This window comes from Vibrio sp. 1F169 (genome assembly GCF_041439605.1).
In the GTDB taxonomy this organism is placed as follows: domain Bacteria; phylum Pseudomonadota; class Gammaproteobacteria; order Enterobacterales; family Vibrionaceae; genus Vibrio; species Vibrio tasmaniensis_A.
Genome location: NZ_JBGOOI010000030.1, coordinates 1 through 51,159, shown reverse-complemented (window position 1 = coordinate 51,159; position 51,159 = coordinate 1). Strand labels below are relative to the sequence as shown.

The window sequence follows — 51,159 nt, the reverse complement described above, 5'->3', positions numbered from 1 at the left end:
CAGCTGACGCTGTTGGCTTAGTAGAAAAACTGTCAACGTATTTTAGGACGAGACACAACGTATTTTAGCACGAGGCTTTTAACCGATATTATTGTGCAGGAGCTGCTTCAGCGTTATCGATGTTTAGTAGTTCTACTTCGAATACTAGCGTTGAGTTAGCTGGGATAGTCGGTGTATCTTGCTCACCGTATGCTAGCTCTGGCGGGATAACGAACTTGTACTTAGAACCCACTTGCATCAGTTGTACACCTTCAGTCCAACCTGGGATTACGCGGTTTAGTGGGAATGTTGCTGGTTCGCCACGATCGTAAGAGCTGTCGAACTGAGTACCGTCTGTTAGCGTACCTTTGTAGTGTACTTGAACCGTATCAGTGTCTTTTGGAGAAGCGCCTTCACCAGCCGTCATTACTTGGTAAAGTAGACCAGATTCAGTTTGCTTAACGCCTTCAGTTTTAGCGAACTCAGCGCGGAAGTCATCACCCGCTTTCTTCACTTCTGCAGACTTTTCTGCCGCTTGTGCTTGCATCGTTTCAGCAACACGCTTGTCTAGAGCTTCAAGAGCTGCACGAGTCTCTTCTTCGTTAAGTGCCGTCTTCTCTGCGAATACGTCTTCGATACCTTGAAGAACCATCGCTTTGTCTAGGTTAATACCTAGCTCGCTTGGCTTATCAATGCTTGTGCTTAAGTAGTTAGCGAAAGATACACCGATTGCGTATGCCGCTTTGTCATCTTCTGTTTTAAAGTTTACTGCTGCAACTTTAACTTCTTCTACCTGTGGAGCTTCTGCCTTTGGTTCTTCTTTCTGACAACCAACTGCTAGCATAACCGTTGCGGCAAGCAGTGATACTTTTAAAACTGATTTCATTGAATTCTCCAATTAATGGCCAAGCCATTGGTTATTGTGCACAAATCTAATGATTAGATTGGTGTGAATACGTTAGTTATAACAATATACTAGTCATATGTCTTTCGACACAAACCGGATTATTGGATGTGATGCGAATATTTTTCCACTCATTGCTATGTACGATTGTCATCACCTTGTTAAATGGCTGCTTTTTCTTCCAAGATGATGACCAACGCTGGGAAATTGAACCCAACGGCGCCACCAGCTTTGCCCTAAGTAGAGATGGACGCTTCGCGCTGCTCTACTCGCAGCAAAAACAGCTGCTCCTTTGGGATCTTGCCCAAAACAAAGAACTGGCTCAACTTGGTCCACAAGATCAATCCGAAAATCAAGTATCGCGTATTCGCATCTCTGACAATGGTCGCTTTGCCATTACCGCCAGTCAGATGAATTTCGCCGTTTGGGACTTATCTTGGACACAAGCTGAAGGGCTATGGTCGATTTCCGATGGCTTAATTCGCGATGTTGATATCTCTAGCAACGGTGAAAAAGTACTGCTGGGCCTATCTAATGGCAAAGCTATCTATGTGGACTTAGTCACCGGACGCCGTCTGGAGTTCCTCGCTCACCGAGAAAAAGTTAATTCCGTCTCCCTATCTTCGAATGGGCGCTACGCATTATCAGGCGGTAACGACTATAAAGCTTACCTTTGGGATACCGAATCAGGCTTGGTATTGCGTACATTCGAGCACGAACAAAGAGTCGTACGAGTTGCCTTACAACGAGATGGAGAGCTAGCTTTTACCTCCGATGGAGGGAATCAAGCGATGATCTGGGATCTTGAGACAGGTGAACCTCAAGCGCAATTGCAGAGCTGGTCTCGACAGCTAATTTTCTCCAGTGCTCGCTTTTCTGATGACGGCAGTATGTTGGTAACAGGTACGCCATCTAGCCAAGTGAGCGTGTGGAATACTCAAGATGGTAAACGCATTTCTCGCCACGACGCCGAGCCATTAAAAGATGCTCGCCCTCCTCGTGCGGTAGTGTATGATGCAGCCTTTGATGATAAGAACCGTGTGATATCGGGCACCTCTGCGGGCATTGCCCAAGCTTGGAATGTGGATTAAGAACGATGACAGAAAAGCGAGTTGAACAATTAGAAAGCCGCGTGAATGACCTAGAATGTCAGTTGGCTTTCCAAGAGCAAACCATTGAAGAACTTAATGAAGCGCTTAGCCAACAACAGATGTTGATCTCGAGAATGCAAGACCAGATGAAGTTCGTGGTTGGCAAAGTAAAAAATATGGATGGCTCAAACCTCGCTGACGCATCAGAAGAGACGCCACCCCCACACTATTAAGTGCGGTTTAAAGATAACGAATTAATTCTAGCGACGCATATCGTTAGTTTCTCGTCCTCAATGTGTAAACACATTTCAGGACGGGACATAGAAAACTAAAAGGGCGACAGATACTTATCTGTCGCCCTTTTGTTTGTTTAATCTACGCTAATTCAACTAAAGTCAGTTAAGGCAATACAAACTTAGTCATCGGCATAAATTTTTACTTCCACGCAGCCATTAGTATCAACACTCGCACGGTACATTCCTGAACTGTTCATACCGAAATGAATATCACCTTGTCCATCGATAGCAATCAAGCCACCTTCACCACCCATGGTTTTCAATTCACCTTGAATAATCGTTTCACAAGCCGTATGCACATCTTCCTTGAGATAACGCATTCGTGCCGCCACATCACTGGCAACCATCTTTCTAAGGAAGAACTCCCCCATACCTGTTGTTGAAACGGCCACGTTGCCATTTTCAGCAACAGTACCTGCACCGATGATTGGAGAATCTCCCACACGACCGTATTTTTTATTGGTTACGCCACCAGTGCTGGTTGCGGCTGCTAAGTTTCCGGCTTGATCTAATGCGACCGCGCCAACCGTGCCGTACTTTTTATCATCTGGATATTTATCAGCTTGCTCTTCATCATATTTCGCTTCAGACAAAGCAAAAATACCTTTCTCTTTCATCGACTGAAGTTGGTCATAACGACGCTCAGTAAAGAAGTAATCTTGCTCGGTGAAAGTATGGTCATGCTCAAACGCAAACTTCTCGGCGCCTTCACCAATCAGCAGCACATGGTCGCTTTTAAGCATCACATCACGCGCAAGCTCAATTGGATTTTTGATATGGCGGACACCGGCAATAGCCCCCGCATCCATTTCACGACCGTGCATCACAGAAGCATCCATCTCAACAAATTCATCATGAGTCAGAACAGAACCTTTACCGGCATTAAAGTGGGGACTGTCTTCCATCACCTTAACTGAAGCAACCACTGCATCTAGCGCATCGCCACCCGACTGTAATACTTGATAGCCAGCCAAAACCGATTTTTCCAAAGCCTCGGTAATACCCGTTTTTAATTCATCACTCATTTGCTCTCGTATGATGGTGCCTGCACCACCATGAATGGCAATTGAAAAAGGCTGTGACATACAAACTCTCCACTGACGTCGACTTATAATGTTGTGCTATCAATACCACATCCATGGTTTGATGTCTGATAGCGAAAACCAAACTATTTACGAACGCTTAGATTTGCGGACACTAAGATTTGCAGACAATTAATTTGGTAGACGAAAAGCCAACTCAAAAAGCTAGCACCCTAAACGAAAAAAACCTCCACAAGGGAGGTTTTCAATATTCTTAAACTAAACCGTTAATTCGGTATTAGTGAGAACCACAGCTACCGCCGCCGCAGCAGCCGTCTTTTTTCTCTTCAGCGTGGTCATGGCCTTCGCCACCACAGCAACCACCTTCGTGATCATGATCGTGGTCGTGACCGCCACAGCCGCCTTCTTGGTGTACGTGACCGTGTTGAACTTCTTCTTCAGTCGCTTCACGAACCGCTACAACTTCAACGTCAAACGTTAGAGTTTGGCCAGCTAGCATGTGGTTACCGTCAACAACAACTTCGTCGCCATCTACTTCAGTAACTTCAACTGGGATTGGACCTTGGTCAGTATCCGCTAGGAAACGCATGCCAACTTCGATTTGCTCAACACCTTGGAATACGTCTGCAGGAACACGTTGAACTAGGTCATCGTTGTGCTCGCCGTAAGCGTCTTCTGGAGTAACAGTTGCTGAGAACTTGTCGCCAGCGACTTTGCCTTCAAGCTCTTTTTCAAGACCTGTAATTAGGTTGTTGTGACCGTGAAGGTAATCTAGTGGAGCTTCTGCAGTTGATTGGTCAACTACTACGCCATCTTCAAGTTTCACTTGATATGCAACACTAACTACTACGTTCTTTTCAATTTTCATGAGAGCTCCAAGGAGGTTTGGACTAAGCTCGAACAGTTGAGCTTAGGAAAAATTCTGTACCCGGATATTATGGGGATCAATTGACGAAACTCAATCACTCAGGCTTAAAAATACCGATCATTTCTTGATTCGCGTGTTCAGATTTCTCTACAGTTTTCGGTTTACGCTGTTCTGTGAAGCCACAATCGACACATTCCACCAGCTCGATATTATTTTCAATCCACCAGCGGAGTGTGTCTTGAGTCTTGCAGCTTGGGCAGCTCGCCCCTGCGATAAAGCGTTTTTTCTGTTTCACGTTGATATCCTTTACTACTCTGGATTCGCAGTTCTTCCGCTCTAGCTCTATTAAAGACAAAGCAGAGACCACGTTTATTATTAGATCAGTTATCTAGACTTTTATTTCTAGAGCTCAAGCTATATGTCTATGCCCAAGCTTCATTTCTAAGCTCAAGCATTAGTTATCACTTCAAGCTACTGCCAATAGTTTCGAGATTGGTGATCGTTTTCCATCTCGTGTCCAAAAATCTCTTCAAGCTCTTTGCGAGCCTCTTTCGCTCTTTGGGCTAACTCGGCATCTTCGTTATGCTGAGGCAGCAACTCTTTCAGCATACCATTATCCAGTTTCCTAAAGTGTGCTTCTGCTCGCTTCGCTTTATATGGATGCATGCCAAGTTCAGTCAATGTTTGACGACCTAAATCTAATGCCCCAAGGAAGGTTTCACGCGAGTAGTTGCTCACACCGTGGTTAAGTAATTGATACGCTTCAACACGGCTTCGAGCACGCGCTAAAATCTTTAACTGTGGGAAATGCTGCTTACACAAGTCGACAGTTTTCATGATTTCGTCTGGAGAGTCGGTACACAACACGATCGCTTCCGCTTTATCAGCTCCGGCTGCGCGTAATAATTCAAGATGAGTCGAGTCACCGTAAAATACCTTGTAGCCGAACTTCCTAAGGATATGTATTTGGCTGGCATCACTTTCAAGGACGGTGATACGAATCTTGTTGGCATACATCAGACGACCAATGATCTGACCGAAACGACCAAAGCCTGCAATGATCACTCGAGGGCTACGATCAACCACATCCGAAGACATCGCGCTTTCACTGATTTGATTGAGTTGACGAGCAAAGAAGCGATCTTGCAGCTTAAGCATCAATGGCGTGGTCACCATAGAAAGGCTCACAACCACTAGTAAGAACGACACTTGGTCGCCGCTTAAGATGCCTTGTGCACTCGCCGCGGTAAAAATAACGAAGGCAAACTCACCACCTTGGCTGAGAATCATCGCCATACGGCTGCGCGCTTTAGCTTGAGTACCAAAGATACGAGCTAGCGCATACAACACCAAGCCCTTCAACACGACCAGAGACGACACCGCGATAAGTATTGCGAATGGACTTTCTGCCAATAAACCTAGGTTTACCGCCATACCCACAGAGATAAAGAACAGGCCAAGCAGTAACCCTTTGAATGGGTCAATCGCGATTTCAAGCTCGTGTCGATATTCACTTTCAGCCAGAAGTACGCCCGCCAAGAAAGTACCTAATGCCATCGACAAACCAATCTGCTGCATGATGACGGCAATACCAATCACCAATAACAGCGCTGCTACCGTGAACAACTCACGCACACCGCTCATGACTACATATCGGAACAGTGGTCTCAACAAGAAGTGACCACCGACAAGCAAGCCAATCACACCGCCTAGCATCCATAACATGTCAGCCCAACTGCCGCCCGTATTACCCGCAAGCAAAGGCAGCATCGCCAACATAGGGATTACGGCAATATCTTGAAAAAGTAATACCGCAAAGCCTGACTGCCCTGCTTCTTTGCCACCAAGCTCTCGCTCTTCAATAACACGCAACGCAATAGCGGTCGAAGACAAAGCTAAACCCATGCCGATGACTAAGCTAGTTTGCCAAGTTAAACCAAACATACACGCGATAGCGGTAATAATCAGAGTGGTGATCAGCACTTGCGCGCCACCGAGTCCTAGAATGGGGGCTCGCATCTGCCACAGTTTTTTCGGATTAAGTTCGAGACCAATCAAGAAGAGCAGCAGTACCACCCCGAATTCGGAGAAGTGTAGAATCGCCTCTACATCACTGATTAAACCAAGCCCCCATGGGCCAATCGCCACACCCGCTAATAAGTAACCGAGTACCGACCCTAATCCAGCGCGCTGTGCGATAGGAACCGCAACCACAGCAGCTGCTAAAAATATAACGCTACTTTGTAGAAAATCGTTAGTCAGAGCCATCATTCGCTCCTATATCTTGTAGCGGGTCTCGCAACCAATTTCGATACGCTTCTGCGTGTTGGTAACGCGTCATATCGGTGACATTTCGTGCCCAATGTAAAACCAAAGGGGATATCCAGTGCATCTGACACAAAGCAGCAGTTAGCTCGAATGGTTGCAAAATCTCTTGTAATGGATATTTATTATAGCCTGCGGCACCAAACGCCTCTTCTTTACCACCGGTAGTAATCACACTGCGCCAGTGTTTACCTTTAAGCGCACTTTGCTCACCAAACGCAAAACCCTTGCCTAATACTCGGTCAAACCACTCTTTAAGCAGTGATGGGCAGGAATACATAAACAAAGGGTGTTGGAACACGATCACATCATATTCAAGCAGCAATGCATGCTCAGAAGGCACATCAATAAAGAAGTCAGGATAGATGGCGTAGAGATCGTGGACTTTGACATTCCCAAGCGACTCTATCTTTTTAACCATGATCTGGTTAGCGATAGAGGTTTGCGGCTCTGGGTGCGCATAGATGACCAGCACCTTTGGCACGGGGTTGTCTATCGAGGGAGTATTACTCATTCCTTTGAAACATTCCTTTGAAGGCTAAACGGTGGCAAGGCCACAAGAATTTAAGCAAAAGTTACTAATATGTTATTGGCATCATAACGCAAATTGCATTGTGATCGACTTTTATCTGGTTTCAGCCTACTATGCAGGCGTCTGTTCACCTCTAATTTCTATGCTATTTCAATTATGATTACTTTCTCTGATATTCAATTGCTACGCGGCGGTAAGCCACTCCTCGACCAAGCATCTGCGACTTTTCACCCTGGCGACAAGATCGGTTTGGTTGGTAAGAATGGCTGTGGTAAATCTACGCTGTTCGCCCTGATTAAGGACGAACTGTCTATTGATGCTGGCTCATTCAGTAAACCAGCCCATTGGGAAATGGCTTGGGTTGCTCAAGAAACACCTGCATTAGAAAGAACAGCAATTGAATACGTGATTGATGGCGACCGTGAATACCGTGGCCTTGAAGATCAACTTGAGAAAGCCGAACAAGCCGAACAAGCCGACAACGGCACATTAGTCGCAGAGATCCATGGCAAGATTGAAACCATTGGTGGTTATAGCATCAAAGCACGCGCGGCTGAGTTGTTAGACGGCCTAGGCTTTCGCCAAGAACAAATGACATGGAACCTGACTCAATTTTCAGGGGGTTGGCGTATGCGTTTGAACCTAGCGCAAGCCCTACTGTGTCGCAGTGACCTACTGTTACTCGATGAGCCAACCAACCACTTGGATTTAGACGCTGTAATGTGGCTAGAGCGCTGGTTACAAAACTACCCAGGCACACTCGTTCTTATCTCACACGATAGGGACTTCTTGGATCCTATCGTCAACCGCATCGTGCATGTTGAAAATCAACTGCTCAATGAATACACAGGTAACTACTCGTCGTTCGAAATCCAACGAGCGCAAAAGCTAATTCTACAACAAGCGATGTACCAAAAGCAGCAGAAACAAATGTCGCACATGCAGAGCTACATTGACCGTTTCCGTTACAAAGCTTCAAAAGCTCGCCAAGCGCAAAGCCGTATTAAAGCGCTAGAGAAAATGGAACAAGTACTGCCCGCTCAGTTTGATAACCCTTTCAGCTTTGAATTTAGAGAACCAGACGCACTACCAAACCCAATCATGATGATGGACGAGGTCTCTGCAGGTTACGATGACAATCTGATTCTAGAGAAGATTCGCCTAAACCTAGTACCGGGCAGCCGTATTGGTTTACTTGGTCGAAATGGTGCAGGTAAATCGACGCTGATTAAGCTGCTTTCAGGTGAACTGAAACAGCAAGGTGGCGAGCTAAGCTATTCGCAAGGCGTTAAAATGGGTTACTTTGCCCAACATCAATTAGAGACGCTGCACCCGGAAGAGACACCACTTCAGCACATGATGCAGATTGCGCCAAAACACACCGAGCAACAACTGCGTGACTACCTAGGTAGCTTTGGCTTCCAAGGTGAAAAAGCACTCGATAAAGTGGCACCGTTCTCCGGTGGTGAAAAAGCGCGTTTAGTTTTGGCGCTACTGGTATGGCAAAAACCGAACCTGTTGCTACTCGATGAACCAACCAACCACTTGGATCTCGATATGCGTCAGGCACTAACGTTTGCATTGCAGACGTTTGAAGGCGCGATGGTTATCGTATCGCACGACCGCTACCTACTTCGTGCCACTACTGATGATTTGTACCTTGTACACGACCGTCAAGTTGCACCGTTTGATGGTGACCTTAGCGATTACTACAAGTGGCTAACCGAACAACAGAAAGTTGAGCGCAAAGAAGCACAAGCATTGGCACCAGCAAAAGATGGCGCCAACAGTGCAGCAGCAAAAAAAGATCAGAAACGTAAAGAGGCAGAGTTCCGTAAACTGACGGCACCCATTCGTAAAAAGCTGACTCAATTTGAAAAGCAGATGGATAAATTAACGTTGGCTCTTGAAGAAGCCGAGCAAGAATTATCCGACACTTCACTGTATGAAGCTGAAAATAAGGCTAAACTGAATAAAGTACTCGCTCTACAAGCGAGCAGTAAGTCACAGCTAGAAGAAGTTGAAATGGATTGGATGTCCACTCAAGAAGAGCTTGAGCAGATGGAACTGGATATGGATAGCTTATGAGCCCAGAGCACGCACCAATATCACTAACACTGGAACGACTATGGCAATTTAGCCTTCAGTATTACAGTGTGCGCGGTGTTAAGGATGCGTGCTTAGCTTTGCAAAACCAATTCCATGGCAACGTCAATCTACTGCTGCTTCTCAAATGGCTTGATGAGCAGCAACTCTCTTTTGCTGAGGAAGAGTGGCACAAGGTGCAACAATGCTTAAGCCGCTCTGAAACCTTGCTTCATAGTTATCGAGAGCTGCGTAAACACCTCAAAGCACACGTTGTCGATTCACTCTACCGTGAAGCCTTACAATTTGAGCTGCAGCTTGAAAAGCAACAACAGTCCGACCTCGTCGACTGCATTAAGTCTCTTCAACTTACAGCGAACCAACAATCACCGCTCGCTTTACAGTACTGTCGTTTATTAGGGGCGGAAAATCTCTACGACGCTTTTTCTGAACCAGCACCACAGCCCTAACGCATTTCCTTTTCCTTTTATTCAATCAAGCTCCAAGCTTAACTGCGCTCGCTCGTTACCATGATCGCATGCTGACTAAAACACATTTGGGGGGAGTCTTTAATACGCCCAACCTTGATATTATTCAACCAGTTACCCATCACCTGTTTTGGTCGATCATATCAGTGAAACCCTTGCGCTTATGCTAAGAATCAACCAAGCTCAAATAAAAACGTGGGCGTTTCGCTAAAAGCTCAACACTTTATCAAAGCCCATAAAAGAAGCATGGACTGTTTTTATGACAATATTTACCGCTGCCGCTGGCCTATCGAATCCACATTTACAAACCTTAGTGCCAAGATTTATTAGAAAGCAGGCGTTGTTTGCTCCTCGATGGCAGACCTTAGAAACTCCCGACGGCGATTTCCTAGACCTTGCATGGAGTGAATCGCCAGACGGTGACACGCCAAGCAATGATGATAAAAGTAACAAGCCAATATTCGTTCTATTCCACGGATTAGAAGGGAGCTTTGAGAGCCCTTACGCCAACGGGCTGATGAATGCATTTGCTAAAGATGGTTGGCTATCAGTGATGATGCACTTTAGAGGTTGCAGCGGAAAACCAAATCGCTTGGCTCGTGCATACCATTCAGGTGAAGTCGAAGATGCGCGCTTTTTCCTAAGGCATCTGCACGCGCAGTTCCCCAACAACCCCAAAGTTGCAGTTGGTATCTCTTTGGGTGGTAACATGCTGGCGAATTATTTGGCTGAGTATGCAGACGACCCATTGCTGTCGGCGGCGACCATAGTATCTGCTCCATTTGACTTGGCTTGTTGTTCTAGTCGCATTGAGCAGGGCTTCTCCAAGCTCTATAAGAAGTATCTACTCAACTCTCTAAAATCAAACGCCTTGAAAAAAGTTAGCCTGCTACAGGAAAAGCTTGGTGTCACAGCGGAAACCATTAAGAAGATCACCAAACTGTATGAGTTTGATGAACAAATCACGGCGCCTCTGCATGGGTTCAAAAATGCCCAAGATTATTATGCACAATGCTCCGCACTGCCTAAACTCAAGAAGATCAAACTACCAACTCAGATCATTCATGCCAAGGACGATCCTTTCATGACCGATGATGTGATTCCAAAGTTCGTTCTGCCTGATAACATCGATTATCGACTGTTTCAAAAAGGCGGTCATGTGGGGTTCATTACCGGCAGCACACTCAAGCCAAGATTTTGGTTAGAAGAAGCATTACCCGCCTACTATGAAAGTCTACAAGATTCGGCATAATGACGAGCCTTAGTAAATAGCAGTAAAGATATTACTAAGCTCACTCATTTCTACAACAATAAACCTATCCATGAACATAAAAGAGAGAAGTATTTATGATCATCCCGTGGCAAGACATTGCGCCAGAGACACTGGAAAACCTCATCAAAGAATTCGTACTGCGTGAAGGTACAGACTATGGTGACGTAGAAGTTTCACTGCAAAACAAAATTGACCAAGTGAAACATCAATTAGCCTCAGGAGAAGTGAGTATCGTGTTTTCTGAACTGCATGAAACCGTTGATATTCAAGTCACAAAACGCTTCTAAGCTGCGCTCATAAAGGAGCCGTGTTATAGTGGTAAACGATTGCTAACAAGTAAGTTACTCAAAAGACAAGGGTTGTCATGTCCGCTAAACATCCAATTATTGCGGTGACGGGTTCATCTGGAGCCGGCACCACCACTACCTCAGAAGCCTTCCGAAAAATGTTCAATATGATGGACGTGAAGGCTGCTTGGGTTGAAGGGGATAGTTTCCATCGCTTCACTCGACCAGAGATGGATGTCGAGATCCGTAAGGCGCGCGAGCAAGGTAAGCACATCAGCTACTTTGGTCCACAAGCTAACGATTTTGGTGCATTAGAAGATTTCTTCCGTCAATACGGCAATGAAGGCACGGGAAAAGTCCGTAGCTATCTGCATACCTTCGATGAAGCCGTGCCTTACAATCAAATGCCCGGCACCTTTACGCCATGGCAAGAGATCCCTGAAAACTCGGATGTGATGTTCTACGAAGGTCTTCACGGTGGCGTAGTCGATGGTGACATCAATGTTTCTCAACACGTCGATCTGCTTATCGGCATGGTACCTATCGTAAACTTGGAGTGGATCCAGAAATTCGTTCGTGACACACGCGATCGTGGTCACTCTCGCGAAGCGGTGATGGATTCTATTGTTCGCTCAATGGATGATTACCTTAACTACATTACCCCGCAGTTTTCGCGAACTCATATCAACTTTCAGCGTGTCCCTACCGTAGATACATCGAATCCACTGAATGCAAAAGGGATCCCAAGTTTAGACGAAAGCTTCGTGGTTATACGTTTGCGCGGCATCAAAAACGTCGATTTCCCTTACCTGTTGGCTATGATTGATGGCTCATTTATGTCACGTCATAACACACTTGTGGTGCCAGGAGGCAAGATGAGTTTTGCTATGGAGCTCATTGTAAGGCCGATCCTGCAACAACTTATAGAAACCGGGAAAATAGGCTAACAAAACAACATTCTGGTTGATTACTTTTCATACCGTGATCATGTGCACAATTTTGCGTAAAAAATCGTAGCTTGGTCACGATTAAAATCAAGAAATAGTACCTGAAAAAGGATACTATTCTTAAACGAAACACAAGATAGCTTGCAGCACTCATCGAGTGCTCTTATCCTAGCTAGGTCAATTCAGGCTTAGCTAAAATATGGAAAGCGGCAAGCATACCCTGCAGAGGAAGTAAGATATTATGGTTCTAGGTAAACCCCAAACCGATCCAACATTAGAGTGGTTCCTTTCACACTGTCATATTCATAAGTACCCTTCAAAAAGTACTTTGATTCATGCTGGTGAAAAGGCAGAAACCTTGTACTACATCGTTAAAGGTTCTGTGGCAGTTCTTATCAAAGACGAAGAAGGTAAGGAAATGATTCTTTCTTACCTAAACCAAGGCGACTTCATCGGTGAGCTTGGCTTGTTCGAAGAAGACCAAGAGCGTACTGCATGGGTTCGTGCAAAATCTCCTTGTGAAGTAGCTGAGATTTCTTTCAAGAAATTCCGTCAACTTATCCAAGTGAACCCAGATATTCTAATGCGTCTTTCAGCGCAAATGGCAAACCGTCTACAAGTAACTAGCCAAAAGGTTGGTGACTTAGCGTTCCTTGACGTAACAGGTCGTATCGCTCAAACGCTACTAAACCTAGCAAAACAGCCAGATGCAATGACTCACCCTGACGGCATGCAAATCAAGATCACTCGTCAAGAGATTGGCCAGATTGTTGGTTGTTCTCGTGAGACCGTAGGTCGTATCTTGAAGATGCTAGAAGAGCAGAACCTAATTTCTGCACACGGTAAGACCATCGTGGTATACGGCACTCGTTAATCTCGATTAACTGAGCCAAAAATTTGAAAGCCACCAAATGCGAATTTGGTGGCTTTTTTGTTTTCTAAAGATCTAGAGAGCAGATGCGAGATACGAGAAGAACTCACTGAATCCTATTTGTAAACTTCCTCGTAGCGAAGCGTACTCGCATCTTTAGGGCAAAACCCGTGCTCGTATCTTTCTTTAACCGTTGGTGCTTTCAAAGATCTTGTCAGCTGATGCCGCGACAAATCCGGTATAAAGCTCACCATTGGCCATCGCATAACGCTTAGCGAACTCATAGAAGCCGCCAGGAATCATCTCATTGCCTTCAACAAATGAAGCTGGGACTTTATCTGCCATTGTTGATGATTGCTCTAATAAGACCTCTGGAGAGCCTTTCACCTCGCCGCCAGATACATTGATAGTGAATCCCGACTCATTCAGATAGTCATTCACGGCCTGCACTTCATCGAACTTATTTAACTGGTTCACACTCACCGTAAAGTGGTTTGCACCGTAACCATGAGCTGCTAGCCAAGAAGCGTACTCACTCTCTTTTGCGAGCACTTGGAAATCTGCGAAGCTCAAATCCCAAAGACGACCACCAAACAAGAATTCATGACCCTGAAGCTTGCTTGCGTCTACTTGCCCAACCAACTTAGCAACGATCTGTTGTAAGTCGCTTGAACACTCTTCGACCTTCAACTCACTAATGAACACTTTTGGTTGTTTTGGATCTGGATGCTCGTAATGCTTAGCCACTAGCTTCTTGCTCTCAAACAAGTAATCGCCACATGCCTTGTAACCTAACTCAAGGAAAGGCTTGGCCAGTGTTTCAATCCCCAGCGGTGCAACATTGAAAGTACGCAGTGCAATATGATCATTAATCAGGGCTTCGTCTTCTTTCAGCAAGTGATGTACTTTCTCAGCCGATGGACAAAGCCTGTGAATGTAATCGTCCCATAGTGATTTAAAGAGTAGATCGGGCGTCATGGTGACTCCTTGTCAGAGGTTCTAGCAAGCTAGTAATTTGGATTAGAAAGGGAGAGGCTGGACATAGAGTCAGCAGCCATCAGCCTGTGACATACTTGTTCTATTATTATCTACCGCCCAATCTAGGTGTCGGACGTGGTGGAACAGGGAAGCGATAACACCACCTCCCTATTTCAAGCTTAACGAATGAGCCTAATACTCATTAGACTAAACTACAGCTCAATACCTGGGCTAAATGTCGCTGGCAGTTGAGTTTCGCCACCTTCCATTGAAGCCATAGGGTAAGCACAATAGTCCGCTGCATAGTAAGCACTTGGGCGTAGGTTGCCCGAAGCACCCGGGCCACCAAATGGTGCATCACCACTTGCGCCTGTTAGCTGACGGTTACGGTTAACAATACCCGCACGGATATGATCAACGAAGTATTCCCATTCAGAATCATCTGTTGATACAAGACCCGCAGACAAACCAAAACGAGTGTCGTTAGCTAGCTCAACCGCTTGCTCGAGCGATTGGTAACGAACCACTTGCAGCAATGGACCGAAGTACTCTTCATCTGGCAACTCAGCAATGTTGGTTGCATCGATAATCCCCGGAGAAACAAACGCCGCTTCGCCCGCTTTTGCTTCAACTAGGCTTACACCACCGAGTGATTGCAGATTAGCTTGCGCGTCCAGAATGAACTTAGCCGCAGCTTCGGAGATTTGTGGTCCCATGAAAGGTGCAGGTTCAGCGAATGGCTGATCAACACGAATCTTCAAGGTAGCCGCAACGAGCTTATCGAGCAGTTGATCACCCTTCTCGCCAACAGGAACATACAAACGACGCGCACATGTACAACGTTGACCCGCACTGATGAAAGCCGATTGGATAATGGTATAAACCGTCGCGTCAGCATCACCAAATTGGTCACTGATCACCATCGGGTTGTTGCCACCCATCTCTAGCGCCAGCATCTTGCCCGGTTGACCTGCGAATTGACGGTGAAGGATATGACCGGTATTAGCACTGCCCGTGAATAGCACGCCATCAAGACCTTTAGCATCGGCTAGTGCGATACCTGTCTCTTTAGCGCCTTGCACTAGGTTGATCACGCCAGCAGGAAGGCCAGCTTCTTGCCATAGCTTCATCGCAAACTCACCAGTCCAAGGTGTCTGCTCTGACGGCTTAAATACCACGGTATTACCCGATAGCAGTGCTGGAACAATATGACCATTAGGCAGATGACCTGGGAAGTTGTAAGGGCCAAATACCGCCATAACGCCTAATGGACGATGACGCAGTACGATTTGGTTACCTGCCGCTTCACGTGAAGCTTCACCAGTACGTTCGTGATATGCACGAATAGAGATAGCGATCTTGCCCGCCATCGCGCCCGCTTCAGTACGAGTTTCCCAAATCGGTTTACCCGTCTCTTTTGCAATAATCTGTGCTATCTCTTCGCTGTTCTCTTTTACTTTCTCAGCAAAGTTCAACACGATGGCTTCACGCTCTGCAAAGCTCAGTTTCTTCCAAACTAAGAACGCATCACGAGCCGCTGCTACTGCAGATTCAACCTGCGCTGGTGTTGCACTATCGCCTTGCCACACGACTTCATTGTTGTATGGGCTTACTGATGTCATGGCGTCGCCTTGACCTGCCACCCACTGTCCTGCTATCCACTGAGTCATACTTCTATCCTTAAAATCTTCGACAGATAATCGCCGCTCTTATTGAGCCAACATGCGAACGAATTCGCCTTCTTTTACTTCAAGAGCGCTTGCTACTTCAGATGATAAAATCACTGTGTCGCTTGCTTGGTCATACGCGCCTTTCGCGGCTACTGCGCGGAAGTTCTCAAATGAGGTATTACCAATTAGGAAGTCTTTAGAGCTGGAGTGCTCTGCAATTTTCACCTGAGCTCGAATCGCATGACGCACTGATTCAATATTTCTTAGATCACACTCAACCGTTGGGCCTGCATCAAAGATGTCAACATAACCACGGTTAGTGAAACCTTCACGTTCCAACAACTTAAGTGCTGGGCGTGTATTATCATGTACCTCTCCAATCACCGCCTGAGCTTCTTTGCTCAGTAGGTTCACGTAGATAGGCAGCTTTGGCATTAGGTCAGCAATGAAGCCTTTCTTACCGATACCAGTTAGGTAATCTGCAAGCGTGAAATCAATTGAGAAGAAGTGCTCTTGCAGCCATTGCCAGAAAGGTGAGTTACCTTCCGCATCCGATACACCACGCATCTCAGCAAAAATCGTTTTCGAGAAACGCTCTGGGTGTTCAGACATGATTAGGAAGCGACACTTCGACATCAAACGACCATTCAATCCACCACGGAAAGTTGGACGCAAGAACAGTGTGCAGATCTCACTGCATCCGGTGTAGTTATTACCGAAAGTCAGTAGCTTCACGACGTTATTCACGCCAAGCTTTTGCGATGAGTGCACCACTTTGCTGATGTGGTAAGAGTAAAACGGAACATCCCAGCCAATTGAGGCTTCGATACCTGTGGTACCTGCGACTTCTCCGGTTTCGGTATCAAAGCCAACCATTAGGTAGCCTTCATCACCAGGTTCAGTCACGTCTTGTTTAGCAAAGCTGTATTCAGAGTGAGTAATACGGTTGGTTAACAGTTCTTCGTTAACCGGAAGAGATGTGAATCCGTGACCAGATTCAACCGCGCAGGTATGCAACGCATCGTAATCAGATAATTTTATTGGGCGAACAACTAGCATCAATATTCCCTCCAGATGCAAAACAGGCCCAAAACGAGAATCTTGGGCCTTTAGCAGTACGTCATGGGATCGCTCTAATGGCGATCATTCCTATGACGCCGCTCAGGCTAAACTAGCGTAGCGATGGCTTTGTCTAGTTTTGATAAACCTTCTTCAATTTCTTGTGTAGTGATAACCAGTGATGGTGTGAAACGAACCACGTTTGCACCCGCAACCAGTACCATCAAGCCTTGTTCACCTGCTGCTACTAGTACATCACGAGCACGACCTTGCCATGCTTCATTAAGCGCAGCGCCTAGCAATAGGCCTTTACCGCGAACTTCACTGAATATTTGGTATTTGTCGTTAATCTTAGCTAAACCATCACGGAATAGTGCTTCGCGTTCTTTCACGCCAGCCAACGTTTCAGGTTGGCTTACTACGTCAACAACGGCTTCAGCAACGGCACACGCCAGTGGGTTACCACCGTAAGTAGAACCGTGCGTACCGACTTTTAGGTGTGTTGCAAGTTCAGACGTTGTTAGCATTGCACCGATAGGGAAACCGCCACCTAGTGATTTCGCTGTGCTTAGGATGTCAGGTGTTACACCTAGACCTTGGTAAGCGTAAAAGTTACCGGTACGGCCATTACCTGTTTGCACTTCATCAAAGATAAGCAGCGCATTGTGTTTGTCACACAGTTCACGAACCGTGTTCACGAACTCAGATGTTGGAGAGATGATACCGCCCTCGCCTTGCAGAGGTTCCATCATGATTGCACATGTGCGATCTGAGATGTGCGCTTCTAGCGCGGCAATATCGTTGTAAGGCAGGTGAGTTACATCGCCCGGTTTAGGACCGAAGCCATCAGAGTAAGCCTCTTGACCACCCACAGTTACAGTAAAGAAAGTACGACCGTGGAAACCTTGTTTGAATGCAATGATTTCAGATTTCTCAGGACCGTGAACATCCGCTGCCCAACGACGAGCTAGCTTCAATGCGGCTTCGTTCGCTTCAGCACCAGAGTTGGCAAAGAATACTTTTTCTGCAAAACATACGTCTGTTAACTTCTTCGCTAGACGTAGTGCAGGTTCGTTGGTCATTACGTTACTTAAATGCCAAATCTTGTTTGCTTGCTCAGTAACTGCGTTAACCATTGCTGGGTGACAGTGACCCAAACAGCTCACAGCGATACCACCAGCAAAGTCGATATACTCTCGGCCTTGTTGGTCCCAAACGCGTGCGCCTTCCCCTTTTACTGGGATCATTTCCATTGGGTTATAACAAGGCACCATCACCTCATTAAACAGACTACGTTCTACTTTTTTTTCCACTGTCATCGTACATTCCTTCTCGATACCGCAAGCTTCGCAAATAAGCGTACTGGTTCATAAGTGAGACAAAGATATTTTCTCTCGCCACAATCCCGCCGCAGCATTATATTTACATTTAATTAACGTTTTCAATAGTAGATTATTCTTTAGCCATCCCTAACAACCAGCTAAACGTCACTACCTATGACTATTTATGCATCAATTAATCTGTTTTATGAAGCTTTTTTTACCTAAACGCATAACCAGTAATAGCAAAGCCTTACTGGCATTGCGGTATATAGGGTTCGAGACGAAATAAGGCGAATAATTTTGCATAGGCTAAAAACTTAGCCTGAAGAGAGAGAAATGTTATAAAAAGTGATCGGCGTCAGAGGAGTAAGAGACGCGTAGCGCCCGAATTTAAACGCTTAACGAATGGGGTAACAGGTTTAACTGGCTTATTTAGACGCAGAAAGGGTCAAATTTAAACACTCAGCGTGCTAGGAAGTTAGCGAGAAGCTGGTGTCCTTGCTCTGTTTTAATCGACTCAGGGTGAAATTGTACGGCATCAATCGGTAAGGTTTTGTGTTGATACCCCATGATCTCATCCATGCTGCCATCTTCAAATTCCGTCCAAGACGTCAGTTCAAAGCAGTCAGGCAGCGTGCCATTTTTCACCACTAGAGAATGGTAACGTGTCACGGTTAGAGGGTTATTCAACCCCTGAAAAACGCTCTTGCCATTGTGACGTATTGGAGAGGTTTTACCGTGCATCACTTGTCTGGCTCGCACTACTTCACCACCAAAGACTTGAGCAATGGCTTGATGACCAAGGCACACACCTAAGATAGGCAACTTACCCACGAAGTGTTCAATGACTTGCAGAGAGATTCCCGCATCATCAGGCGTACAAGGGCCTGGCGAGATAACAAGATGGCTAGGATTCAGCGCTTCAATGCCCGCAATATCAATCTCATCGTTGCGAACAACTTTCACAGTGACCCCTAACTCACAGAAATACTGATACAAGTTATAGGTAAAAGAGTCGTAGTTATCGATGATAAGTAACATGGGTCGAAATCGTTTGCTAAATACTAAATGATTGGAAGATATAGGGGCGGTATTGTGCAATATAAAGCAAGAAAGGCAAGTGAAAATGATAAAAAGAAAATCAGCTTTCGCTGCCCTGATAACTTTACACTACAAATACATAAACGTTACTGGCAATGAAGCCAGAGTGATCCACTTTGTCTTCTCAAGACATAGATGTCTCCCATCCCTGCCAAAGTTCCCATAAAAATTAAACCTTATAAGTTGCGGGTTTTTTATGACATGGTTCTTTTTTTGTGAAAAATAACAACTCAATGAATAATTGTTTGAGTTATCATTAGCGTGAATTTACTGACCTTTAATAGAAAAATGAAAGAGAACAAGCTCGTCTACCTAATTCGTTACATACCGACTATAACTGTGGTTCTATTCTCTATTATCGTCTTTTCGTTATCGGTCAATGATAGTTATCGACGAACCAATCAAGAAATCACTCACATAGAGTCCGACATTGTTGAAGAAAAAAAAGCCTATTTAAAATCTCAAGTCAGCTATGTCAACAAGCAGCTCAACTACTTAGAAGAAACAACAATAACCACACTACGCGACAGTATAAAAACTCATACTCTCCGCACTCACTCGATACTAAATCAACTGTACAAAGACAACCCACAATTAAGTGAACAAGAGTTTACAACCTTGGTTCGTTCGAGTTTGAAAAACTACAGATTCAATGACGGTCGTGGTTACCCTTTTATTTACCACCATGATGGGACTGTTATTTTCCACCCTATATTTCCTAGCTCCCAAGGAGCTTCCCGATGGGACTATAAAGATGCTAAAGGACACTTTATTGCTCAGGAATTAACCAAGAAAGCAATTAAAGAAAAGGAAGGCTTTCATAAATGGTGGTTTATAAAGCCGAATACATTCGCAAAACAGTATGAAAAAATCGGCTATATTGTCAATTTCTCGCCATATAATTGGTACATAGGTACAAGTGACTTTATTACAGATGTCCAGGCAGACATTCAAAGTGACGTGCTCGAATGGTTAAGTCAGCTTCAAATTGGTCAACAGAGTAACTTCTACGTTATCGACACTAAAGGCGATGTGCTAGCTCATACCACCCCCTAGCTTTATTGACACTAATATCCATAACATTCAAAACATACACTTCCGCACTCAAGCAGTCGCGCTGTTGGAACAATCGGATGTCTATGTTAGACACTTAGCTGCCGACAATCACTCGTTAGAAAACCTTAGTTATGTCATCAAAAATAGTACTTGGGGCTGGACGATAGGCGCGAGCTTTAGTGTCACTGCATTAGAAAGACTTGTAACTAAAAAAAATGCCGAGTTGATTGAAAAAAGAAATGATGAGCTCAATCGCTTAGCACTCATGTATAGCATAGTCGTTCTATTAGTCGGACTACTCTCATATTATGTAAGCACTCTAGTTTCTCGTCGCTTTGAATCTTATCAAGCTGAAATTCAATCTGACTTTGAAAAGCTCTGTACTGCAAACAGCACGCTGAATCACTTTGCTAATCATGACCAACTGACTGGGCTTTTTAATCGACACTTTTTTGAAGTCTATATGGAGAAAGAGCTGGCCAAAACTCAATCAGATGATGATAAATTTCTTGTCTGTTTTATTGATGTAGATAACTTTAAAAACATCAACGACTACTACGGACACAGTGTTGGGGACGAACTCTTAATACAGATATCTCAAACGCTTAAAAAAGTATGCCCTAATTTTTCAGAAGTGTTCCGGTTCGGAGGTGATGAATTTATTGTTACTTTCCCTGATCTAAACAGCCTAAAACAGGCAGAAAGCGTCATGAAACTATTTCATGATGAACTTGCGACCAAGTATCAATGCTTTGAGCATGAATTTGATATCAGTTTTAGCTTAGGTGCCGCCTTGTATCCCGATCACGGGCGCACTGTCGATGAGTTACTCGCAAGCTCTGATATTATGCTCCATTCTGTGAAATCAGAAGGCAAAGCAAACTGTGCTATTTTCTCATCAAAAACCTCTGCGAAAAATCAACGTAAGTTTCTGATTGAAGACAATTTACTTACCGCTATAGAAAGAAGAGAAATTTATTTAGATTATCAGCCTCAGTATTGCTTACAGTCTGGAAGGTTATGGGGAATCGAAGCGCTAGCTCGATGGAAAAGCCCAACATTGGGTAACGTTTACCCTGATGAATTTATCTCCGTCGCTGAAGTCAGTGGTCACATACGCGCATTAGGTTGGTATCTTATTGAATTAGCCTACCAACAGTATTCAGAACTCGATTTTCCAGACGATGCTCCTATTTTACTGGCACTGAACTTATCACCAGTTCAAATTGGTGAAACAAACTTTGCTGAAAATATCATTAAAATAACAGAGCGCTACGGTATAAACCCATCCCATATATGCCTAGAAGCCACCGAAGGCATCATGCTAAAAAATCCGGAAGAGGTAGCAAAAGTTGCGTATCAACTTCGTAGTAAAGGGTTTCACTTGGCCTTAGATGATTTTGGTACTGGGTACTCTTCGTTGAAGTATTTGTCATTACTTCCTATTCATGAAATTAAAATAGATCGTAGCTTTATTTGGCAACTTTCAGAATCGAATACCGCTCATGAACTATTAAAAAGCATTGTCGCAATTGGGCGGTCTACAGGAACAAGAACCGTCGCTGAAGGTGTCGAAACCATTGAACAACTAGAATATGTGAAACAATATGGATGTGACATTGTCCAAGGGTACTTATTTTCAAAACCGGTATCACTGGAAAAAGCGGTACAAATACGCCAATACGACCTTGAAAAGATGGAATCATACCAATCACAGTAAGCAAGTGTTCAAAAATAGCGCAGGAAAAAAGCTTGAGAATAAGGCGGATTTTTTTGATAAGTAGTTATTCTACAATCAAAAAATCTAACGACGTTATCTAGATTTTTAACAAGCTAGGGTGAACAGTTATTTACTACGATTGGTATCAATGAGTAGCTAAAATATAAACCGCTACCTATAGGTAGCGGTTTATTATGACTCAAAAAGCCTTATTACTTACGACGACGCCACATTGCTAAGCCAAACAATGACATCAGTGCACCGAAACCAAACGAACCTCCGACTTTAAGCTCAAGAACTGCCGGATCATGATCCGATGAACGGAAGTGATCTTGGTACTTCGGCAAATCACCTTTGTACTCTTCGTTGTAATCAAGCAGCTTCGATTCACCGCCATTGATGTGCCAGTCAGTCGCATCCACCACCATGTCTTTCAGGCTGTCGCTGATCAACAGATGATCCAAAGCGCCAACTTCGTCATTGTATGAGTAGCTCCAACTGTCTGGGTGCTTTTGAGCCACGGCATTAATGTAGCCGTAGTTCTTAGTAATCACCGCACCGTTATCACCAAACTGCTCGACACCGTCAATGTAGGTGTTACGCGCCGCTTTGATTTGCTTACCGTATTTCTCTTCAGAGTAATCCGTCAGTACCAGCATTGGGTCTTCCATGCCGTACGAGTTCATATCACCCAGAATCACTTTATGGCCTTTGATGCCGTCTAGCGCTTCACCCAATGCAACCGCAGCTGCAACACGGAAGTTCTCACATGAACCTTGCTTGTCGGCATCAACGCCACCTTGACCGCCCTGTTCGACAGGGGCTGCATCTTCCCAACACTTAGAACCTTTCGATTTAAAGTGGTTAATCGCAACGGTCAGTTTCTCTTTAGTGCCTTTGACTTTAAAAGTTGGCGCCAATGAGTCACGTTGGTAGTTCTTACCGTCTTCAATCACCTTGCCAGAATCGTCTAACACTTCTGGTGCTTGTTGGCTTGGCATCGCGATAACACGGCTGTCTTTAAGCTTAACCACTTTCTTACGGTAGATAACACCTGTTGTAATGACGTCAGTACCAATCGAGTCCATCTCGTCGGTTGCGCCATCTTCGTTAGAGTCCACGGCCACAAAGGTATAACGGTCTTTCTTACGCTCAATGCGATCATTCAGTTGGTTTACAAGCTGCTGAATGGCAGAGCCTTCACCAAAACCGTTGTTCTCAATTTCCATCAAACCAATGATGTCGGCATCTAGACGAAGAATCGCGTTCACAATCTTCTCTTGCTGCATCTCAAACTCAGTGATGGTGTTCGCGCCACGGTTGTTGCCGTGTTGGTTCGCGTCACCGCCAAATGGAGAGTTAAAGTAGTTCAATACGTTGAAGGTCGCGATACGTAGATCACCTTCATCCATATCAGGCTTGTCAGTACGTGGGTCATTACGTACAAAGTTCTCAGCCGAGATCTGGTTGGTTGTCACTAAGCGATACTCGCCGTAGCTGTAAGTCAGCACGCCTTCTAGGCCAACAATGGTGTCATCAATACGGATGTAGTCTTCTGTTGAACCATCTTGGTCAATATCGGTACGGCCAAAGTCTGGATAGAAAGGAACCTGTCCGTCACCGGCTTTTTGATCAGTTTCAACAAAAAGACGACGATCTGCGTTATCTTTAGTTTGCTGTTTCGCATCTTCAGAGCCAGCTGCAGATAACTGGTTCGGCTGCATGTTAATACGCTCATGTGCCAGTACCATGTTGTTACGACGACCTGCGTAGTCATAACCAAAGGTACGCGTTACACGCATATCAAGCGCTTCGGTTGTTTTCACCAACATGCCTTCATGGCGTTCAAGCGTTACAGCGAAGTTCTCGTCACTGTCTAAGGCTTCAATTGCTGTCGCTTCAGGCGCTTGTTGCTCGCCCTGCTTAAGCCATTGGTTGTTTTCAACTTTAAGCTGAGTATGACTGTAATACTCTTGAACCTTACCTTTCACACACACTACATCGCCCGCAGCCAGTTCTGAACTCGATTGATTGGTGTGAATAAATAGGCCTTCAGAAGTGCTTGAATTGAAGTCGTCATCAAGCGCTTGCAGGTAGAAACCTTTGGTTATGCCAGTAGTGACTGCACTTACCACACCTTTGACGAAGTATTCATCGTCAGTGATGTATGGATAGCCATCAATGAACGGTGATGTTGCGCCTTCACCTTGGATCTCTTGAATAGTCGTGAATACAGGAGCAGAGCCATCTTGTGTACAGGCAAACGCGTCAGGCAACTCTACATTGTCTAGTGAACCTAGCCCTTCAATACTGTCCTTAGGTAACGATACCCATTGCGAAGCATCAAACGTCGCAGAAGGTGTTTGTTTAGCACGAACCAAAGTAACATCTTTACCCCAGTCCACATCGCCCATCAAACCGACAACATCGTGCACCGAACCATCTGAATTCAAGATAGCCAGCGGGTCGTCACCATTGTGATTAGCAATCGACGCGTTAAGAATATCAGCCGCCACTTTAATTTCGTCACTTGCACTGGTGTGCGCAACCACAAGAACTTCACCGGGCGCTAAAATGTGGCCGTCTAAAGGTAAAGTGGCACCCCATGCTCCGTTACCATTCGCAGACTTCGCCAACGAGTAACCATCTAAATTAATGCTGCTATCGCCGTTATTGGCAATCTCAACCGCTTTGTTATAGCTGCCGCCTTCCACATATTGTGAAATAAACAAATCAGCGTGTGCGCTTGTGGTTAGCAAGCTACCAATTGCCACTGCTAGCAATGAAGGTTTGTGTAAAAGAGCCATCCGTTTCACCTGAGTTCATCGATTTATAGTTACTGCCATCTAAGGGCAGTCATGTATTTTGTGGTAACTATCCGGTTTATTTATGTAAGGAATAAGTCAGTTAGCAAGAAAATGAGGAACTTATCACTTTGGAATCATCAATTGTTTGGCACGTTTTATATTTCCAACATATATAGAAACAAGAGTGACTTTATAAAGCTTGAGGATACCAAATAAGATCACCTGCACAGCATTAGTATGATGAATGTGTTAGCTAGATAATGCTTAAATTATCAATTCAAACAAGAGATTTACTGGGAAGGTAAATGGAGCGGGCAATAAAAAGCCCAAAGTAAACAGAGTCTACTTTGGGCTGAAATGTTTAAACGAGTCGTTTTAGTTCACCCTATGGGCGAGTAACAAAACCTACTGCTTCGTATGCTTTTTTCAGTGTTACTGCAGCACGCTCAGAGGCTTTTTCAGCACCGGCTTTCATTACTGCGTCCATGTAAGCACGGTCAGCACGGATACGGTGGTATTCAGCTTGAATTGGCTCAAGCATCTCAACCAGTGCAGCGCCGACATCTTTCTTAAACGGACCGTACATTTCAACGCCTTGGTACTGCGCTTCGATCTCTTCAAACGTTTTACCCGTCGCAGCTGAATAAAGACCCATTAAGTTAGAGATACCCGCTTTATTTTCCCAATCGTGGGCAATACGTGGTGGCGTTTCTGCATCGGTTTGCGCTTTGTTGATCTTCTTGATGATCGACTTAGGCTCTTCTAGCAGAGTAATCACGTTCTTACGGTTGTCATCCGACTTAGACATCTTCTTCGTCGCATCTTGCAGGCTCATTACACGTGCATTCACTGTTGGAATGTAAGGTTCAGGTACTTGGAAGATTGGCGTTTCAGGACCGTAGATGTTGTTAAAGCGAGTTGCGATATCACGCGCCAACTCTAAGTGCTGTTTCTGGTCGCTACCTACAGGTACTTGGTGAGCGCCGTAAAGCAGAATGTCTGCAGCCATCAACACCGGGTAGTCGTATAAACCTACGTTTACATCATTTGAGTGACGCGCAGACTTATCTTTAAACTGAGTCATACGGCTCAGTTCACCCATTTGCGTGTAACAGTTAAGAAGCCAACCAAGTTGAGCATGCTCTGGTACGTGTGACTGAACAAATAGCGTGCTCTTCTTTGGATCAACACCGACAGCAAGACAGATTGCTAATGCGTCTAGAGTCGCTTCGTGCAGTGCTTTCGGATCTTGGCGAACCGTAATTGCGTGAAGGTCTACAACACAGTATTGGCAATCGTAATCATCTTGCATCTGTTGCCATTGACGTAGAGCACCCAAGTAGTTACCGATACTTAGTTCACCAGATGGTTGAACACCACTCAATACGATGGGCTTGCTCATGGTTTTAATTCCTTTGCTTGTAGCTAAGCTCGTTAACTTAGTTTCTTAACCTAGTATCTGAAAAACTTAGCTTCTTAACTTTAAAATAGAAAGCCGCACAGCTCTTTCTGCGCGGCTTATCCAGTGTACTCATTGATAAGTATTTTGCTAGTGGGTTAGCTAACTTTTGTCCGCTTTATGCTGAAACTAGAACAACATCGAGTAATTGCGCAATGTTGTCTGCGACATAGTCAGGGTTAGAGGCAGAGATAGATTCACCGTGATTGTAGCCATAAGTCAGACCAAACGAGTGACAACCTGCATTCTTCGCGGCTTTAATGTCGTTGCTTGAGTCACCAACCATCAACATCTCTTCTGCTTTCACATTGTGCTTTTCTAGCAGCCAGTTCAGCGCGACTGGGTTCGGTTTTTTCTCAGGGAAAGAGTCACCGCCAAGTACATCGACAAAGTACTTATCAATACCGTGTTGCGCGAGAACGTCTGGCACAAACTTCGATGGTTTGTTAGTGACCAATGCCATAGTAAAGCCCGCTTTGTGCAGCTCTGCCAACGTCTCTTTTACTGATGGGTAGAGATGGCTGAGCTTGTGGCCGCCCTGCTCGTAGAAATCATCAAACAAGATACGTGCTTTTTTCAGCAGCTCTGGTTCTAAGTTCGGATCCACGGTTAAGTCACGACTTAATGAGCGACCGATAAGCACGTCAGCACCATTACCAACATAGTCACGAACTTGTTCTTCACTCACAGAAGGGAATCCCAACTCCTGACAAGCTTGGTCCGCAGCGACAGCCAAATCAGGTACGCTATCTAACAAGGTTCCATCCAAATCAAAGGCAATCAGTTTTATTGAGCTTAATGACATCTTACTTTCCTATTTATTATGTTCGCCTTATGAGTTGAGCTCCAAGACGTAAAAAAGGGGCCAATTAGCCCCTTAATATTCAATCTATCTGTAGTTTTACGATTATGCGTTTACTTTTGCAAGCTCTGCACGCATCTCATCAATCACTTCTTTGTAATCTGGTTGATTGAAGATAGCGGAACCTGCAACAAACATGTCTGCGCCCGCTTCTGCGATTTCACGGATATTATCTACCTTCACGCCGCCATCAATTTCAAGACGGATATCACGGCCTGATTCGTCAATAAGTTTACGAACTGCGCGCAGCTTATCAAGAGTGTGAGGAATGAAAGATTGACCACCGAAGCCTGGGTTCACCGACATTAGTAGAATCATATCGACTTTATCTAAGATGTAATCAAGGCAAGAAAGTGGCGTGGCTGGGTTAAGTACGACACCCGCTTTACAGCCGTGTTCTTTGATTAACTGTAGAGTGCGGTCAACGTGCTCAGACGCTTCAACGTGGAAGGTAATCATTGATGCGCCGGCTTTAGCAAACTCAGGTACGATGCTGTCTACTGGCTTAACCATTAGGTGAACATCGATAGGAGCTGTGATGCCGTAGTCTCGCAATGCTTTACAGATCGGTGCACCAAAAGTCAGGTTAGGTACGTAGTGGTTATCCATCACATCGAAGTGCACAACGTCGGCACCGGCTGCGAGTACTTTTTCAACGTCTTCACCAAGACGAGCAAAATCTGCAGACAAAATCGATGGAGCGATTAGAAAATCTTTCATACCAAACCTCTTAAGAGTGAGTAAATTGCGAATATCACCGCCTTGTGACCTCTCATACACAAGTACAAGACTCAATCCCAAGACTATTTGGTGTGCAATTCTACCTAAGCACCTAAGCAGATCCTAGCAGTTCGAAAGATTAGTTTAAGAAAGTACCCGTGGGTCACTCAATTTAATGAGTTCGAGGATTATGCTGACTACGACAATTCTGTTGAAGCGGGTTGCTGGTTTTTCTCTTTATGGAAAAGCGCCAGTAACTCATCAACTTTATTGCGCCCTGCGCCATTACGGCTAATGGTGCGCTTCACCTTTACCACGTTCAGTTCCGCACCATGGTATAAACGACGCGTTAAGGTGGTGTCATGGTTTGAAATCAAGACAGGAATATCGCGTTCCATCGCTGCTTTTTCAGCGACATCCGCCAGTGCAGCTTGGTCATCTAAGCTAAAACCATTACCTGCGTAAGAGGTAAAGTTAGCCGTGTTCGACAGCGGTGCGTATGGAGGATCACAGTAAACCACGCAGCCTTTACGCGCGCGGCTAAAAGTTTCATGGTATCCCTCACAGACGAAGGTGGCTTTTTTCGCTTTCTCAGCAAAAAACTCTAGCTCGGCTTCAGGGAAATAAGGTTTTTTATAAGAACCAAACGGAACGTTAAAACCGCCCTTCTTGTTGTAACGACACAAGCCATTGAAGCCAAATCGGTTCATGTACAAGAAAGCTAACGAGCGATACATAACGTTATCTGTACCATTGAACTCAGCGCGAACATCTAAGAACACTTCTCTACGGTTATTCTCCGGACAGAACCAACGCTTCGCTTCAGTGATATAGGTTTCAGGATCGGCTTTAAGTAGATTGTATAGGTTGATAAGATCAGGATTAATATCTGCAAGTAGGTACTGTTCAAAATCAGTATTCAGAAATACTGATCCGGCACCGACAAACGGTTCTACCAATTTACGAGCAGGTGGCAGGTGACGTTGGATGTCTTCAACTAGGCCATATTTACCACCAGCCCATTTTAGAAAGGCACGCTGCTTTTTCATTTACTGCTCTATCTATCAACTCAAAAATAAGGCTGCGGAATGTAACATATTTTGAGGCTAAGCTCAGGGTTATTTCGCACGTTCTATCTCTCGATGCACTTGATTCATCGATTTTGCCCAAGGTTCCAACTGTTGAAGTGGTTTTGATAACGCACTTGCCGCATCTCGCGCCACTTGAATCGTTGGGTAATCTTGATAAGTGATAATAAACCACTTGGTGTCGTTACGAAGTGTTGGGTAAATACGAACCTTATTCTCAAGCTCATACTCTTCAATGAAAGATTGTACATCTTCCAATGATGTCATCGCACTCAACTGCAGGGTATAAGCGCGCGGCGAGATAGCTTGTAGCTCTTCGCGTGCAAATGAGAATGTGATTTTTTTTGTCGGAGGTGCTGATTGTGTTAGCTCTGAACCTTCATTCGTTGCCGGCAATGACTCACGTTCCACAACATCAGGCTGCGGGATAACGACTGCATCTGTCTTTTCTTCAACTACAGCTTCAATTGCACTGGTATCAACACTCTCAGGTTTATCATCAAGCAAAGCATCGACCACATCAGAGGTGATCACCACACGTTGCTGATCTTGTTCTACCTGACCAACACTGGCTGTCTCTTCAACCACGACCGGCGGCAGAGAAGAGCTGTCATCGTCAGCACCTTGATAACTCATATCAACTTCGGCTTCAGAATCGACAGTTCCGTCGATTGTGGCTTGCTCAGTTGCATTTTCCACTTCCAACGTTGGAATAACTGTCTGCTCAATAGGGGCGATAATAGATTGCGCTTTATCGTCAGGCGTTGGTTGATTAAACATCCACCAGTAACCGCCGCCGATAACAAGCAACAACAACGCCACCACAATCGCAATATTGATAGGTGAACCAATGATTGAGCGAATAATAATCCTTTTTTCCACTTTCAATTCTCCTAAGGCCATTAGCTCACCGGGCAAAGGTTGCGCTTTTTTAAATGCATTTCGCACCCGAGATTCTGACTCATCATCGACATATCGAATCACCAGTGACTCAAAGAAATGTTCAGCTTCTGGTTGCGAAAGATCATCGATCTCAAGGGCGATAGGTTTGTGCGGCTGACCGTAACTAAGTCGTGTTAATAGCGTGTCTAGGTGACCAGTTTGCGAGAACAGAACGATATTAATCGTCCATTGAGGGTTTGATTGAGATTCAAGTACCAACATCCATAATTCTGATACCAGTAGCTCAGACAATCGGTGGGCGTCATCAATGACAATAAGCACATTACACGTATCTCCATCCAGTAACCTAGCAAGGCTATCAGATAAAGAATCATGTTGATTAAAGAGTGGGTCAGAAACAATCTGACTAAGAATAAGTGCGCGGCGCTGTTGATCGTCTTGGCTTGGGTGACAAAGCAGTAAACACTGATTTTTTTCTGTCGACCATGCTTCAAGATAACGCTGAGCTAACCAAGATCGGCCAGAACCCGTTTTACCAGCAACATTTACAAAGTTTGAACCAAAGTTAGTTAAAAGCTGTAAACGCTCTAGCAACTCAACTTGAGACTCTAACTCCAATACTCTTAAATCATGAGCCAAACTCATTGGGGATCCCTACTGATAAGTTCGATCTGTAAAGCGCTTCAGTTGCCTAACTTTTAGCTAGGCAACCTCACAACCGAATTTAAAGAGTACGGCAGAAATCAATCGCTTGTTTAATGATGTCTTGAGGTACATCAGCAACCACTTCAGCAGTACCAATACTTGTTGGTAATACCAGACGCAACTGACCAGACAGCACTTTTTTATCGCGCATCATGTGCTTCATAAAGTCTTCAAAAGACATGCTTTCTGGCGTATGGATTGGTAGTTTCGCATTCTTGAGTATAGAAATAATTCGCTCAAGTTGCTGCTGAGAAATCAGTCCCTGTAATTGGGCGGTTTTTGCTGCCATTACAGTGCCTGACGACACAGCTTCACCATGTAGCCAATTACCATAGCCTAGTTCTGCTTCAATCGCATGACCAAATGTATGACCTAGGTTCAATAACGCTCTGATTCCTGACTCTTTTTCATCGATAGCAACCACTTCAGCCTTAATTGCACAACAACGAGCAATCGCGGTAATCAGTGCGTCTTCATCAAGTTGATACAGTTTCTCTAGATTCTGTTCCAACCAGCCAAAAAAGGCTTCATCGTAAATGATGCCGTATTTGATCACCTCAGCCATACCCGCTGCAAACTCACGCTCTGGAAGCGTTGATAGGCAGTTAGTATCGATGATGACAGATTTTGGTTGGTAAAAAGCGCCGATCATATTCTTGCCAAGGGGATGGTTCACTGCAGTTTTACCACCTACAGAGGAGTCCACTTGAGAAAGAAGGGTCGTCGGGATTTGAATGAAATCAATACCGCGCTGGTAGCAAGAGGCAGCAAAACCGACCAAATCACCGATAACACCACCACCCAAAGCAATCACCACCACATCGCGGCTGTAATTTCCTTCAAGCATGTAGCTCATCACTGAGTTGAACGTTTCAAGTGTTTTGTATTGCTCACCGTCTGGCAACTCTAAAAGAGATGTCTGACAGCCGACTTGATCCAATAGCGATAAAATTTTATCAGCATAAAGAGGCGCTACTGTCACATTACTGATAACAACAACTTTCTGCTTACCTGATAAAAAAGAAAGGTACGCCGGGTCTTCAAATAACCCGGCGCCAATAGAGATAGGGTAGCTACGCTCAGCTAGATTGACCGTAATCCGTTCCATGGGTTTGCTCTCCGAAAAATGAACTTAACGTTCTTCTAGCATTTTTACGATCTGGTTGGCTACCACTTTTGCACTTTGGTCGTCAGTACGAACTGTGTAGTCCGCCACTTCTTCGTATAGTGCGTTGCGAGATACAGCTAGATCTTCTAGCACATCACGCGGGTTGTCTGTTTGAAGTAGAGGGCGTTTCTTGTCGCGGTTAGTGCGAGCAAGTTGCTTTTCAATTGTTGTCTCTAGGTATACAACAATGCCTCGTGCAGATAGACGGTTACGGTTTTCTTTGCTCAGCACTGAACCACCACCTGTCGCAAGAACAATACCTTGTTCTTCTGTCAGATCGTTGATTACAGATTCTTCGCGCTTACGGAAACCATCTTCGCCCTCAACATCAAAAACCCATGCGATGTCTGCGCCAGTGCGCTCTTCGATCACAGTGTCAGAGTCTAGAAACTCCATATGAAGTTGGGAAGCTAGGTGTCTACCAATTGTACTTTTGCCGGCGCCCATTGGGCCAACAAGAAAAATATTGCGTTTCTCAGCCATGTTTTTAGCAGTAATTTACAACGTTAATTCAATGACATCGCCACAAGGTAGGTCAGTACAAGTACTGAAATTAAAAGGCCCGTGGCACCGATTCCTCACAGATAATTCGTGATAAGACCCGAAATTATCAAGGTTAGGTGCCACTAATGCAACTTTATTTTTAATCTAATTGCTCATTACTGAATCACAACTTTAGGTGTAACAAAAATAAGTAGTTCACTTTTGCCTACATTTTCATAGCTACGACGGAACAATGCGCCAAGAACAGGAAGGTCCCCTAACAGTGGAACTTTATCAACTTGGCTGCTCACACTGTGTTGAAAAATACCACCCAACACGACCGTTTCACCATTATTAACAAGCACTTGCGTCCCAATTCTTTGCGTATCAATAGCGACAGCTTCACCGGTGCCGGTTTTCACCACTTGCCCCGGCCTATCTTGAGTCACGCTCAAATCCAATACCAAACGATTGTCGGGTGTGATCTGCGGAGTCACCTTGAGACTCAATACCGCTTTCTTAAATGCGACTGAAGTAGCACCACTTGAAGAAGACTCTAAATAAGGGATTTCAGTACCTTGCTCAATATAAGCGGGTTTTTTATTGGTGGTAATTAAGCGTGGGCTAGAAATAATCTCTGCTTTCGATTCTTGTTGCAGTGCTGACAATTCAAGATCAAGCAAGGTATCAGAACCCAGCTTGGCTACCTGAAACGCAATACTCGACGCGCTCGGGGAAGTTGCTCCTAAATTAACGTTGAGGAAATCGTCAATCGCACTATTCCCACCATTGTCGTCATACGGCGTAATTTGCGATGGATGGTTGCCCTCTATCGAGCCGCCAACTTTGAAGCTTCCGTTAGTCGAGGAAACGCCCCAACGCACTCCTAGTTCATCAAGATTACCCTCAGTAACAGTGACAATACGTGCTTCTATCTGAACTTGCTTCACGGGAATGTCTAGCGATTCAATAATGCCTCGTATCACCGCAATGTTTTCTTCCAATTCACGGATCAACAGGGAGTTAGTTCGCTCATCAATGGTAATCGAGCCTCGCTCGGACAACATGCTTACCGCCCCTTCCCCACCAATCATGTCGGCAATGTCGGTGGCTTTGGCAAAGTTAATCTTGATGATTTCCGACTTGAGTTCACCTAGCTCTTCTTCCAAACGAGATTTCTCTAGCGCTTGTTGCTCTCTAAGGTCGAGCTCAGCTTTAGGTGCCACCAAGATAACGTTGCCATCAACACGCTTATCCAACCCCTTAACTTGCAAGATAATGTCGAGAACTTGCTGCCAAGGCACACCATCTAAACGTAAAGTCAGATTACCCGTGACTGAATCAGAAACAACGAGATTGAAATCGTTGTAATCAGCAATAAGCTGCAAAACATTACGTACAGGGATATCTTGGAAGTTAATCGATATCACCTTGCCTTCTTTTTCTAAAACATTTTTCTCTATTGTCACTTCATCAATAGTAGGCCTACTGATCATTACCTCAATAAAGCGACCTTTTAAGTTGTATTCATATTGATAGTCACCAGCGATCGTTGCCAACAATCGCGTACTGGGCGTTTCCTTATACACCTCAATACCTTCAACTGAGGTCGCGAAGTCCTTCACATCCAGGAGGTAAAGCTTATCGTCATTCACCTGAGTATTGAGTAACTCGATACTTAAACCTTCCTGAGCACGTTGAACATCCACCACAGCAGTGCTGGTTGCCAATTCGATAATGATGACGGCGTCTTTCTCCTTGTTGACCCTAAAATCAATATTTTCCAATTGATTTGGCAAGCTCTCGGCATAGCTGAACACGCTAACCACCAACATCACAGACACAGCAAAACCTTGTAGAGCCTTGCTCACTAATCCACTTATTCCTTTAATCATATTTACATCTCATATCCACATCATGTGACATTGGTTTACTTCAGAGCGAGCCTAACGTTGCGTTTATGCCAACAACCTAAACCATCTGGAAGAGTTTCATTAATCTGTACATACTGGCTCGTCACCTTAGTAACTCGACCATTGTTTAAGCCAATAAACTGACCTTTTTTCACATTGACCACGTTCCCTTTTGGGGTTTGTACTAACCCTGAAACGCTTGTTCCACTGCCCATTACGCCTCTTAAACGCAGCTTACTCAGCGGGTATTTTTCTAGCTTGCCAATACGAGAGCGAGCGTTCGGCTGCCAACAATCTTTCTTCACCAAGGGTTGATTTTGAACCATGGCTTCTTTAGGAAGTTCAAAGGGAGGGCGAAAGGCGTGGCGTTGATAAGTTGCGGCTAAGAACTCCGTTTCTGGGACAAGTTTTTCTACCTCTTTTCTCGCCTTAGCTTCAACTTGCCTCACAAAATCTTCTAACGAATCCTGATTGGATTTACAGCCTGAAAGCACAAGCAGTAACAATAGGGACAAAAGGGCGCTACTGAATTTCATCATTCACCTCCGATTTAAACTGATAGGTGTAAGCTCGAACCCTGAAATGTAGCGTGCTACTTTCTTGACTGACTCGCTGCCAATTCACATCATCGAAGCTAATAATGCGCGGCAGTTTCGCGATGGCCGCGGAGAAATCGCCAATCTCGTGGTAATCACCGGTTAGCTCAATATTGAGGGGTAACCGATAGAGGAATTCCTTGTTCTGCTTTTGCCCCCAATCAATGCGCGTAAAGGTCAGCGCATTATCCAAACCAAGTTCATTCACTGAGGCCAACATACTGGCGAGCTCCTTTTGAACGGGTAGTTGTTCTAACAGATAGTCGTAGCGACTGGTTAGCTCATCCAACTGACTCTGAAGCTTAGGCAAAGCCGCAACCTTGTTCGCTTTTATCCTTAACGTTGCTTTCAAAGTCTGCTCTTGCTGCTTCATCTGCTGCAGTTCATCGTCTAAAGGCAGCAAATACAGCCAAGTCCCGACACCTTGGATTAATATCATCAGCAACAGAATAACGAGCAGTTGGGGCAACAACGGCCATTCGGTGATCTCATCAGCATCGAGATCTTGCAAGCTCACACTATTTTGCCAGCTAATCCTACTTTGAAGGTTAGCCATGATTTGCCCCCTTCTCTTTTCTGCTCGCGGTTGCGCTCTCTGCGGTTGTGTTTTCTAAAGAAACAGGGCTAAACACAAAAGAGACCTTGAAGGTCTGAAACTCTTTATTGAAGCGTTTTCGGTTATGGATAATAGAGTGCATCTCGACCCCTTTAAGAGAATCAGAACGCTCTAGATTGTCCAACATTGTGGCGAGGCGAGCCGTACTGTCGCTGATACCTGCCATCTCAATCTCCTTACCATTCATCTTTATCTTGTCGACATACACGCCCTCAGGAATCAGCTCCGGCATCAAGTTCATAAAGTCAGTGGTCTTATTGCGGCCAAGCTGTAACGACTCCACGACATCAAGTCGAGTCAGAATGGCTTTGTGTTCTTGTTCTGCAACTTTTAACGATTGAATTTGTCGGTCGAGCTCGGCAATGTATTGATTAAGATAATTGAGGCGAGCTTGCTGTTTGGCTTGTTGACCCTGAAAATAGTGACCAACCGCCCATTGCCCTGTAAGTGCAATGATGACGCCAAGAATGACTAGGTGGATAAAACGCTTCTTGTGCTGAGCGCGAATCTCATCACGCCACGGCAACAGGTTAATTTGATGCAACATGCTTCTCTCCTTGCCACTTGAGTCCACTCATCGCCATACCCGCGGCAATGCCGAAATGTTGCCAGTTCATCGGCAGTTGGTGCCGCTTCGCCACCTTGTTCTCAAATAACGATAAAGGATTGAGCGATTCACAACTCATCTGAAAATGGCGCTCTAGATCTTCAACTACCATCGGAATGCTGGCTCCTTCGCCCATCAGCCAGATCCCGGATATCGGCTCAAGTGCATTCACTGAGGAATAGAGTTGCAATTGTCGCTTAAGCTTTTCAACCAAATTAACAATAAACCGATGTGTGTCCTCTGCGTTGCCGAAAACACCTTCTGTATAACTCGGGCTGTCAGTACCGCGAAGATCTTGAGTACCAAAGGCGATGTCTTTATAGAAAGGTGCTGAATCCTGCGGGATAATGCCTAACGACGTTTGGTCAACTCCCACGTCCACCAGCAACCAGTTACTTTTTTCAGGATAAAGGCGTGAAGCCAACTGCCAAATATTGAGCAGACCATGTGCTTGGGTGTCGACGACAACAGGTTTAAATCCGGCTTTATTTAAAGCATCCGCTCGACTGTCTACAACTTCCTTACGAGTCGCATATATCTGATAGCTACTTGTCGATCCTTTACCAAATCGTTTGTCTTCCAGCTTTACAAAATCTAAACTCAGCTCCTCGATAGGAAAGGGAGATTGATGAGCAAAGGTTTGATAGATAGAAAACTCCTTTTCTCTGTCTTCTAAGTCACTCTCTATTTGCAGTACTTTGCTGATCACCGTGTTATCGGGTACCGAAATGACGACGTTGCGACAGCCAAAAGGCAGTCCTTTCCTAAGTTCTTTAAGTTTCTTAACAGTTTTCTGATACTCCAAAGTATGGTTAGCTGTAAAAATGTCGTCCGAAATCGGCAGCTCTTTGTATCCCACTAGGGCATACAACTCCCCCACGGGTTTTAGTACCACGGCTTTGATGCTGTGATGATTTATATCTATACCTGTAATTAATGATGAACCCATGTGACCTAGCTCCTGAAGTGCCAAGCATTTCGTTGATTATCTAGGGGTTGTGATTATTAGTTAAATAAGCGTTAATAAACGAAAGCTAAGTTTTTAACCTAGAGTACAAGGGTTTGCTGCTTATCAGCCTTAACTAATCAGGGATTATCCGGTGAAGTTCATAAAGCGATTATTCATATTTACATTGATTTGCATGATTCTTGGAGTCAGTACAATTTTCGGGTTTTACTATTACGTAAAACCAGAGTTGCCTGATGTTGCCACTTTGCGTGACGTAGAACTCCAAACGCCAATGCAAGTCTTCAGTCAAGACGGTAAATTGATCTCTCAATTTGGTGAAAAGCGTCGTAATCCAGTGACTTATGATGAGATTCCTCGCCACCTAGTTGAAGCTTTGATTGCTACCGAAGATAGCCGCTTCTACGAGCACCCTGGTATTGATCCAATTGGTATTACTCGAGCAGCACTCGTGGTTGCTATGTCCGGTTCAGCCAAACAAGGGGCAAGTACCATTACTCAGCAGCTTGCGCGTAACTTCTTCTTATCTAATGAGAAAAAGATCATGCGTAAAATCAAAGAGATCTTCATTGCGATCCACATAGAGCAACTTCTGAGTAAAGAAGAAATCATGGAGCTTTACGTAAACAAGATCTTCCTTGGTCACCGTTCATATGGTTTCGGCGCAGCAGCGCGTGTTTATTTTGGTAAGGATCTTCCTGAGCTCACCTTAAGTGAATTGGCTACGCTTGCGGGCATGCCAAAAGCACCTTCAACTATGAACCCTATTTATTCTGTTGAGCGTGCGACCAACCGTCGTAACGTGGTATTACGTCGTATGCTAGACGAAAAATACATCACTCAATCGGAGTACGATGAAGCTCGCAGTGAAGAACTTATCTCGAAATATCACGGTGCCGAGATTGAACTGAGCGCACCATATGTAGCAGAAGTTGCACGAGCTTGGATGGTTGAACGCTATGGTGAAGCCGCTTACACATCAGGCATGAAGGTTTACACGACCGTTGATTCAAAACTGCAAAAAGCAGCGAACCAAGCCGCGATTAAGAACCTGCTCGGCTACGATGAGCGTCACGGTTACCGTGGTGCTGAAAAAGTATTATGGCAAACGGCGCAATCAACTTGGGATCAAGAACAAATCGTTAAGCGCCTTAAGTCTCAACCAACCTATGGTGACTTAGTACCAGCAGTTGTAACTGCTGTTGATTCGAAAAGTGCTCAAGTTTGGGTTAAGAACCAAGGCGAAGGCACTATCGAGTGGCAAGGCATGAACTGGGCACGTAAATTCCTAACGGACAACCGCCAAGGACCAGCGCCTTCTCAAGCGAAGGAGATTTTGGCTGTTGGTGAGCAAGTTTGGGTTCGACATGAAGCAGTAACAGGCGATGAAGTATCTGAAAAGCCTACCGAAGAAACAACAACTGAACCTGAAACACCGGTTGTATGGCGACTAAGCCAAGTGCCAAATGCAAACACCGCGTTTGTTGCCATGAACCCTAACAACGGCGCAGTATTGTCGATGGTGGGTGGCTTTAACTTTGTACACAACAAATTCAACCGTGCGACCCAATCTATTCGTCAGGTGGGTTCTGGTATCAAGCCATTTATCTACTCAGCGGCGATTGAAAAAGGTTTAACACTAGCCTCACTGATCAACGATGCGCCTATTAATCAATGGGATAAGAGCCAAGGTACGGCATGGCGACCAAAGAATTCACCACCGACCTATGTGGGTCCAACTCGTTTACGTATTGGCTTAGCTCAATCTAAAAACGTAATGGCGGTACGTGTACTGCGCGAAGTGGGCTTGGATGATACTCGTAACTACCTAACTCGATTTGGTTTTGATATTGACGAAGTACCGCGCTCTGAAACCATTGCTCTGGGTGCGGGTAGCTTAACGCCAATGAAGGTAGCTCAAGGTTACTCAGTATTTGCGAATGGCGGCTACTACGTTGAACCTTTCTACATCAGCCGCATTGAAACACCATTTGGTGAGACTGAATTCCAAGCGACACCGAAAGTTGTGTGTAAAGACGATTGCCAACAGCCTATGACCTCAGATTCAATGGCTGATGAGTTTGCAGAGCAAGATGTGGATGCCCAAGTACAGTACGCACCTCAAGTGATCACTGAGCAGAACGCGTTCCTTGTTCGTGAAATGATGTACAGCAATATCTGGGGCGGCGGTGACTGGAGTGCAGGCACAGGCTGGAATGGTACAGGTTGGCGTGCTCAACCGCTGAAGCGTCGCGATATTGGCGGAAAAACCGGTACCACCAACGATTCGAAAGATACTTGGTACAGCGGTTACGGCCCAGGCATGGTTGCAACGGTATGGGTTGGCTTTGACAACCACAACCGTAACCTAGGTCGAACCAAAGCGAACTCTAACCTTGGTAAGAATCAAATTACAGGTGCAGAAGCGGGCGCTAAAACAGCAGAGCCGGCATGGGTTGATTTCATGGGCACAGCGTTAGCGGGTGTTCCTGCACAACGTAAAGAGCTTCCAGAAAATATCGTTCGCGTTCGTATCGACCGTGAAACTGGCTTACTGACCAACAAGTTCGATAGCTCATCAATGTTCGAGTATTTCGAGAAAGGCACTGAGCCAACCGAGTACATTACTGAACGTTTCAATGATGACATCTACTCAACGTCATCAGGTGAAGCAGTAGAAGAGCTGTTCTAATTAGGGTTTGTTGAACCAAGTAACATGAACCAACAAAAAGGGTTGATATGAATTCATATCAACCCTTTTTTGTTATCTACAATTTAAACGGCTTTGTACCTACAATCTGAATTTGGCCGTTAAGCTGTTTTTTCCAATTGAGTTCGGATAGCCTCAGCCAATTGCTCAAAGCGCCCCTTTAACGGAGAACCCGGTCGGTAGGCAACAACAATACGACGTGAAGGTGTTGGATTCACCGCTGGAACGTAACACACACCATCTTTCTGCTTTTCCTTTGGTACAGACAATTGAGGTAGCAAGGTAATGCCCGCCCCTGCTGCTACCATGTTACGCAGCGTTTCTAAGCTGGTCGCTTTAAAGCGCTCATCGTCTTTTGCACCCGCAGCAAAACAGAAGCCTAAGGCTTGGTCTCGTAAGCAGTGACCATCGCCCAGTGCAAGTACGGTTTGTCCATTTAACTGCAACATATCGACAGTGTCTTGCTTAGCCCACTCATGATCACATGGCACTGCGACGCTTAACGGTTCGTTATACACATCAATCTCTTTGAACGCCGCCGTTTCATCAACTGCAGCCAATACCAAGCAATCAAGCTTGCCATCTTCAAGTTGACTCACTAGCTGATGGGTCTGCGCTTCATGCAGGTAAAGCTCAAGATCGGGGAAGCACTCTTTAAGATGAGGAATGATCTTAGGTAAAATATAAGGGCCAACGGTCGGAATAAAACCAATGTGCATCGGCCCCGTCATCGCTTCACCGTGTCCACTCGCCATATCTTTAAAAGTTTTCACTTCATTGAGAATACGCTTGGCTTGTTCAACAAGTTGTAACCCTGATTCTGTAAATATTACCTTCCTTGGACTACGCTCGGTTAACTGAAGTCCAATTTCATCTTCTAGTTTGCGTATTTGACCGCTTAGTGTCGGCTGACTGACAAAGCACGCTTCTGCCGCTTTTCGGAAGTGTTTATGCTCTGCGAGCGCCACCAAGTATTCAAAGTCACGAATGTTCATGATCAGTCTCTTACCTCAGGTTTTAATAAGAACAAGGGTTCTAATAGAAACATTTAAAAGAAAAATGCTCTTGATAGAATTTACCTATCAAAACCATAACATCAAACGATTAGAGCTATCAAAGGATTTGTCTAATAATGGGCTCAACGAAACGAAACAGAGCAAAGAAAAACGTTAAGCTCTGATAGAACAAAATTCAAAATACTATTTAAGGAAATCAATATGTTTGCATCTAAAGAAGGTCAATCAATCCCTCAAGTAACATTCCCAACTCGCCAGGGCGATGCATGGGTTAACGTAACGACGGAAGAGCTATTCAAAGACAAGACGGTTATCGTATTCAGCTTACCAGGTGCGTTTACACCGACATGTTCTTCAAGCCACCTACCTCGTTACAACGAGCTACATTCTGTATTCAAAGAAAACGGTGTTGATGACATTCTATGTGTTTCAGTAAACGACACATTCGTAATGAACGCTTGGAAAGCAGACCAAGAAGCTGAAAAAATCACATTCATCCCAGATGGTAACGGTGATTTCACAGACGGTATGGGCATGCTAGTTGAGAAAAACGACATCGGCTTCGGCAAACGTTCATGGCGCTACAGCATGCTGGTTAAAAACGGCGTGGTAGAAAAAATGTTCATCGAAGAAGACGTACCAGGCGACCCGTTCAAGGTTTCTGATGCAGATACTATGCTTAACTACATTGCTCCTGAGCACAAAGAGCAAGAGTCAATCACAGTATTCACTAAGCCAGGCTGTCCTTTCTGTATGAAAGCGAAACAAAACCTAATCGACAAAGGTTTGAACTACGAAGAAGTAGTACTAGGTAAAGACGCGACAACAGTAAGCCTACGTGCAATCTCTGGTCGTACAACGGTTCCACAAGTATTCATCGGTGGCAAACACATCGGTGGTAGCGAAGAACTAGAAACTTTCCTAGGCTAATCGCTTCATCGCCGATATAGGCTTAGAAGTATCAGCTAACCCACCCTCTTGTGGGTTAGCTATTCCAAACACTCTTATCTGAGTTTTGGGAAAAAGAATATAGCTGGTGACTCGCCCGTCTTTAACTAACCTATAGTTAGTAACAAGAAGCAGTTAGCAATAAAGGCAGAGCGACAAGCTAAACCTAATAAAACAGAATCACAAAACTGACCCACAATCCTGACTCTTAGAAAATCACCAGAGTTGGAGGGGTTCGTTCAAACTAAATTTAGCTATTGCGAGAAAATTATTATGAAACAAGTCAATGTAGATGTAGCAGTTATCGGGGGCGGTACGGCAGGTTTAGGTTCTTACCGCGCTGCAAAAGCACACACTGACAGTGTTGTGATGATTGAAGGCGGCCCTTACGGTACAACCTGTGCTCGTGTTGGTTGTATGCCATCTAAACTGCTTATTGCAGCAGCTGAAAGTGTACACCAAATTGAGAAAGCTCCGGCTTTTGGCGTTCACCCACAAGGTGATATCGTGATTAACGGCCGTGAAGTAATGGACCGAGTGAAGTTTGAACGTGACCGTTTTGTTGGTTTTGTTTTAGAAGGTGTTGATGAAATTCCAGAGCAAGACAAGATCTCTGGCTACGCAAAGTTCTTAGATGACAACACGCTACAAATCGATGACCACACGGTTGTCACAGCTAAACGTATTGTTATCGCAACTGGCTCTCGCCCTGCATACCCTGCCGTTTGGAATGAGCTTGGTGATCGTCTGATCATTAACGACGACGTGTTTAGCTGGGATGATTTACCAGAATCGGTTGCAGTATTTGGCCCTGGTGTGATTGGTCTTGAGCTTGGTCAGTCACTGCACCGCTTAGGTGTGAAGACCAAACTGTTCGGTTTGGGTGGTCAAGTTGGCCCAGTTACCGACCCAGAGATCATGGCTTACGCAGATAAAGCCTTCAATGAAGAGTTCTATCTCGATGCCGACGTGAAAATCGAAAGCATGAAGCGCATTGCCATTGAATCGGGTGAGGCTCGCGTCGAAATCCAGTTCATCAATAAACAAGGTGAATTAGAAACTAACGTCGTTGAGTACGTACTGGCAGCAACAGGCCGTCGCCCTAACACTGACAAGCTTGGCTTAGAGAATACCTCTCTAGAACTTGATGAACGTGGTGTGCCAATCGCAGACCACTACACGCTACAAACATCGCTACCATCAGTATTTATCGCTGGTGATGCGAGTAACCAACTGCCTCTACTGCATGAAGCAGCAGACCAAGCGCGTATTGCAGGTGACAATGCAGGTCGCTTCCCAGAGATTCGTGCAGGCTTACGCCGCTCTAAAATCTCGGCAGTATTCTCTGACCCACAAATCGCAATGGTTGGTGAAACGTATAAAGAGATCACCACACGCTTAGGTACATGTGGCTGTTTCGCAACGGGTGAAGTGTCTTTCGAAAACCAAGGTCGTTCTCGAGTGATGCTACGCAACAAAGGTATTCTGCATGTATACGGCGAGCAAGGCACAGGCCGCTTCCTTGGTGCTGAGATGATGGGACCAAACGCAGAACACTTGGCTCACTTGTTAGCTTGGGCACACCAGAACAAGATGACGGTTTCTGAAATGCTAGACATGCCGTTCTACCACCCAGTAATCGAAGAAGGTGTACGAACAGCGTTACGTGACCTCAATGCGAAACTGCACTTGGGTCCAGAGATGGTGAAACACTGTCTGGATTGCGGTCCGGGTTGTTAATCTCAGACTACCGTTAAGCAGTTAGCAAACTGCTAGATACTAAAAAGGAAAGCCATTGGCTTTCCTTTTTGTTTTGGCAACGAGCAAATAATAGATTCCCGACCACGCTCCTTCGTCGCTACCGGGAATGACGGTGATTTTCAAAACCCACCTAAACTGAAGCAAACCAAAGTGATGCATCAGTTAAACCAAAACTTAACCGTCATTCCAGAACCGAGGGACGAGGTATCTGGAATCTCTTGAAGCAATAACCAGTAGCTAAAAACTTAGCTATTACTTCTCAGCAGCAATCACAGAGATCTCAACAAGTAGCGCTTCGCGAGCCATGTCGCCAGTCACACATGCGCGAGCTGGAGCGTGACCTTCAGGAACCCATGCATCCCATACTGCGTTCATTTCTTGGAAGTCTTTCATGTCTTTCAAGTAAATCGTTGCTGACAGCATGTGCTCTTTATCGCTGCCCGCTTGCTCAAGTAGGGCTTCCACTTTATCCAGCATCGTTTGTGTTTGCTCAGTGATGTCTTTGGTTGCATCAGCACACACTTGGCCACATAGGTAGATAGTGCCGTTGTGTTTCACAATACGGCTCATGCGTTGTTTGGTTTCTTGACGCTCAATCATCGACTTTCTCTCTCTGTGTCACCGTGATCCAATATCTTGTGACGTGTTATTATCAAGGCAACAAGCATAACGCGAATCAAACCCAAGATGACATGCATTCATTGCAATAAAAGTGAAAAAATCCGTAACAAACTCGGCCGCTGCCAGCGCTGCATGAATCAGCTGATGGTGTTGTCGATTTTAAGTTGGGGAGCATGGTGGTTGTTTTTCAAAGAAGACCCAAAAACCATCAATGCCATCGCTTTGATGATGGCCGCTTTCGTATTCAGCGGCTTGCTGTCGTTGCATTGGATAATGAAATTTGTCGTGCTGCCTTTAAGGAACAAAAAGCGTTAGCAGAGAGACTTTATTAGATAAACGATAATGGCTAGATGTTCGATTCAATGACCCGATAGTGCTTCGATTTAACGACCTATCTTCACTTCCCAAACAGCAGATAGAAAAAAGCCCCAGAACCAATCGATTCTAGGGCTTTCTTAGAAAATTCTAAGAAAAAGCAGTGGTACTTTAATAGACCGGACTTTTCTTAGTTTGTTCCCAAAAAAGATCAGATTTTTGATCTTTTTTTTAGGTGCCATAAAATCAATGCCTTATGCAACATTCACCTTTGCGATAATCTGTTCAACCAAGTTCACTTCCAACGCCACTTCATCACATGCATGTTGGCGAGGACACTGATCACAATCTTTCAGTACCTTCTCAGGTAGCAAAGATTTCGATGTTGGTAAAAAGTCATGCTTCATAAAGAACTCTGGGGTACGAGTCAGCACAAACACCTTCTTAATGGCCATTTGTCGCGCTTTATCAACCAAGTGCTGCACAATAGCGGTGCCCTGCCCTTGGCCTTGCCAACCAGCTTCAACACCTAACGAACGAATTTCCGCTAAACCAGAGTCATACACATAGAGTGATGCACAACCTGTCACCTCACCATGATGCTCTGCGACGGCAAACGAACCAATATCACGCACCAGTTCATTACGAGAACGAGGCAAGTTTTCACCCATATTCGCCCAGTAGGCCACCATGCCTTCCAACGCTTCAATATCGGTCAGACGAGCAGAACGAACCTTAACGATAGAAGTATCACGCTGTGATAAACGCTTCTCTGCTTGGTCAACCGCGTAAGCCACTTGTTGTGGTGATACACCGCCTAGCGCACTACGTTTTTCAAGACACGACTCAATGGTCAGGATGTCATACACATCCTCTTCAATCACCTCAGAGAACTCTTTCATCTCTGCGATGGTTAACTCTTCTAATGCACAGCCTTTAGCAATCGCTGCGACGACTGTTACACCAACAATATGGTGAGCTTCACGGAAAGGAATGCCTTTCGCTACTAAGTAATCAGCCAATTCTGTTGAGTTCGCATAACCTTGCTTCGCTGCTTCAAGTGTACGTTCGCCGTTCACTTTAATGCCATCAAAACAAAGAGCAGCCATTTCCATACAATCATTCCAAGTATCTAAAGCGTCGAACAGACCTTCTTTATCTTCTTGCATGTCTTTGTTGTACGCCAAAGGCAGAGCTTTTACAGTCATCATCATTGCAGCTAATGAACCGTACACACGGCCAGTTTTGCCACGAATTAGCTCTAGCGCATCTGGGTTTTTCTTTTGTGGCATCAGAGATGAACCTGACGTCACTGTATCTGCTAACTCGATGAAGTTCGATTCACCCGAGTTGTAGAAAATCATATCTTCTGCAAGACGCGAAAGGTGAAGCATTGAGATAGATGCAATCGACATCAGCTCCATCACATGGTCACGGTCAGAAACTGAATCTAGAGAGTTACGCGTTGCACGATGGAAACCTAAGTTGTGAGCTAACTCTTCACGGTCCATCGGGTAAGCAGTTCCAGCAAGGGCACCAGAACCCAGCGGACATGTATCTAGACGCTTAATCGCATCATTCAAACGAGAATAATCACGCTCAAGCATTTCAACGTAAGCCAAGCACCAGTGAGCAAAAGTTACCGGCTGAGCACGTTGTAAGTGAGTGTAGCCAGGAAGTACGGTTTCTTGATGCTGAGAAGCGACGTTCACCATTTGGCTTTGTAGGCGATCCAATGCAAGTAGCAGTTGGTTACCTTGCTGACGACACCATAGTTTAAGGTCTGTCGCCACTTGGTCATTACGAGAACGGCCAGTGTGAAGTTTTTTGCCCAAGTCACCGACTTTGCCGATAAGTTGTTGCTCGACCCAGCTGTGAATATCTTCTGCATCAGAACGTAGAATCTGTTCAGGATCTTCCATCACCTCAAGTTTTAGCTCATTCAACGCTAACTCAAGCTTCTGTTGCTCTTCTTCGGTTAATACGTTGACCGACAGTAGAGCTTTAGACCAGGCAATTGAGCCCACAATGTCTTGCTCAGCCAATCGGTAATCAAAACGAAGAGAATCGTTAAAATCTTTAAACCGGGTGTCTGCTGCTTGGGTAAATCTACCGCCCCATAATGCCATTGTGTATCTCCTAATTGCACAGTGCTCACTGTTTTTGCAAATGATAATTCTGATTAAAATTCAGTATTTTTCTGATGGTTTAAACTTACGGCAATTCAAAATGAAAATAAAGTATTGATTCATTATTTTCACATATTTATTCACCGATAGTTTAATCCATTATTTATTTTCAGCGTGATTCGCGAATTATATGCCATTCAATGATAAAAACCGAAGCTGATTTATTAGACTAATAGATAGAAAAAAGCCCATTCACTAATCAATAGTGGATGGACTTTGCACAATAATGTCTATTTGCTAGCCTTCCGTTATTCGTAAAAGGCTAGCTCACTAACTCATTGTTCGGATTACTTTTGGCTATTCAGAGCACGGATACGGCTTGATAGCGAGTAAAGACGGATAAAGCCTTCAGCGTGGCTTTGGTCGTAAACTTCATCTTCACCAAAGGTTGCAAACTCTTCTGAGTACAGGCTGTTGTCAGAACGCTTCTGAGTCACCGTTGCATGGCCTTTGTAAAGTTTGATAACCACTTCACCATTTACGTCTTGTGCTAGTTCATCTGTTGCCGCAAGAATTGACTTACATAGTGGAGTGAACCAACGGCCATCGTATACAAGGTGAGAAGCTTTAACACCTAGCTCTTCACGGAATTCGAATGCCGCTTTATCAAGAACCAGTTGCTCTACTGCGCGCAGTGCTTCCATCATGATTGTGCCACCTGGAGTTTCGTAACAACCACGAGACTTCATGCCAACAAGACGGTTCTCTACGATATCGATACGACCAACACCGTGCTTCGCACCCTTCTCATTTAGGTAAACCAGTGCGTTGTATGGCGTCATTGTTTCGCCATCAACCGCTACCACTTCACCTTTTTCAACTTTAAGCGTCACAGTTTCAGATTCGTTTGGCGCTTGCTCTGGGTCTACAGTCCAAGCCCAGCAATCTTCATCCGGTGCGTTCCATGTATTTTCTAGCACGCCGCCCTCTGTAGATATATGCCATGCGTTTGCATCACGCGAGTAGATCTTAGTAAGAGAAGCCGTACAAGGGATGTTACGTTCAGCTAAGTAATCTAGACACTCTTCACGGCTCACTAGATCCCATTCACGCCATGGTGCAATTACGTGTAAGTCTGGTGCGAGAGCAGCAAATGCGCCTTCAAAACGAACTTGGTCGTTCCCCTTACCTGTACAGCCGTGACACAGTGCGTCTGCACCGACTTTACGTGCAACCTCAACCTGAGCTTTCGCGATAATTGGACGAGCCATTGAAGTACCTAGTAGGTATTTACCTTCGTAGTAAGCGCCAGTTTTTAGCGTTGGGTAGATGTAATCTGCCACCATCTCTTCTTTCAGGTCAGCGATGTAACACTCAGAAGCACCAGACGCTTTTGCTTTCTCTTCAATACCAATCAGCTCTTCATCACCTTGGCCTACATCAGCAACAAATGCGATAACTTCGCAGTCATAGTTCTCTTTCAACCATGGGATGATTACTGATGTGTCTAGACCGCCAGAGTAGGCTACTACAACTTTCTTTACGTTAACTTTGCTCATTTTCTTTCTCCTAATTTCCATACTGCACATGGCGGTCAGCGTTGGAAATGACTTTAATAATTATATGTTTAATCTGTTTATCTAAATTCTTTAGTAGTCACTCGGTGTGAGGTCTACTGAGGTAAAAACTGTGTTCCTATGCTCTTACCTGAAAAAAGTTGTGTCAGCTTGTCTGGGTATCGCCAAGTAGCGACTTCGATTGGTCGTCCAAGGTCGTTAGCGGCTTCTAGTGCGGCTTGAACCTTAACGATCATGCCATCGGTAATCACTTTACCTGTGATGAGGTCATCGGCTTGTTGTTGATTAAGGCTTGGAATCAGGTGCCCTTTACCATCCAACACACCGCTTACATCAGAAAGCAGTACCAGTTCAGCATCAAGCGCGCCTGCAACGGCAACCGCAGCTTGGTCGGCATTCACATTCATCAGTTGGCCTTGCTCAGTCAGACCAATTGAGCTAATGATTGGCAGTGCGCCCGCATTAAGAATCGCTTGCAGAACGGTTGAGTCGCCCGGCTCCGCTTTTCCTACCGCGCCCAGTTCAGGGTTCAGTTCGCTCACTTTGCATAAACCACCATCTGCAAGGCTCAAACCAACGGCATTGATACCGTCTTTAATTGCCTGACCTTGAAGTAGTTTGTTGGCCGTGCCCGCTAGCGCGCCAGCGATAACAGGGATCTGATCATAAGGAGTAACACGTAGCCCCTCTTTCTTAACGGTTTCGAGGTTCAACTTATTCATCAAATCATCAACAAGGTAACCGCCGCCGTGAACAATCACGATTGGTCGCTGTGCCTGTTGTTGGTAAGCTGAAATCGCACCAAATAACTTGCTAAGTGTTTCACCACAAGATAGCGCAGCGCCACCTAACTTTATGATTAATGGTTGATTATTAAGGCTCATATCTAGATTTCCTTACACTAACGCAGTTAATGGCGCAAAACCATAACGTAAATTTAAACACTGCATCGCTTGGCTAGATGCACCCTTTAATAAGTTATCAATCGCCGAAACAACGATGATGTGCTGACCTTGTACCTTCCAGCCTAAATCGCAGAAAGGTGTCTGTTCTACATCTTGAATTCTTGGCAATGTCTCTTCGAGCAATCTCACGGCTGGCTTACCTTGATAAGCTTGCTCGAAGGCATCTTGTATCTGTTGTTCTGTCACACCGTCAGCCAGTTTCATGGTAATGGTCGCTAAAATGCCACGCTTAAAGTTGCCGAGGTGCGGGGTGAAAATCACATCACATCCTAAATGTGCGGCCATTTCAGGTTGATGACGGTGATTGAAGACGCCATAAGCTTGCAGGCTCACTTCGCAGAAGCTGTTAACCATAGTCGCCTTGCGGCCTGCACCAGTCACACCGCTGGTTGCGTTAATCACTGGCCATTGGTTCTCATCAAGTAACTTGGCTTCAACCAAAGGCTTAATCGCCAGTTGTGATGCCGTTGGGTAACAACCCGCTACCGCAACAAGCTGAGCTTCTTTTATTTCTTGTTCGTTCCATTCCGCTAAACCGTAAGCCGCTTTGTCTAGCCATTGTTCGTGTTGATGTTCAAAACCGTAAAACTCTTGATAGAAGTTTTCACCTTTAACTCTGAATGCACCCGATAGGTCGAAAACTTGGCAGTCGTTCTCTAGAAAAATGGGCGCTAGGTCGTGACTGACTTCGTGTGCCGTTGCTAGGAAAATCACATCCGACTGCTTAGCTACTTCTTCTGGATTCGTTAATGGCTGCACTGGCATATCAATCAGGCCAGCTAACTTACCGTGCAGTGCAGCGATAGGTTTGCCCGCATCTACACTATTGGCTGAGACATATAAACCTGATAGCGTGAGCTCAGGGTGTCTGTTTATCATTAGAGCCAGTTCTGCTCCTGTATAGCCGCTTGCACCAATGATCGTGGTTTTCAACATCTCAACACATCCATTCTTGAGGTAAGTTATATTTCAAATTTGACTATTCATACTTAATTTTTAGCTATATTTGATTTCTTATGCATTAAATATGATTTAATATGTGTTTTACCGACTTATGGTTTTCCTGTCAATAGTAGAAGTGAAGATATTATGCAATTACCGAGTTTCCTTGAGGTCTATAAAGGCCTAATTTCCACCGACTCCATTAGCTCAACCGATCCAAGCTGGGATCATGGCAACGAGAAAGTGATCGAAAAAATGGCTCAATGGTTTAAAGACGTAGGCTTTAGCGTTGAGGTCGTGGAAGTCGAACCCGGCAAGCATAATATGGTCGCAAAGATGGGTTCTGGCGAAGGGGGCTTATTGCTTGCAGGACACAGCGATACCGTGCCATTCGATGAAGGACGTTGGAACTTCGACCCTCATGCATTGACAGAACACAACAACCGCTTCTACGGATTAGGCACCGCCGATATGAAAGGCTTTTTTGCCTTCGTTTATGAAGCTGCGAAGAAAATGGATTGGAGCAAGCAAACCAAGCCACTTTATGTTTTAGCAACGTGTGACGAAGAAACCACTATGCTAGGTGCACGTCATTTCACTGAAAATGCGCCGTTTAAACCGGACTACTGCATTATTGGTGAGCCGACCAGCCTAGTGCCTATTCGCGGTCATAAAGGTCACGTCGCTAATGCTGTGCGAGTAACGGGTAAATCAGGTCACTCTTCTGATCCTGCATTAGGCGTTAACGCCATCGAGATCATGTATGAAGTGCTGTTTGCTTTAATGCAACTGCGTGACAAGTTAGTCAAAGAGTACCATCACCCGGGTTTCGCGATTCCAAGCCCTACTCTAAATCTTGGGCATATTCACGGAGGAGATAGCGCTAACCGAATCTGTGGTTGTTGTGAACTGCACTATGACGTTCGTCCTTTACCGGGCATCAGCTTAGATGGTTTGGATAACATGCTGCGCAGCGCGCTCAAGGAAGTAGAAGCAAAATGGCCGGGCAGGATTGAGATTACTCCCCTGCATGAGCCGATTCCGGGTTACGAGTGTCAGCACGATCATCCATTTATCGGTGGCATGGAATCGGTGTGTGAAACCGAATCTCAAACTGTGAACTATTGTACTGAAGCACCGTTTCTTCAGGAGCTATGTCCAACCCTAGTTTTAGGCCCAGGCTCAATCGACCAAGCTCACCAACCGGATGAGTTCTTAAGCTTCGATTTTATTGACCCTACAATTGATGTTCTGAGTAAATCGATCCGTAAATATTGTTTCTAGTTATTACTTTCCTTCCGATATTTTCGTATAAAAGCCACCCGAAAAGGCAACACCTATCATTTAAGGTGTTTAGATCGCACAGTGTAGCGAGTCTTACTAAAA

At 45.0% G+C, this 51,159-nt stretch carries 46 protein-coding genes; 16 read left to right on the top strand and 30 right to left on the bottom strand.

The features are described from left to right. Positions 1-88: 88 nt before the first annotated feature. Positions 89-865 (bottom strand): FKBP-type peptidyl-prolyl cis-trans isomerase, encoded by a 777-nt coding sequence (gene fkpA, locus ACED53_RS13190; RefSeq protein WP_009848932.1) that lies wholly within the window; start codon positions 863-865, stop codon positions 89-91. 131 nt (positions 866-996) lie between these two features. Here fkpA and ACED53_RS13185 point away from each other — a divergent pair, with 131 nt between their 5' ends. Together ACED53_RS13185 and ACED53_RS13180 are read left to right on the top strand one after the other, a co-directional pair. Further along, positions 997-1,974, top strand: a complete 978-nt coding sequence (locus ACED53_RS13185) for a WD40 repeat domain-containing protein (protein WP_009848931.1) — start codon at positions 997-999, stop codon at positions 1,972-1,974. 5 nt (positions 1,975-1,979) lie between these two features. Continuing rightward, positions 1,980-2,207, top strand: coding sequence for a SlyX family protein (locus ACED53_RS13180; protein ID WP_017100010.1), 228 nt, complete (start codon positions 1,980-1,982; stop codon positions 2,205-2,207). A gap of 182 nt (positions 2,208-2,389) precedes the next feature. Here ACED53_RS13180 and ACED53_RS13175 read toward each other — a convergent pair whose 3' ends face one another. The 5 genes from ACED53_RS13175 to kefG all read right to left on the bottom strand — a co-directional run bounded on the left by ACED53_RS13175 (position 2,390) and on the right by kefG (position 7,020). Continuing rightward, on the bottom strand, positions 2,390-3,355 hold the full coding sequence (locus ACED53_RS13175; RefSeq protein WP_012604924.1) for an isoaspartyl peptidase/L-asparaginase family protein: 966 nt from the start codon (positions 3,353-3,355) through the stop codon (positions 2,390-2,392). Positions 3,356-3,590: 235 nt separating this feature from the next. Beyond that, positions 3,591-4,181, bottom strand: coding sequence for a peptidylprolyl isomerase (gene slyD / locus ACED53_RS13170; protein WP_009848928.1), 591 nt, complete (start codon positions 4,179-4,181; stop codon positions 3,591-3,593). Between the two features lie 94 nt (positions 4,182-4,275). After that, positions 4,276-4,476, bottom strand: coding sequence for a YheV family putative zinc ribbon protein (locus ACED53_RS13165; RefSeq protein ID WP_012604925.1), 201 nt, complete (start codon positions 4,474-4,476; stop codon positions 4,276-4,278). 176 nt (positions 4,477-4,652) lie between these two features. Continuing rightward, entirely contained in the window at positions 4,653-6,449 is a 1,797-nt protein-coding gene (gene kefB, locus ACED53_RS13160) for a glutathione-regulated potassium-efflux system protein KefB (protein ID WP_029225383.1), read from the bottom strand. Then, positions 6,436-7,020: a glutathione-regulated potassium-efflux system ancillary protein KefG gene (gene kefG / locus ACED53_RS13155; RefSeq protein WP_017100008.1), complete on the bottom strand. Its 585-nt coding sequence runs from the start codon at positions 7,018-7,020 to the stop codon at positions 6,436-6,438. Before kefG ends, kefB begins: the two co-directional genes overlap by 14 nt. 174 nt (positions 7,021-7,194) lie before the next feature. Between kefG and ACED53_RS13150 the strand changes: the two genes are divergently transcribed. From ACED53_RS13150 to crp, 6 genes are all read left to right on the top strand, one after another. After that, positions 7,195-9,126: an ABC transporter ATP-binding protein gene (locus tag ACED53_RS13150; RefSeq protein WP_017100007.1), complete on the top strand. Its 1,932-nt coding sequence runs from the start codon at positions 7,195-7,197 to the stop codon at positions 9,124-9,126. Beyond that, on the top strand, positions 9,123-9,593 hold the full coding sequence (locus ACED53_RS13145) for a TIGR02444 family protein (RefSeq protein WP_009848923.1): 471 nt from the start codon (positions 9,123-9,125) through the stop codon (positions 9,591-9,593). Before ACED53_RS13150 ends, ACED53_RS13145 begins: the two co-directional genes overlap by 4 nt. A gap of 277 nt (positions 9,594-9,870) precedes the next feature. After that, on the top strand, positions 9,871-10,863 hold the full coding sequence (locus ACED53_RS13140; RefSeq protein ID WP_017100006.1) for a hydrolase: 993 nt from the start codon (positions 9,871-9,873) through the stop codon (positions 10,861-10,863). Positions 10,864-10,958: 95 nt separating this feature from the next. Further along, positions 10,959-11,171: a YheU family protein gene (locus tag ACED53_RS13135; RefSeq protein ID WP_010435208.1), complete on the top strand. Its 213-nt coding sequence runs from the start codon at positions 10,959-10,961 to the stop codon at positions 11,169-11,171. Positions 11,172-11,248: 77 nt separating this feature from the next. Continuing rightward, positions 11,249-12,118: a phosphoribulokinase gene (locus ACED53_RS13130; RefSeq protein ID WP_012604929.1), complete on the top strand. Its 870-nt coding sequence runs from the start codon at positions 11,249-11,251 to the stop codon at positions 12,116-12,118. A gap of 241 nt (positions 12,119-12,359) precedes the next feature. Further along, positions 12,360-12,992 (top strand): cAMP-activated global transcriptional regulator CRP, encoded by a 633-nt coding sequence (gene crp, locus ACED53_RS13125; protein WP_004729651.1) that lies wholly within the window; start codon positions 12,360-12,362, stop codon positions 12,990-12,992. A gap of 183 nt (positions 12,993-13,175) precedes the next feature. Here crp and ACED53_RS13120 read toward each other — a convergent pair whose 3' ends face one another. The 5 genes from ACED53_RS13120 to ACED53_RS13100 form a co-directional block, all read right to left on the bottom strand. Further along, a complete protein-coding gene (locus ACED53_RS13120; RefSeq protein WP_017100005.1) occupies positions 13,176-13,967 on the bottom strand; it encodes a DUF1338 domain-containing protein in 792 nt (263 codons plus the stop codon). Between the two features lie 212 nt (positions 13,968-14,179). Beyond that, on the bottom strand, positions 14,180-15,637 hold the full coding sequence (gene astD, locus ACED53_RS13115; RefSeq protein ID WP_012604932.1) for a succinylglutamate-semialdehyde dehydrogenase: 1,458 nt from the start codon (positions 15,635-15,637) through the stop codon (positions 14,180-14,182). A gap of 39 nt (positions 15,638-15,676) precedes the next feature. Continuing rightward, entirely contained in the window at positions 15,677-16,696 is a 1,020-nt protein-coding gene (gene astA / locus ACED53_RS13110) for an arginine N-succinyltransferase (protein WP_029223756.1), read from the bottom strand. Positions 16,697-16,803: 107 nt separating this feature from the next. Beyond that, entirely contained in the window at positions 16,804-18,015 is a 1,212-nt protein-coding gene (locus tag ACED53_RS13105) for an aspartate aminotransferase family protein (RefSeq protein ID WP_012604934.1), read from the bottom strand. Positions 18,016-18,480: 465 nt separating this feature from the next. Continuing rightward, positions 18,481-19,059, bottom strand: coding sequence for an aminodeoxychorismate/anthranilate synthase component II (locus ACED53_RS13100; RefSeq protein WP_009848915.1), 579 nt, complete (start codon positions 19,057-19,059; stop codon positions 18,481-18,483). 348 nt (positions 19,060-19,407) lie between these two features. On the opposite strand from ACED53_RS13100, the gene ACED53_RS13095 reads away from it, so the two are divergent. Beyond that, positions 19,408-20,175 carry a cache domain-containing protein gene (locus ACED53_RS13095; protein ID WP_241816807.1) on the top strand — a complete coding sequence of 256 codons (768 nt, stop codon included), beginning with the start codon at positions 19,408-19,410 and terminating at the stop codon, positions 20,173-20,175. 64 nt (positions 20,176-20,239) lie between these two features. Further along, positions 20,240-21,895: a bifunctional diguanylate cyclase/phosphodiesterase gene (locus ACED53_RS13090; protein ID WP_241816805.1), complete on the top strand. Its 1,656-nt coding sequence runs from the start codon at positions 20,240-20,242 to the stop codon at positions 21,893-21,895. A gap of 212 nt (positions 21,896-22,107) precedes the next feature. Here ACED53_RS13090 and ACED53_RS13085 read toward each other — a convergent pair whose 3' ends face one another. From ACED53_RS13085 to pilM, 13 genes are all read right to left on the bottom strand, one after another. Next, positions 22,108-24,702, bottom strand: a complete 2,595-nt coding sequence (locus tag ACED53_RS13085) for an ExeM/NucH family extracellular endonuclease (protein ID WP_029223755.1) — start codon at positions 24,700-24,702, stop codon at positions 22,108-22,110. Positions 24,703-25,087: 385 nt separating this feature from the next. Next, the gene (trpS, locus tag ACED53_RS13080) at positions 25,088-26,104 is read right to left on the bottom strand and encodes a tryptophan--tRNA ligase (RefSeq protein ID WP_016796005.1); all 1,017 of its coding nucleotides are present in this window, start codon (positions 26,102-26,104) and stop codon (positions 25,088-25,090) included. A gap of 175 nt (positions 26,105-26,279) precedes the next feature. Next, positions 26,280-26,966, bottom strand: coding sequence for a phosphoglycolate phosphatase (locus tag ACED53_RS13075; RefSeq protein WP_017096555.1), 687 nt, complete (start codon positions 26,964-26,966; stop codon positions 26,280-26,282). Positions 26,967-27,068: 102 nt separating this feature from the next. After that, positions 27,069-27,743: a ribulose-phosphate 3-epimerase gene (gene rpe, locus ACED53_RS13070; protein WP_029222055.1), complete on the bottom strand. Its 675-nt coding sequence runs from the start codon at positions 27,741-27,743 to the stop codon at positions 27,069-27,071. Positions 27,744-27,940: 197 nt separating this feature from the next. Further along, positions 27,941-28,792 (bottom strand): Dam family site-specific DNA-(adenine-N6)-methyltransferase, encoded by an 852-nt coding sequence (locus tag ACED53_RS13065; protein WP_017096553.1) that lies wholly within the window; start codon positions 28,790-28,792, stop codon positions 27,941-27,943. 69 nt (positions 28,793-28,861) lie between these two features. Next, positions 28,862-30,379 carry an SPOR domain-containing protein gene (locus tag ACED53_RS13060; protein WP_017096552.1) on the bottom strand — a complete coding sequence of 506 codons (1,518 nt, stop codon included), beginning with the start codon at positions 30,377-30,379 and terminating at the stop codon, positions 28,862-28,864. Between the two features lie 79 nt (positions 30,380-30,458). Next, positions 30,459-31,547 carry a 3-dehydroquinate synthase gene (gene aroB / locus ACED53_RS13055; RefSeq protein WP_009848908.1) on the bottom strand — a complete coding sequence of 363 codons (1,089 nt, stop codon included), beginning with the start codon at positions 31,545-31,547 and terminating at the stop codon, positions 30,459-30,461. A gap of 24 nt (positions 31,548-31,571) precedes the next feature. After that, on the bottom strand, positions 31,572-32,090 hold the full coding sequence (aroK, locus tag ACED53_RS13050; protein WP_009848907.1) for a shikimate kinase AroK: 519 nt from the start codon (positions 32,088-32,090) through the stop codon (positions 31,572-31,574). A 176-nt stretch (positions 32,091-32,266) separates the two neighbouring features. Beyond that, positions 32,267-33,985 (bottom strand): type IV pilus secretin PilQ, encoded by a 1,719-nt coding sequence (locus ACED53_RS13045; protein WP_017100004.1) that lies wholly within the window; start codon positions 33,983-33,985, stop codon positions 32,267-32,269. A gap of 35 nt (positions 33,986-34,020) precedes the next feature. Further along, positions 34,021-34,539, bottom strand: a complete 519-nt coding sequence (locus ACED53_RS13040) for a pilus assembly protein PilP (RefSeq protein WP_029225382.1) — start codon at positions 34,537-34,539, stop codon at positions 34,021-34,023. Further along, the gene (locus ACED53_RS13035; RefSeq protein WP_017100002.1) at positions 34,526-35,155 is read right to left on the bottom strand and encodes a type 4a pilus biogenesis protein PilO; all 630 of its coding nucleotides are present in this window, start codon (positions 35,153-35,155) and stop codon (positions 34,526-34,528) included. Before ACED53_RS13035 ends, ACED53_RS13040 begins: the two co-directional genes overlap by 14 nt. Next, the gene (locus tag ACED53_RS13030; RefSeq protein ID WP_017100001.1) at positions 35,148-35,762 is read right to left on the bottom strand and encodes a PilN domain-containing protein; all 615 of its coding nucleotides are present in this window, start codon (positions 35,760-35,762) and stop codon (positions 35,148-35,150) included. The genes ACED53_RS13035 and ACED53_RS13030 overlap by 8 nt, the downstream gene beginning before the upstream one ends. Next, complete coding sequence (pilM, locus tag ACED53_RS13025) at positions 35,746-36,771, bottom strand: type IV pilus assembly protein PilM (RefSeq protein ID WP_029225381.1); 1,026 nt, start codon at positions 36,769-36,771, stop codon at positions 35,746-35,748. The genes ACED53_RS13030 and pilM overlap by 17 nt, the downstream gene beginning before the upstream one ends. Positions 36,772-36,922: 151 nt before the next feature. On the opposite strand from pilM, the gene ACED53_RS13020 reads away from it, so the two are divergent. Next, positions 36,923-39,481 (top strand): penicillin-binding protein 1A, encoded by a 2,559-nt coding sequence (locus ACED53_RS13020; protein WP_017099999.1) that lies wholly within the window; start codon positions 36,923-36,925, stop codon positions 39,479-39,481. Positions 39,482-39,600: 119 nt separating this feature from the next. Here ACED53_RS13020 and oxyR read toward each other — a convergent pair whose 3' ends face one another. Further along, a complete protein-coding gene (gene oxyR / locus ACED53_RS13015) occupies positions 39,601-40,494 on the bottom strand; it encodes a DNA-binding transcriptional regulator OxyR (protein ID WP_017099998.1) in 894 nt (297 codons plus the stop codon). On the opposite strand from oxyR, the gene ACED53_RS13010 reads away from it, so the two are divergent. The 3 genes from ACED53_RS13010 to ACED53_RS13000 all read left to right on the top strand — a co-directional run bounded on the left by ACED53_RS13010 (position 40,493) and on the right by ACED53_RS13000 (position 43,203). Next, on the top strand, positions 40,493-40,672 hold the full coding sequence (locus tag ACED53_RS13010; RefSeq protein WP_017099997.1) for a hypothetical protein: 180 nt from the start codon (positions 40,493-40,495) through the stop codon (positions 40,670-40,672). The two genes, oxyR and ACED53_RS13010, sit on opposite strands and share 2 nt — an antisense overlap. A 44-nt stretch (positions 40,673-40,716) precedes the next feature. Beyond that, positions 40,717-41,445 carry a glutathione peroxidase gene (locus ACED53_RS13005; protein WP_017099996.1) on the top strand — a complete coding sequence of 243 codons (729 nt, stop codon included), beginning with the start codon at positions 40,717-40,719 and terminating at the stop codon, positions 41,443-41,445. Between the two features lie 291 nt (positions 41,446-41,736). Then, positions 41,737-43,203, top strand: a complete 1,467-nt coding sequence (locus tag ACED53_RS13000) for a dihydrolipoyl dehydrogenase (RefSeq protein ID WP_017099995.1) — start codon at positions 41,737-41,739, stop codon at positions 43,201-43,203. Positions 43,204-43,476: 273 nt separating this feature from the next. Here ACED53_RS13000 and ACED53_RS12995 read toward each other — a convergent pair whose 3' ends face one another. Next, positions 43,477-43,824: a RidA family protein gene (locus ACED53_RS12995; protein ID WP_004729674.1), complete on the bottom strand. Its 348-nt coding sequence runs from the start codon at positions 43,822-43,824 to the stop codon at positions 43,477-43,479. An 87-nt stretch (positions 43,825-43,911) separates the two neighbouring features. Between ACED53_RS12995 and ACED53_RS12990 the strand changes: the two genes are divergently transcribed. Further along, the gene (locus ACED53_RS12990) at positions 43,912-44,160 is read left to right on the top strand and encodes a DUF3624 domain-containing protein (RefSeq protein ID WP_029225380.1); all 249 of its coding nucleotides are present in this window, start codon (positions 43,912-43,914) and stop codon (positions 44,158-44,160) included. A gap of 254 nt (positions 44,161-44,414) precedes the next feature. On the opposite strand, the gene argH is transcribed toward ACED53_RS12990, so the two are convergent. From argH to argC, 4 genes are all read right to left on the bottom strand, one after another. Continuing rightward, complete coding sequence (gene argH / locus ACED53_RS12985; protein WP_009848895.1) at positions 44,415-46,289, bottom strand: argininosuccinate lyase; 1,875 nt, start codon at positions 46,287-46,289, stop codon at positions 44,415-44,417. Positions 46,290-46,636: 347 nt separating this feature from the next. Continuing rightward, complete coding sequence (locus ACED53_RS12980; protein ID WP_009848894.1) at positions 46,637-47,848, bottom strand: argininosuccinate synthase; 1,212 nt, start codon at positions 47,846-47,848, stop codon at positions 46,637-46,639. 113 nt (positions 47,849-47,961) lie between these two features. Beyond that, entirely contained in the window at positions 47,962-48,750 is a 789-nt protein-coding gene (gene argB / locus ACED53_RS12975) for an acetylglutamate kinase (protein ID WP_017099992.1), read from the bottom strand. Positions 48,751-48,762: 12 nt separating this feature from the next. Then, positions 48,763-49,767, bottom strand: coding sequence for an N-acetyl-gamma-glutamyl-phosphate reductase (argC, locus tag ACED53_RS12970; protein WP_017099991.1), 1,005 nt, complete (start codon positions 49,765-49,767; stop codon positions 48,763-48,765). 153 nt (positions 49,768-49,920) lie between these two features. Between argC and argE the strand changes: the two genes are divergently transcribed. Then, positions 49,921-51,057, top strand: coding sequence for an acetylornithine deacetylase (argE, locus tag ACED53_RS12965; RefSeq protein WP_017099990.1), 1,137 nt, complete (start codon positions 49,921-49,923; stop codon positions 51,055-51,057). The last annotated feature ends 102 nt before the right edge of the window (positions 51,058-51,159 follow it).

Excerpts from the sequence above, each read along its gene's own strand:
- fkpA (WP_009848932.1), bottom strand. The coding sequence starts at position 865 with ATGAAATCAGTTTTAAAAGTATCACTGCTTGCCGCAACGGTTATGCTA.
- ACED53_RS13185 (WP_009848931.1), top strand. The coding sequence starts at position 997 with ATGCGAATATTTTTCCACTCATTGCTATGTACGATTGTCATCACCTTG.
- ACED53_RS13180 (WP_017100010.1), top strand. The coding sequence starts at position 1,980 with ATGACAGAAAAGCGAGTTGAACAATTAGAAAGCCGCGTGAATGACCTA.
- ACED53_RS13175 (WP_012604924.1), bottom strand. The coding sequence starts at position 3,355 with ATGTCACAGCCTTTTTCAATTGCCATTCATGGTGGTGCAGGCACCATC.
- slyD (WP_009848928.1), bottom strand. The coding sequence starts at position 4,181 with ATGAAAATTGAAAAGAACGTAGTAGTTAGTGTTGCATATCAAGTGAAA.
- kefB (WP_029225383.1), bottom strand. The coding sequence starts at position 6,449 with ATGGCTCTGACTAACGATTTTCTACAAAGTAGCGTTATATTTTTAGCA.
- kefG (WP_017100008.1), bottom strand. The coding sequence starts at position 7,020 with ATGAGTAATACTCCCTCGATAGACAACCCCGTGCCAAAGGTGCTGGTC.
- ACED53_RS13150 (WP_017100007.1), top strand. The coding sequence starts at position 7,195 with ATGATTACTTTCTCTGATATTCAATTGCTACGCGGCGGTAAGCCACTC.
- ACED53_RS13145 (WP_009848923.1), top strand. The coding sequence starts at position 9,123 with ATGAGCCCAGAGCACGCACCAATATCACTAACACTGGAACGACTATGG.
- ACED53_RS13140 (WP_017100006.1), top strand. The coding sequence starts at position 9,871 with ATGACAATATTTACCGCTGCCGCTGGCCTATCGAATCCACATTTACAA.
- ACED53_RS13135 (WP_010435208.1), top strand. The coding sequence starts at position 10,959 with ATGATCATCCCGTGGCAAGACATTGCGCCAGAGACACTGGAAAACCTC.
- ACED53_RS13130 (WP_012604929.1), top strand. The coding sequence starts at position 11,249 with ATGTCCGCTAAACATCCAATTATTGCGGTGACGGGTTCATCTGGAGCC.
- crp (WP_004729651.1), top strand. The coding sequence starts at position 12,360 with ATGGTTCTAGGTAAACCCCAAACCGATCCAACATTAGAGTGGTTCCTT.
- ACED53_RS13120 (WP_017100005.1), bottom strand. The coding sequence starts at position 13,967 with ATGACGCCCGATCTACTCTTTAAATCACTATGGGACGATTACATTCAC.
- astD (WP_012604932.1), bottom strand. The coding sequence starts at position 15,637 with ATGACTCAGTGGATAGCAGGACAGTGGGTGGCAGGTCAAGGCGACGCC.
- astA (WP_029223756.1), bottom strand. The coding sequence starts at position 16,696 with ATGCTAGTTGTTCGCCCAATAAAATTATCTGATTACGATGCGTTGCAT.
- ACED53_RS13105 (WP_012604934.1), bottom strand. The coding sequence starts at position 18,015 with ATGACAGTGGAAAAAAAAGTAGAACGTAGTCTGTTTAATGAGGTGATG.
- ACED53_RS13100 (WP_009848915.1), bottom strand. The coding sequence starts at position 19,059 with ATGTTACTTATCATCGATAACTACGACTCTTTTACCTATAACTTGTAT.
- ACED53_RS13095 (WP_241816807.1), top strand. The coding sequence starts at position 19,408 with ATGAAAGAGAACAAGCTCGTCTACCTAATTCGTTACATACCGACTATA.
- ACED53_RS13085 (WP_029223755.1), bottom strand. The coding sequence starts at position 24,702 with ATGGCTCTTTTACACAAACCTTCATTGCTAGCAGTGGCAATTGGTAGC.
- trpS (WP_016796005.1), bottom strand. The coding sequence starts at position 26,104 with ATGAGCAAGCCCATCGTATTGAGTGGTGTTCAACCATCTGGTGAACTA.
- ACED53_RS13075 (WP_017096555.1), bottom strand. The coding sequence starts at position 26,966 with ATGTCATTAAGCTCAATAAAACTGATTGCCTTTGATTTGGATGGAACC.
- rpe (WP_029222055.1), bottom strand. The coding sequence starts at position 27,743 with ATGAAAGATTTTCTAATCGCTCCATCGATTTTGTCTGCAGATTTTGCT.
- ACED53_RS13065 (WP_017096553.1), bottom strand. The coding sequence starts at position 28,792 with ATGAAAAAGCAGCGTGCCTTTCTAAAATGGGCTGGTGGTAAATATGGC.
- ACED53_RS13060 (WP_017096552.1), bottom strand. The coding sequence starts at position 30,379 with ATGAGTTTGGCTCATGATTTAAGAGTATTGGAGTTAGAGTCTCAAGTT.
- aroB (WP_009848908.1), bottom strand. The coding sequence starts at position 31,547 with ATGGAACGGATTACGGTCAATCTAGCTGAGCGTAGCTACCCTATCTCT.
- aroK (WP_009848907.1), bottom strand. The coding sequence starts at position 32,090 with ATGGCTGAGAAACGCAATATTTTTCTTGTTGGCCCAATGGGCGCCGGC.
- ACED53_RS13045 (WP_017100004.1), bottom strand. The coding sequence starts at position 33,985 with ATGATTAAAGGAATAAGTGGATTAGTGAGCAAGGCTCTACAAGGTTTT.
- ACED53_RS13040 (WP_029225382.1), bottom strand. The coding sequence starts at position 34,539 with ATGAAATTCAGTAGCGCCCTTTTGTCCCTATTGTTACTGCTTGTGCTT.
- ACED53_RS13035 (WP_017100002.1), bottom strand. The coding sequence starts at position 35,155 with ATGGCTAACCTTCAAAGTAGGATTAGCTGGCAAAATAGTGTGAGCTTG.
- ACED53_RS13030 (WP_017100001.1), bottom strand. The coding sequence starts at position 35,762 with ATGTTGCATCAAATTAACCTGTTGCCGTGGCGTGATGAGATTCGCGCT.
- pilM (WP_029225381.1), bottom strand. The coding sequence starts at position 36,771 with ATGGGTTCATCATTAATTACAGGTATAGATATAAATCATCACAGCATC.
- ACED53_RS13010 (WP_017099997.1), top strand. The coding sequence starts at position 40,493 with ATGATCAGTCTCTTACCTCAGGTTTTAATAAGAACAAGGGTTCTAATA.
- oxyR (WP_017099998.1), bottom strand. The coding sequence starts at position 40,494 with ATGAACATTCGTGACTTTGAATACTTGGTGGCGCTCGCAGAGCATAAA.
- ACED53_RS13005 (WP_017099996.1), top strand. The coding sequence starts at position 40,717 with ATGTTTGCATCTAAAGAAGGTCAATCAATCCCTCAAGTAACATTCCCA.
- ACED53_RS13000 (WP_017099995.1), top strand. The coding sequence starts at position 41,737 with ATGAAACAAGTCAATGTAGATGTAGCAGTTATCGGGGGCGGTACGGCA.
- ACED53_RS12995 (WP_004729674.1), bottom strand. The coding sequence starts at position 43,824 with ATGATTGAGCGTCAAGAAACCAAACAACGCATGAGCCGTATTGTGAAA.
- ACED53_RS12990 (WP_029225380.1), top strand. The coding sequence starts at position 43,912 with ATGACATGCATTCATTGCAATAAAAGTGAAAAAATCCGTAACAAACTC.
- argH (WP_009848895.1), bottom strand. The coding sequence starts at position 46,289 with ATGGCATTATGGGGCGGTAGATTTACCCAAGCAGCAGACACCCGGTTT.
- ACED53_RS12980 (WP_009848894.1), bottom strand. The coding sequence starts at position 47,848 with ATGAGCAAAGTTAACGTAAAGAAAGTTGTAGTAGCCTACTCTGGCGGT.
- argB (WP_017099992.1), bottom strand. The coding sequence starts at position 48,750 with ATGAGCCTTAATAATCAACCATTAATCATAAAGTTAGGTGGCGCTGCG.
- argC (WP_017099991.1), bottom strand. The coding sequence starts at position 49,767 with ATGTTGAAAACCACGATCATTGGTGCAAGCGGCTATACAGGAGCAGAA.
- argE (WP_017099990.1), top strand. The coding sequence starts at position 49,921 with ATGCAATTACCGAGTTTCCTTGAGGTCTATAAAGGCCTAATTTCCACC.